The sequence below is a fragment of the Pseudomonas sp. genome (assembly GCF_032058845.1).
Classification (GTDB): domain Bacteria; phylum Pseudomonadota; class Gammaproteobacteria; order Pseudomonadales; family Pseudomonadaceae; genus Aquipseudomonas.
In genome coordinates, this window is sequence record NZ_DAMCCR010000014.1 from 1 (window position 1) to 56,971 (window position 56,971).

Genomic DNA, 56,971 nt, shown 5'->3' on the forward strand with positions numbered 1-56,971 from the left:
CCCCAGGCCGAGCGATCCGAGCAGCACCAGCAGCGGCGCCGCGCTGATCGGCTGCCCGCCACTGCGCAGCACACTGCGCGGCGAGGGCGCACTGAGCAGTACCGGCAGCACCAGCACGCTGGTGGAGAACTGTTCGCTGAACCAGGCCAGCCAGGTCGCCCTGACAGATTGCTCGAACCACGGCGCCGCCACCAGGCAGGCCAGGCTTGCGGCGACGATGGCTGCGGCGGCGCTGGCACCCAGCAGGCACAACACCCCATGCGCGGTGCGCAAGCGTCGGTCGCTGCGCGGCAGCCGCGCCATCAGCAGCCATAACGTCAGGACCACGCTGAGGTTGCACAGGTTGAACCAGAGGGTGGGTTGCCAGGCGCTGCCACAGGCAAGGTCCGCGACCACCATGCCCAGGTAGACCAGGCACCAGCCGACCGGGCTGGCGAAGCGACGGTGGCGCAGCAGCAGGCCGGCGAGCACGGCGTTCACTGGCCAGAACAAGGAAAGAGTGGCGCTGGGGCGGGCCAGGATACCGGCCGCCGTGAGGACCAGCGTCAGGCTGAACAGGGCCAGGTAGACCCACAGGCGCGATCGGGCTGAGAACACCATGAACGGGAACCACATGCGCGGTGGAGAAGAAAACGACGCGCCAGGTCCGGCCCGGCGGCATACGCGGGCAGTGTCTTTCAACTGAGTAATTGATGTCAAACGGATATCACAGTGCGGCGATTGGCGGCGGTTGCCCGCTTGGCAAGCCACGAGCAGAGCCGGTCAGGCTCGGGCTGAAGTCAGGCAAACGGGATCGTGTGACCCAGGCACTGCTCAGACCGTTGTCCGACGTCTGCTGTTGTAGTTGACCATCCGCTCCAGCAATGGCCGTGATGATATCGCCATGGCCTAAAGCGGAAACACCCAGGGCACCATCACCACCGTCACCAGCATCACCAACACCGTGAACGGCACGCCCACCCGCACGAAATCCGCGAAGCGATACTGCCCAGGCCCCAGCACCAAGGTGTTCACCGGCGAGGATACCGGGGTCATGAACGCGGCCGAGGCGGCCAGGGCCACGGTCATGGCGAACGGGTAGGGCGACAGGCCCAACTGGCTGGCGGTGCTGATTGCCACCGGCGCCATCAGCACGGCGGTCGCGGTGTTGGAAATGAACAGGCCGATCACGGCCGTCATGACGAACAGGCAGGCCAGCATGCTGCGCGGCCCGGCATCGCCCAGCAGACCGACCAGGCCGGTGACGGCCAGATCGATGCCACCGGTTTTCTGCAGGGCCAAGGCGAACGGCAGCATGCCCACGATCAGCACCAGGCTTGGCCAGTGAATGGCGCGGTAGGCGCTGTTCATGTCGATGCAGCGCCCGGCGCCCATCAGCAGGCAGCCGATCAGCGCGGCCAGCACATTGGGCACCACCCCGCTGACCATCAGCGCCACCATCACCGCCAGGCTGGCCAGGGCCTGTGGCGCGCGACGGCGAGCCGGCGCCACCTGGTCGATCTCGGCCGGCAGGCTGAGCACGATGAAGTCGTGGGGATGGGTCTGCAACTGGCGGATGGCCTTCCAGGGGCCGACCACCAGCAGGGTGTCGCCCATGCGCAACGAGGTGTCCAGCCACTGCTGGTCAATGGCAGCCTGTTCACGGCGCAGGCCGACCACGTTGAGCCCGAAGCGGGTGCGAAAGGCCAGGCTGATCAGGGTCTTGCCGATCATGCTCGAGCCGGGCGGCAGCGACACTTCCGCCATGCCCAGTTCCTGCGACTGGTCGATGAAGTACGCGGCCTTGAAACGCATCGGTTCGAGCTGCATCGACTCACACAGGCTGCGCAGCCCGTCGCCGTTGCCAAACAGGTCGAGCAACAGCACGTCGCCGGCGTGCAGCACAGTGGCCGAGTCGGCACTGATCACCCGCGTGGTGAATTTGTGCTGGCGCTCGATGCCGATCACGTTGGCACCGTGTGCGGTGCGCAAGGCCAACTCGCCCAACGAATGGCCGATCAGCGGTGAGTGCGGGCGGATGCGCAGGCGCCGCTCGCGACCGCTGAGGTTGTAGTCCTGCACCAGGTCATGCAGGGTCGGGCGTGCCTCGGCCCGACCCTCCTGGCGGCCCTCGCCGTTGAGCCAGTGCCGTGTGAGCAGCATGTAGCCGATGCCCAGCACCAGTATCACCAGACCGAAAGGGGTGAAACTGAAGAAGCCGAACCCTTGGCCGCCATGGCGCACCAGTTCACTGTGCACCACCACGTTCGGTGGGGTGGCCACCAGGCTGAGCATGCCGCTGATCAGGCCGGCGAAGCTCAGCGGCATCATCAGGCGGCTGGGTGATATCCGCAGGCGCGCGGCGATGCTCAGCACGATGGGAATGAAGATCGCCACCACCCCGGTCGAACTCATCACCGAGCCCAGGCCGGCCACGCACACCATCAGCAGCAGCAACAGGCGCACTTCGCTGTGGCCGGCGGTCTCGCTCAGCCATTCACCGATGCGGTAGGCAATGCCCGTGCGCACCAGCCCTTCGCCAATGATGAACAGCGCAGCGATCAGCACCACATTGGGGTCGCTGAAGCCGGCCAGCGCCTGCTCGATGGTCAGCACGCCCGAGAGCGGTAACGCGAGAATCACCAGCACGGCAACCACATCCATGCGCGGACGGTTGCGGATGAACAGCACGATGACGATGGCCAGTAAGCCGAGGACCCACAGCAGCGGGTAATTCATGGGCGAGTGATCCTTCACGGTGCGGAAAAAAGAGCGGGTGGTCGAAGGCTGGCAGTCTGCCTGCGATGGCGGCAACGGGGCACGATCATTTCAGTCACGTTGCGCAGCAGACGCCTGCGCAGTGCACAGCGGTGTCGTGGCCTGGTCAAGCACGGCGCTAGCAGCCGCCACATCGTGCCTGCTCTGGACCTGCGCGGTGTTGATGTGCTGCAAGGTTATGACGTTTGCGGCGCACATGCGCCTGTGGGCTGCTGTTCTGTCCTGTTCGGTCATGGTGTTGTGCCGCAGGCCCGACCTAGACTCACTCAAGGCCGCCGCTAAGACGGCCATCTGCCACCTGGTGAGTCCATGATTGCCCATACCCCCACCCTGTTCGGTGCGGTCGCGCTGGTCGCGACCATCCTTGCGGTCTGCCTGCTGCTGGTCGGTCGCTTCAATCGCCGTGACAACCTGCTGCTGACAGGCGTCGGCTTGCTGGTGCATGCCCTGGCCTACGTGTGCTACACGCTGTACGGCCATGCACCGCTGCTGATCAGTTACGCCCTGGGTAACAGCTTGCTGTCGCTGGCCGTGGCGTTCTACAGCGCCAGCCTGTTTCGTGTGCGTGAGCAACCCGTGCCGTGGCGGCGCATTTTCATCATCCCGGCGCTGATGCTGGTCGGCCTGCTGGCGCTGCTGGACACACTCGAGCCGCGCATGCTGATGGCCTCGCTGGGGTTGATGGGGCAGTGTGCTTTGCTGTTGTACTGGGTCCAGCGCAAGGGCCAATGGCAGGGGCGTGCCCACCTGTTGCTGTCGATTGGCGCGGCCATCAGCCTGATCGGCCTGGGCATGCGGGTGATTGCCATCGCCAACGGTACGGCAGGGGACATGCGCTACGACACCAGCAACCTCAAGCAAACGGTCTCGGTTGCCATTGGCACGGTGACAGTGATGATGTTTTCCATCGGCCTGGTGCTGATGGCCAAGGAGCGCACCGAGGCGCGCTTGCAGCAATTGGCGCTCAGCGATGGGCTGACAGGCACGCTGAATCGCCGCGCTATCCTCGAGCATTTCGAGCAGAGCGTGCAGCAGCATCAACGCGGCGCGCGCTCCCTGGCGGTGGCGATGATCGACATCGACCACTTCAAGCGCATCAACGACCTGCATGGTCATCAGGCCGGCGATGAAGTGCTGCGCCACTGCGTGCGCGCCTGGCAGCAACGTCTGCGCAAGGGCGACAGCCTCGGGCGTTGGGGTGGGGAGGAGTTTCTGCTGTTGCTGCCGGACACGGAGCGAGCCGGTGCCCTCAACCTGGTGAGCGAGCTACGCCGGAGCCTGGCCAGCCAGCCAGCACGGTTCGCCGGCAAGTCAATCGATCTACGCTTCAGCGTGGGTTTGTGGTGCGGAGTACCGGGTGGGAGTGACACCACCGCGTCACTGCTGGCGCAGGCTGACGCGGGGTTGTATCAGGCCAAGGCCAGCGGCCGCGATGCGGTGCATCTGGTGGCCCTGGACGATGTTGGCTGAGGGCCTCACACCCTACTTGCCGGCTTGAATGGCCTTGATGGTGCCATTGGTGATTTCGATCAGCACATAACGGCCTTCGATCTTCACCCATTGCATGCCTTCTTCGGGTGCAGTCAGGCCCAAGGCCTTCCAGTTTTTCACTGCCAGCTCTTCGCGTTTGTACTTGTCGGAGGCTTTGTCACCGACTTCCAACTCCTTGTCGTGGGTGTCGGGCCCTTTGATACTTTCCTGGGTCGATTTGACGTCGGCAGCCTGGGCGACCATCGGCACGCCAGCCAAGGTGCTGGAGAACAGCAGGGCGCAGAGCAGAGTGTTGGCTTTCATACCTGTATTCCTTGTAGGACATGTGTGCACATTGAGACACCCGGCTCAGATGACAATTCACTTTGCTGGGTGGGCAAGTGCTAGAGTCGCGTTCTTTTTTCTCGAGGAACGAACATGCGAGCATTACTGCCGATGGCTGCCGCGTTGCTGATGGTCGGCTGCGCCTCATCGACCATGGACGCTGCCCGTACCGGCGCCCCCAGCGCCCAGCTCGATTCGCGCAAACCTGCCGGGCGTGTGGCCGAGTGCATTCAGTACAGCTGGCAAGACGAGGTGGTGTTCGGTGTCGATGCGAGCGGCTACAAGGATGCGCGCAAGGACGGTGGCTTCACGGTCTATACCCGTGAGGCGCAGGCGTTCGTCGACGTGTACCCGCAGGGCCAGGGCACCCATGTCGACTTCTATGCCAAACCGCAGGACGGTACCGCGTTACGCCGCAAGGCTGCGGCAGCGACGTGTCTGTGACAGGGCATCACTTGCGTAGCTGAACACGGTCGGTAGGTGCCAACTGTGTTTCATCCGACACTGACCAGTGGTTCTACCAGGCCGACTTCGTCGGCCATCGCGACTGAAGTCGCTCCTACAGGTGCGTGAGCCAGACGAAATCACTGTTGCAGAAGAACGCGGTCCGGGTGGGAGCGGCCGGTCCGGCGCTCCGGTCAGTCGCGATGGCCGGCGCAGCCGGCCCAACGCTGCAGCCTGTTGTTCCCTGCTGCTGTGCTGCGCCCGGAGCACGCCGGCCGCGCTGGCCATCACCATTGAAATCGCGCACTGAACCCTTATGCCAGATACCCCCCATCCACCGTCAAGGTCGCGCCCGTCGTATAGCTCGACGCCGCGCTGGCCAGGTACAGCACCGCGCCGGCCATTTCGCCAGGCTCCGCCACGCGCTTGAGCGGGATCTGCTGCAGGGCGCTGTCGAGGATGGCGGGGTTTTTCACCAGCGCTGCGGCGAACTGGGTGTCGGTGAGCCCTGGGAGCAGGGCGTTGCAGCGGATGCCGAACGGCGCGCATTCCTTGGCAAAGGCCTGGGTCATGTTGATCACTGCGGCCTTGGTCACCGAATAGATGCCTTGGAAATGCCCGGGCGATACCCCATTGATCGACGCCACGTTGATGATGCTGCCGCCACCGTGCTCGCGCATCAGCTTGCCGGCCGCCACCGACATGAAGAAGTAGCCTCGGATGTTCACGTCCACGGTCTTCTGGAATGCGCCTGGATCGGTGTCGAGGATGTTGCAGAACTGTGGATTGGTGGCGGCGTTGTTGACCAGAATGTCGAGCCGCCCGAAGCGTTCGCGGATCTGCCCGAAGGCTTGCTCGATCTGCGCCAGTTCACCGATGTGGCAGGCCAACGCAGTGGCCTGGCCGCCCGCGGCAACGATGGCGTCGGCCACTTGCTGGCAGCCTTCGAGCTTGCGGCTGGTGACGACCACATGGGCGCCTTGCTCAGCCAGCAGGTGGGCGATGGCGGCGCCAATGCCTCGGCTGGCGCCGGACACCAGGGCGATCTTGCCGTCTAGGTCGAACAGTTGAGTCTTGGCCATGGTCGTCGTTACCTGATCATTCGATAGGGAGTGAAGGAGATGCCGGTGCGGCGGGTGGCGTCTGACACCCGTGCCTTTCTGCTACCGAGCCCGAACAGCGGCGTCTGGGTCATTGGTTTATGTGCCTGATCGTTCAGAGGGGAGAGCGGGCGATGATCTGCACCGTCATCTGCTCCAGCAGGTGATTCATCTGGATGAAGCTGGCAAAGCGCTTGTCCTGGGTCTGGCCATGGAAGTAGCGGTAGTAGATCTGCTGAATGATTCCCGCGAGTCGGAACAGCCCGTACACATGGTAGAAGTCGACATTGTGCAGACGTAGCCCGCTGTGTTCGGCGTAGCGCTCGACGAACTGGCGGCGGCTGAGCATGCCTGGGGCGTTGCTCGGCTGGCGGCGCAGTTGCTGGATGGGTGCCGGGTCAGTGGCCTCGATCCAGTACGCCAGGCTGGTGCCCAGATCCATCAGTGGGTCGCCCAAGGTGGCCATTTCCCAGTCCAGTACGCCGATGATGCGCGTAGGGTGGACGGGGTCGAGGATGACGTTGTCCAGCCGGTAATCGTTGTGCAGCAGAGCCGGGCGTGGATGGTCGGCGGGCTGGTGCTCGCGCAGCCAGGCGATGACCTGCTCCCAGCGCGGCGCATCGGCGGTCAGGGCCTGGGCGTAGCGGCTTGCCCAGCCTTCGATCTGGCGTTGCACGTAGCCATCCGGCTTGCCCAGGTCGCCCAGGCCACAGGCGTTGTAGTCGACCTGATGCAGCTCGGCGAGGCGGTCGATGAAGCTTTCGCACAGGGCCTGTGCGCGTGCCGGGCCCAGGCCCAGCGCCGGCGGCAGATCGGCGCGCAGGATGATTCCTTCGACGCGCTGCATGACATAGAACTCACTGCCGATCAGCGCCGCGTCGGTGCAGTGCAGGTAGGCCTTGGGGCAGTAGGGGAAGCCCGCATTGAGCCGGTTGAGAATGCGAAATTCCCGGCCCATGTCATGGGCGCTTTTGGCCTTGTGGCCAAAGGGCGGGCGACGCAGCACCAGTTCGCGGTCGGCGTAGCGCAGCAGATAGGTAAGGTTGGAGGCGCCACCGGGGAACTGGCTGAGCTCAGGGGTGCCGGACAGCCCAGGCAGGTGCGCCTTGAGGTAGGCATCGATCACGGCAACGTCGAAGGTTTCACCACTGCGGACCTGGGTGGGGCGATCTGTAAGCGACATTGACGCTCCTTATTCTGCGCTCGGCCAAGCATGACTCAATCTAGTGAGGTCAACGGTGGGCGGCAAGCCCGCGAGGTGTTGGATAGCCCGGCGTGTTGCCACCCGATCAACGGCTCTGATGGCAAAAAAAAACCGAAGCCCGGAGGCTTCGGTTTCGTGTGTCAGTGCCGTACCCGACTCAGGACGGGAACAGTTCGCTGAGCTTCATCGACAGCATCATGTCGCCTTCGACACGCAGCTTGCCGCCCATGAACGCTTGCATGCCATCGGTCTCGCCGCTGACGATGCCCTTCAGGGTTTCGCTGTCCATGACCAGCGTGCAGTTGGCGTCAGGGTTTTCGCCCTCTTGCAGTTCGCAGGTGCCGTCCTTGATGACCAGCGCGTAGTGCTTGTCTTCATCGGTGATGTTGAAGCCGTACACCAGGTCCAGGCCAGCGGCTGCGGCGGGGTTGAACTTCTCTTGCATCTTCTTCACGGCGTCGGCGACGGAGGTCATGGCGTTTTCCTTATCGGTGATGGGTAGCGGAGTGCACGGGGATGAAAAGGCCGGGTCATCGGTAGGTGATGAGCTCCGGGGCCTGCAACAGTGCCAGGTGGGCCTGGCTGTTGAAGGTGCTCAGGCTGACCTCGCGACCGTGGAATTTCAGGTGGTTGAGCGAGGTATTGATGATCTGCCAGTTGAGCGTGAAGGCCTGGGCCGGCGTGATACCGGTGATCAGGTGGAGCAGCGCGGCGATGCTGCCGCCGGAGGTGAACACGGCGATGTTCTGGCCTTCAGCAGCCTGATCCAGCACACGCTGCAGCGCTCGCTGCAAGCGCGCGGTGAACGCGCTCCAGGTTTCCAGGCCATCGTCTTCGGCGTGGTCGCCAGCGTGCCAGCGCTGCACCATCAGGGCGAACAGACGCTGGAATTCGCTGCGGTGTTCGCGGGCGTTGCGCATCACGTGCAGCGCCTCGGGCTCCTGGACCAGCAACGCCGGCAGCAGACTGCGAATCACGCCCTCGGCGTCGAATTCGTTGAAGTCGGGGTCGGTGTCGATCGCGGGTGTGTCAACGCCACTGGCGCGCAGGGCATCCAGGGCGAGGCGGGCAGTGTCCTGCTGGCGGCGCAGGCTACCCGCCACGCAACGGTCGAACCTCAGGCCCAGCTGGCCGAAATGCTCGCCCAGCGCGTGGCTCTGGCGCGCGCCGAGGTCCGACAGCACATCGTAGTCACTGGCGCCAAACGAGGCCTGGCCATGTCGGATCAGATAGAGGTTGCCCACGGGTTGCCTGCACGCATTGGGAGTGGTGCGAGGTTAGGATGCGGCCAGCGGGCTGTCAACGGAAAAGCATACAAGCGTTTGAAAAGGCCGTTTGAATGTTGCCGCAGGGGCCTGTCCCTCGCAGCGCTCGGCACCCCGTCGCAGGCGCGTGCCCATGGCAGGCACGCGCCGCAGGATCAATGCGCCCCAGCGGATTTGCTCAGGTCGCTTTCGGCCCATTCGGTATAGATGCACGCATCGCCCACCGCCCAACGCACCTTCACCGTGTCGCCCGGCTGCATCGACATGCCCGCCGCCGACAGCGCCTTGACCTTGAGCTCGGTACCACCGGCGGTGACCACCTGGCAGGTCTGGCTTTCACCCAGGAACAGCACTTCCGCGACCTTGGCGCTGACTTCGTTCCAGCCCGCTGGCAGCGGCTCGCGTGCAGCTTGCTCGGTGGTCATGGCCAGGGCTTTTTCCGGGCGCACCATGATCAGTGCTTCCTGACCTGGGTTCAGGCCGGGCGTCAGGCGAATCGCCAGCGGCTGGCCTTCGAAGGTGCCGCTGCCGTTGCCCTGGGCCTTGATGCGCAGGAAGTTGGAGTTGCCCAGGAACGAGGCCACGAAGGCATTCGGCGGGTTCTGGTAGAGGTCGTACCCGGTGCCCAGGCCAACGATCTTGCCATGGCTGAAGATGGCGATGCGCTGGGATAGGCGCATGGCTTCTTCCTGGTCGTGGGTCACGTAGACGATGGTGATGCCCAGACGACGGTGCAACTGGCGCAGCTCGTCCTGCAGGTCTTCACGCAGCTTCTTGTCCAGTGCCCCGAGCGGTTCGTCCATCAGCAGGATGCGCGGTTCATACACCAGCGCACGGGCGATGGCCACGCGCTGCTGCTGGCCGCCGGACATCTGCGACGGCTTGCGGTGGGCGAAAGGCTCCAGCTGTACCAGCTTGAGCATGGCGTCGACCTTCTTGGTGGTCTCGGTGGCGCTGAGCTTGCGGATGGCCAGGGGGAAGGCGATGTTGTCGCGCACGTTCAGGTGGGGGAACAGCGAGTAGCGCTGGAACACCATGCCGATGTCGCGCTTGTGCGGCGGCACCTGCACCAGCGATTGGCCGTCCACCAGAATCTCGCCGCTGCTGGGCGTCTCGAAGCCGGCCAGCATCGACAGCGTGGTCGACTTGCCCGAGCCGCTGGAGCCGAGGAAGGTGAGAAATTCGCCGTCCTGGATCTCCAGGTCGAGGTTGTCCACGGCGGTGAAATCGCCGTAGTGCTTGTTCAGGCCACGCAGGCTGACCAGGGTCTTGCCATGCGGTTTGTCTTGGATCACTGCACTCATTGTTGTTTTCTCCGCAGGCTCGTTTTCAAGCTCAGGCGTTGGCTTCGGTGCGCCGGCGCAACGCGGCGGCAATGAACATGACCAGGAGCGACAGGCCAATCAACAGCGTCGAAGCGACGGCAATGACCGGGCTGAGGTCCTGGCGCAGGGTGGTCCACATCTTCACGGGCAAGGTCTGCAGGTCGGGGCTGGCCATCATCACGCTGAGCACCACTTCATCCCATGACACGAGGAAGGCGAACAGGCCACCGGCGATCATCCCTGGGCGAATCGCCGGGAAGGTCACCTTGTAGATCGCCTGCAAGCGCGAGGCCCCGCAGATCACGGCGGCGTCTTCGATCGACTGATCGAACAGCTTCAGCGAGTTGATGATCGAGATGATGGTGAAGGGCAGGGCGACGATCACGTGGCTGACCACGAAAGCGAACAGCGTGCCGGTGTAGCCCAGTTTCAGGAACAGCGCATAGACCGCGACGGCGATGATCACCAACGGCACGATCATCGGCATGGTGAACAGGCCGTAAAGCATTTCCCGGCCCGGGAAGCGCCCGCGCACCAGGGCGAAGGCAGTGGGCAGACCGAGCGCCACGGCGGCGACGGTGGTCAGCACAGCGACCTTGAGGCTGGCCAGCGCCGCGTCCATCCAGTCGGGGTTGGAGAAGAACTGCGTGTACCACTTCACGGTCCAGCCCGGCGGCGGGAAGACCAGCCATTGCGAGGAGCCGAACGACAGCAGGATGATGAACACCACCGGCAGCAGCAGGAAGGCGGCAATGACGCCGGTGGTCACGTACAGGCCCGTACGCAGCGGGCGGCCCATGGCATTGGGAGACAGGAGCATGGCGGATTACCTCGGGTTGCCGACCGGGGATTCCGGCTGCAGCTTCAGGTACAGGTAGAAAAGCACCAGGGTGATCGCCACCAACAGTGCGGCGGCGGCACTGGCCAGGCCCCAGTTGAGGAACGACTGCACCTGCTGAATGATGAACTCGGGCAGCATCATGTTCTGCGCCCCACCCAGCAGCGCCGGGGTGACGTAGTAACCGAGCGACATCACGAACACCATCAAGGCCCCCGAGAACAACCCCGAGCGGCACAGTGGCAGGAACACTTTCCAGAAGTTGGTCCAGGGGCTGGCGCCGCAGATCGAGCCTGCCTGCAGCACCATCGGATCAATGGCGTGCATGGTCGCCTGCAGCGGCAGCACGATGAACGGGATCATGATGTAGCTCATGCCGATCACCACCCCGGTGAGGTTGTGCACCATTTCAATCGGGGCATCGATGATGCCCATGGCCATCAGCGCCTTGTTGATCACCCCCGAACTCTGCAGCAGCACCAGCCAGGAGTAGGTCCGCGCGAGCAGGCTGGTCCACATCGACAGCAGCACGATGTTCAGCAGCCAGCGGCCCCAGCCCTTGGGCACCAGAGTGATCGCCCAAGCCAGCGGGAAGCCCAGCAGCACGCTGATCAGCGTCACCAGGCCGGCTACCGAGAAGGTGTTGATCAACACCCGGGTGTAGGCCGAGTTGGCGAACAGTTGCGCGTAGTTGCCCAGGCCCGGTTCCGGCTCCAGCACGCCGCGCAGCAGCAGGCCGATCAGCGGGGCGAAGAAGAACAGGCCGAGGAACAGCAGGGCCGGCAGCAGGTTGCGGCTGCCTTTCCAGCGCTGGCCCAGGCTCGGGCGCCGCACGACGGCGGCCCCGGTGCCTGGCCCTTGGGCGTTTTGCAAGGCGTTGATGGCGACTTTCATTTGACCAGCCACTCATTCCAGCGGGCAGCGATGTCTTGACCGTTCTTGGCCCAGTAGGCGAAGTCGAGGGTGACCTGATCCTCGACGTGGGCGGTCGGCAGGTTCGGCGCCAGCTTGCTGTCGAGTTTCGCCACGCTGTCGACGTTCACCGGAGCATAGGCGGTCTTGTTGGCGAAGTCGGCCTGGCCTTGGGCGCTGCTGGCGTTGGCCAGGAACTTCATGGCCGCGTCCTTGTTCTTGGCGCCTTTGGGCACGACGAGGAAATCGGCCATGACCAGGTTCTGCTTCCAGCTCACGCCGACCGGCGCGCCGTCCTGTTGCAGGGCGTAGACACGGCCGTTCCAGAACTGACCGAGTGAGGCTTCACCCGAGGCCAGCAGTTGCTGAGACTGGGCACCACCGCCCCACCAGACGATGTCTTTCTTGATGGTGTCGAGCTTCTTGAAGGCGCGGTCCAGGTCCAGGGGGTAGAGCTTGTCGGGGGCTACGCCGTCGGCGAGCAGAGCCAGTTCCAGCACGCCGGGGCTTGGCCATTTATAGAGGGCGCGTTTGCCGGGGTAGGTCTTGGTGTCGAACAGCGCGCTCCAGTCGGCGGGTTTGCCGCCGCCGAGCTTGCCTTCGTTGTAGCCGAGCACGAACGAGAAGAAGAACGAGCCGACGCCGTGGTCGGAGACGAAGCGTGGGTCAATCTTGTCGCGTTGGATGGTCTTGAAGTCGAGGGGTTCGAGCAGGCCTTCACTCGCGGCGCGCAGGGCGAAGTCGGCTTCGACATCGACCACGTCCCATTGCACGTTGCCGCTTTCGACCATGGCCTTGAGCTTGCCGTAGTCGGTTGGGCCGTCCTGGACGACCTTGATGTCGGTCTGCTTGCTGAAGGGGATGGCCCAGGCTTCTTTCTGTGCGTCCTGCGTAGTGCCACCCCAGCTCACGAAATTGACGCTTTCGGCGGCGACTGCAGCCTGGCACGCCAGGGTCAGCAGGCTGGCGGACAGCACTGCGCTTACACGTTTGCTCAACAGCATGGTTACGCCCTCGTTACTTTTGTTATTCGAGGCGGGCTGGGTGCGCCCGCCAATCGTGTTCGGGGAGCAGCTTTGTAGGTGTGACGTGACGGTAGAACGGCCTGGTTGCAGGCTGTAGAAATTAAGGTCTACGGGATATCATATTATGGTATTCCAAGATTTTGGCAAGTGGGGGGAGGCGACCGGCCATCATTTGTTTCCGAGGGTTCTGCAGCACGGTTTGCAGGGGTGTCGTGTTGCATGCAGGTCGCTGGCCTCATCTTGCATGCGACATCACTTGCCCTGCCTCAATCGCCCGGTGGTGGCTCGAACGCAATGCTCTGCACCACTTCCAGCTCGTATCCGGCCAAGCCTGCATATTTCAACGGCGGCCCCAGATGACGGAGCTTGCCCACGCCCAGGTCCTGCAAGATCTGCGCACCCGTACCCACCTCCGAGTACACCTTCGACTGACCGCGCTGATAGGGCCGCAGCGGCTGAGTGAGTTGCGGGATACGCTCCAGCAGCGCCTGGGAGGATTCATGGTTGGCCAGGATCACCACCACGCCCGTGCCTTCCTGCGCAACCTTTTCCAACGCGGCCCACAGCGTCCAGTTCGCCGGTCCGGCGTACTCGGCGCCGACCAGATCACGCAGCGGATCGATCACATGCACGCGGACCAGCGTTGGCTGGTCGCGTTTGATCTCGCCCATGACCATGGCCATGTGCACGCCACCCTCGATGCGGTCTTCGTAGCTGACCAGGCGGAACGTGCCATGCACGGTGGGCAGGTCGCGCTCGCCGATACGCTTGATGGTCTGTTCGTTGCTGAGGCGGTAGTGGATCAGGTCAGCGATGGTGCCGATCTTGATGCCATGCTGCGCGGCGAATATTTCCAGGTCCGGGCGGCGAGCCATGGTGCCGTCGTCGTTGAGCACTTCGACGATGACCGAGGCAGGCGCGAAGCCTGCCAGGCGCGCCATGTCGCAACCGGCTTCGGTATGCCCGGCGCGGTTCAGCACCCCGCCTTCGCGGGCGCGCAGGGGAAAGATGTGGCCTGGCTGCACCAGGTCTTCCGGGCGGGCATTGGCCGCCATGGCCGCGGCCACGGTACGTGCGCGGTCAGCGGCAGAGATGCCGGTGGTCACGCCCGTGGCAGCTTCGATGGACACGGTGAACGCGGTGCTGAACGCGCTGCCGTTGGCTGGCACCATCTGCTCAAGGCCCAGACGCTGGCAGTGGTCGTCGGTGAGGGTCAGGCAGATCAGGCCGCGCGCGTGGCGGGCCATGAAGTTGATGGCGGTCGCGTCACAGCGCTCGGCGGCGATCAGCAGGTCACCTTCGTTTTCCCGGTCTTCGTCGTCCACCAGCAGGACCATCTTGCCCTGGCGATAGTCCTCGAGGAGTTCTTCGATGCTGTTGAAAGCCATGCGGTACGCTCACTTCTTGTTGATGGTTTGTGGTATACCATCATACACATAACCCGCAGGTGGAGCGCAGTGCATGAAGGCCTATTGGATCGCCCATGTCGATGTCAGCGATGTCGAGCAGTATCAGCAATACACTCAGCGCGCGCCGGCGGCGTTCAAGGCCTACGGCGGGCGTTTCCTGGCCCGGGGTGGGCGCAGCGAGGCGCTTGAAGGCCGACCTGCTCCACAGCGTAGCGTCGTGATCGAATTCGATTCCTATGAGCAGGCCCTGGCCTGCTATCGCTCGGCCGAATACCAGGCAGCGTGTGCTCATCGACAAGGCGCAGCCAAGGCTGAAGTGATCATTGTAGAAGGGTTTGAGCCCTAGGCCCGGCAAACGCCGTCGCGCTTGCCTGTTTCCCGGAGCGGCGATCCCGAATCGTTCAGAGCGGCCTGGAGCGGGGCGCATTTCAATACACCCACACCTCGACACGCCGATTGCGCAGGCGCTCTTGCACCTGGGCGTTGCCCGCGACCGGCAAGGCGTCGCCCATGCCCATCACCTGTTGCGCCTGCACCCCCAGTCGCGCCAACTCCCGGCGTACCGCCATGGCGCGCAGGCGCGAGAGCAGGGCTGCGCGACCAGGGGTGTCCTTGCTGTCACCGAAGCCGACCAGCACCACGCTGCCCTGCAGTTTGCCCGCCTCCCGCAAGTAGCTGGCCACTCGCTGCACGTCGCGCAGGGCCTTGTTGTCGAGGCGCGCGCTGTCTGGCTGGAAGCGAAAGCTCACGTTGAGGCGTTCGGCCGCGCCGGCCAGGGTGCGGTAGTACGGCGGCTGTTCGGCCTGCACCGGTACAGGCACGGCCTGGATCTGCTGCGCGACGAATCCTTGCGCGGCCACGATGGCCTGGCCGGCAGCGCTTTGCGCAAAGTCGGCCAGCGCCTGAGCGTAGGGTGTGGGGCGCGCGGGCAGGTAGAAATACAGCCGACGTGACAGCGGATAGTCCTCGCTGGCGATCAGGTCGCGGCTGGGCGCCAGGGCCGGCGCATCGCCTGCTGCGATGGCCAGTGCCCGCGCGCCATGTAATGAACCCAGCCCGCTGAAGCCGATGCCATGCGGGTCGGCCAGTACCTGTGCGACCAGGGCGTCAGCCGACTCGAAGCGCTTGGCCTGGCTCGCCAGGTGTTGCTGTTGTGGCTGCAGCACCAGGCTGTCGAAGGTCTCGAACGTCCCTGAGCGTTCATCGCGGGCATACAGGTGAATATCGCCACCGGGCACGCCGAGTTGCTCCCAGCGCTGCACCGTGCCGGCAAACACCTGCGCCAGTTGCTCAAGGCTCAAGTGCTCGAGGGGGTTGTCGGGGTGGAGAATGATCGCCACGCCGTCGAGGCCGATCACCTGCTCGCTGGCGGCGCTGCGCAGATCGCCAAGGCCACCCAGCTGCGCCGCTTCCTGCAGGCTGATCGGCCGCGAAGCGCTGGCGATGTCGGCGCGGCCATCACCCAGTGCTCTGAAGCCGGTGCGGGTGCCGTGGGCGGCGATTTCGATGCGAATCGGCTGGCCCCGGCTGTCTAGGGCGCGCACCACCTGCTCGTTGGCGGCGGCGCCCGGTTGGCGCTGCACGGCGGTCGCGCCGCGCGCGCTCAACAGGCCTTCGACCAACGCTGGGGCCAGGGCACTGCCGACGGTATTGGAACCCTGGATACGCAGCTGCGCGGGTGCAGCGCAGGCCAGTGCCGGCAGCAGGCATAACAGCAGAAGAAAGCGGCCGCGCATGCCGAATGACCTTTGCATGGAGGAGGTGATTTCTGAAGGAAGCAACGGGCCGCACAGTACGACAATGCTGTGACTGTGAGATGACAGATGCTGGCGACTGTTGCGCTGCCTGCAATCCCAACTGTGCGGGTCGGGGCATCGCCACACGCGTTATGCTGTTTCCAGATGTTTCTATAACAAGCCTGAACAAGGAACGCTGTAATGCCGCTCAAGGACCTGCTGATCGCGCTGGTGGTGATCATCGCGTGGGGTGTCAACTTCGTGGTCATCAAGATTGGCCTGGACGGCTTGCCCCCGATGCTACTGGGCGCACTGCGTTTTGCGCTGGTGGCGTTCCCCGCCATTCTGCTGGTCAAGCGGCCAAAGCTGCCTTGGCGCTGGCTGATCGCCTACGGCGCAACGATCTCTCTTGGTCAGTTCGCCTTTCTGTTCCAAGCCATGTACAGCGGCATGCCGCCGGGCCTGGCCTCGCTGATATTGCAGTCCCAGGCGTTCTTCACCCTGGGCTTCGCTGCCTTGTTTCTCGGCGAGCGGCTGCGTCCGGCCAGTGTGCTGGGCCTGTTGGTCGCGGCAGCCGGGCTGGCGGTGATTGGCAGTGAAGACAGCAGCCATGTGCCGCTGGTCGCGCTGTTGCTGACCCTGTGCGGCGGCGCCATGTGGGGCATGGGCAACATCATCACCCGGCGTTTTGGTTCGGTGGATCTGGTGGCGCTGGTGATCTGGGGCGGGCTGATCCCGCCGCTGCCCTTTCTGGCATTGTCATGGGCGTTGGAGGGGCCAGCGGCGATGTCCCATGCGCTGCTGAACATTTCTCTGAACTCGCTGCTGGCGCTGGCGTACTTGTCATTCGTGGCCACCATGCTTGGCTACAGCCTGTGGAGCACCTTGCTGTCGCGCCATCCTGCGGGCAAGGTGGCGCCTTTTTCCTTGTTGGTGCCGGTGATCGGCCTGAGTTCCTCGGCCTGGTTGCTGGGCGAGCGGCTGAGCACCTTGCAGTGCTGGGGGGCAGGGCTGGTGATGCTCGGGCTGCTGGTCAACGTGTTCGGCTCCCGGGTGCTACAGCGCCTGACGGCGAGGGGAGAACGCACGGTCTGAGCCGGGCGGTCGATCTGCTAGGATCGGCGCCTTGTCCTTTCAATGTGGAGCTTGCAGATGATCGTCACCACTACCCCGCAGATCGAAGGTCGCGCGATCGCTGAATACCGCGGCGTGGTCAGCGCTCAGTCAGTGCAGGGCGTCAATTTCGTGCGGGACTTCTTTGCTCGGTTCCGCGACGTCTTCGGCGGCCGCTCGCAGACGCTGGAAAGCGCGCTGCGCACGGCACGCCAGCAAGCGACCGACGAGCTGCAGGCACACGCCCGTGACGCGGGCGCCGATGCCGTGGTGGGTGTGCATTTCGAGATCAGCATGCCCAGCGTGCAGGGCGGCATGGTGGTGGTGTTTGCCACCGGGACGGCGGTGCGTCTGCGCTGATTGCAGCAGCGCTGCCGCATCCGGCACGTCTCGAGGAAACGCCAGTGCCCCGCCCAACGGCGAGGTTTTCATCGCATTCATTGATCCTGAGCACGTATTCGGTGCGCTGTGCTCGTGGCGCACACGGCTGTGTGTTTTCCTAGAGGGCATGTCGGCAACACACAGGGAGAACGCCATGAGAATCAGGGAAGATATCTACTGGCAATGGGCCGATGCCAACCTGCACAGCCGGTGCCATGACGAGGCGCTGAGCGATGGCACTTCGTTCGATGTGCAGGTGAGGCTATCGGCGCAAGGCGCTACACAGTTGTTTCTTGGCTTGTACAGCCGCGAGGGTACAGCCATCCGCGAGGAGTACTACCGTCAACGCCCGGGTGAAACCATGACCCGAGCGATGGTCTGGGGTGTGGACCGCGCACGTGCCCTGGCGGTGGGGGCGCTGGACGTGGCAGCGCCAGTCCCACGCCGCCAGGCCTGACGCCTTACGCACAACGCCCGGCCATGACTGGCCGGGCGTTGTGCGTTTCAGCGGCGCTGCGCTCAGGCGAACGACTCGATCACCTTGACCGCGTCACGCTCGCGGGCAGCGGGCCATTCCTGTTGCAAGGTTTGCAACACGCGCCCGACGAACTGGGTATCGGCGGCGGCCTTGCGACCGACGAAGCCCTGACCTCGGCGGTAGACCTTGAAGCGTGCACGCATGCTGGGCAGGTGTGCTTCAAATTCCGCTTCGTGGGAGTTCGGTTGCAGGCGGTCGAGGCGGACTTCGCCTGTGTGGCTCAGCCACAGCAGGTGGTCGTCCTGGCTGTCCTTGCGCGCGGCGAACAGCTGGGCCAATTGCTCGATGGTTGGTTGGTCATTTAAATTCAGGTTCATCATAAAGCCCCCATTACCCATTGTTGGTGTCGTTCCGAGTCTGCACCACACGATGTAGCGCATAACCAAAGCTGCTACCGCAGCGTTGCAACAGGGGCTTTCACACGCTGTCTTTTGGACAGTTCCCGCTCCAGAGACGGCTTGCGTTACCGCGCAAGCCGTCTGGAATACCCATGCCAGCGTCCCCGATCAGGGAGACGGCCCAATCATGCCCAAGGTCCTGAAAGGCCGTCAACAGTTTTGTAGTGGAAATTTGCTTGCACTACATAATGTCGGACAATCTGCTGTGTCGTGTAGGCTTGCCCGGCCCTCGGCGTTTTCATGCCGAGATCGCCGGAATGACGAACCCTGACCGGGTAAAGGGGTCAGGGTATGGCAGCCTTCACAAAAGCGTCAGCAAGACGCCTCAGCAGGAGTTTCACCCGTATGCCGAACAAGCCAGATCCTGAGAATCCCAGGAGCAGTATCAACCCCCCCGTATTTTGGATTTCCGCGATCTTGTTGCTTGTGCTTGTGCTCTATGCCAGCGTCTTCCAGAGCCACGCCCAGGCACTTTTTGGTGACATTCAAGACTGGATCATCAGCAATGTCAGCTGGTTCTACATCTTGGCCGTCGCGATCATTCTGGGCACTGTGGTGTTCCTCGGACTCAGCCGCTATGGCGACATCAAGCTAGGCCCTGACCACAGCACGCCTGACTTCAGCAGCATGACCTGGTTCGCCATGCTGTTCTCGGCAGGCATGGGCATCGGCCTGATGTTCTTTGGCGTTGCCGAGCCGGTCATGCACTTCGCCAAGCCGCCTTTCGGCGATGGCGGTACGGTGCAGGCGGCCGGCGAGGCCATGCGCATCACCTTCTTCCACTGGGGCCTGCATGCCTGGGCAATCTACGCCATCGTGGCGTTGATCCTGGCCTACTTCAGTTTCCGTCACGGTTTGCCGTTGACCTTGCGCTCGGCCCTGTACCCGCTGATCGGTGAGCGCATCTATGGCCCCATCGGCCACGCTGTGGACATCTTTGCCATCATCGGCACGGTGTTCGGGGTTGCCACCTCATTGGGCTTTGGCGTGTCGCAGATCAACACCGGCTTGAACGCACTGTTCGGTATTCCGGTGTCGATCCCGATTCAGATCGCGTTGATCATCGGGACCACCGGCTTGGCGACGTTGTCGGTGGTCTCTGGCCTGGATAAAGGCATCCGTCGCTTGTCCGAGCTGAACCTCGGACTGGCCGTGTTGCTCATGCTGATGGTAGTGATCCTTGGTCCGACCGTGCTCATTCTGCAGACCTTCGTGCAGAACACCGGTAGCTACCTGAGCGAAATCGTCAGCCGCACCATGAACCTCAACGCCTACCAGCCGACCGACTGGATCGGCGGTTGGACCCTGTTCTACTGGGGCTGGTGGCTGGCCTGGTCGCCCTTCGTCGGCCTGTTCATCGCGCGTATTTCCCGTGGTCGCACCATTCGCGAGTTCGTGACCGGCGTACTGCTGGTCCCCACTGGCTTCACCCTGTTGTGGATGACTGTATTCGGCAACACCGCGATTCACATGATTCTCGACCAGGGCTTCACCGATCTTGCCCAGGCGGTGAACAAGGACACGTCACTGGCATTGTTCGCCTTCCTTGAACACTTCCCGTTCTCCAGCGTCATCAGCACCTTGGCGATCATCATGGTGGTGGTGTTCTTTGTGACCTCTGCCGATTCCGGTGCGATGGTAGTCGATATGCTGGCCTCTGGCGGCCAGGAAAATACGCCAGTTCGCCAACGTATCTTCTGGGCCTCGAGCATGGGTCTGGTTGCGATCGCGTTGCTCCTGGCGGGCGGTCTCAAGGCGTTGCAAACCGCGACGATTGCCAGTGCCTTGCCGTTTACCATCGTGCTGCTGATCAGCATGCGCGGGCTGCTGAAGGCATTGAAACTCGACGCCACCAAGCGCGGCTTGAGGCACCAGGCACTGGCGATTTCGCCCAACTCCTCGCGTGGCGCGAGCAACTGGCAGCGGCGGTTGCGCACCTTGGCGATGTTCCCGCGTCGCTCGCACGTGCTGCGCTTCATCAGCGATGTGGGCATGCCGGCGTGTCAGTCGGTGGCCGAGGAATGGCGCCGTCAGGGCTACGAGTCGACGGTGGAAGAGGGTGAAAACGGTGATGTCACGCTCAAGGTCGGCCCGACCGACGACACCTTCATCTACCACATCCGTCCGCAGGCCTACGCCATGCCGAGCTTTGTCACCAGCGACAGCGACGGTGACGAACGCAAGTACTTCCGTGCCGAGGTGCACTTGCGCGAAGGCGGGCAGGACCACGATGTGATGGGCTGGTCGAAGGATGAAGTGATCGGCGACATCCTCGATCACTACGAGCGCCACCTGCACTTCCTGCACCTGGTGGGCTGACCAGGCCTTCACCGGGATGCTCCGCCTGGATGAACACAGAACGCTCGATGCCACGCATCGGGCGTTTTGTGTTTTTGCAGCATGCCAACGCCGCGTTCAGCCCGCCACTGGCTGCACATCACGCCCTGCAATGCACGGCGAAACGAACAGATTGCCGCGATAGGCGCCGGTCGTGGTCTTGGCCGCCACCAGCAGCCACATCGCGACCAGTGCCAGCACCAGTACCACGCCCAACGCATCGAAGAAGGCCAACTGCAGCAGGGCACCGAGTTTCAACGTCGCCACTGCATACACCCCCAGTGGAAAGGTGAAGCCCCACCAGCCCAGGTTGAACGGGATACCCGTCCTGGCATAGCGCGCGGTGATCAGCAGCGCCAGCAACATCCACCACAGGCCCAGCCCCCAGAACAGCAGACCGGCAATCACGCCGATCCCGGCAGCCACGGCGCCGACCTCTGCCAGGCCGTGGGCGGCGAAAATCGCCGGAGCGTCGGCGCCCATCAGCAGCATGCCCAAGGCGCCCGTGCCGATCGGTCCGAGGGACAGCCACGAAGAGGCAGCCATGCTTTCATGGGGCAGCTTGTGCAGGGCCAGACGCAAAATCAAGATGACCAATATGCTCAGCGCCACCGGCACCGAACAGGCCCACAGCACGTAGCTGGTGATCAGCAGGGTGAACTGTGCGCAGGCATCGCCCAGGTGCGGCGCGAGCACACCGCCGCTGGCTGCTGCCACCTCTGCCGCCACGACCGGCAACAGCCACACGGCGGTCATCTGGTCGATGCGGTGGTCCTGGCGGGTGAACATCATGAAGGGGATCAGCACGCCACAGGACAGGGCCATGGCCACGTCCAGCCACCACAAGGCCTGCGCCCACGCAACGGCCACATGGCCCCAGGCCGGCAGGCCGTACTGGATCAGGCCGTTGATCAGCGTTGCCAGGCCCATCGGGATCGTGCCGAAGAACATCGACACGGTCGAGTGGCCGAACACCTGCCGGGCCTCATTGAAAAACAACACCCAGCGCGCCGCGTAGAGCAGGGTAAACGCCACGAACAACACGATATTGAACAGCCAGAGCGCCTTGCCCAGTTGCCAGAGCAGCGGCAGGTTGCCTGGCAGTTGCCCCAGCGCCAGTGCCAGGATGCCGGTGCCCATGGTGGCGGCGAACCAGTTCGGTGTGAACTGACGGATCGCCTCCCTGGGCGTCGAGAGCGCAGACAATGGCTGCCCGCCTTGCATAACGTTGCCTGACCCTGCGTGCCGCATGATGACCCCCGTTGAGTTCGTCGGAGTGTTGCGATCACGATAACCGGCAGCGCTTACCCATAAAAACGGGTAATTTGTCTATGCCATATCTGCTCAATAGGTAAGTCAATGAGGCTGACCCTCCGCTAGCTCGACATCTTTCGCAGCATCGCCCAGCTCGGTTCCACTACCCGTGCAAGCCATGCGTTATCGCTCTCGCAGTCCGCCACCAGTGCCGCACTGCAAGAGCTGGAAAGTGCTCTGGACATTCAGCTGTTCGATCGCGTGGGTAAACGCCTGGTCCTCAACGACAATGGTCAGACGCTGCTGCCCCAGGCCGTACGGCTGCTCGAAGCCGCGCTGCAGATCGAGGAGGGGTTCAAGCGCCAAGGCGTGGCGCGGCTGAGGGTTGGCTGCAGCACCACCATCGGCAACTACATCCTGCCGCTGCTGATCGAGCGGCTGGCCGAGCAAGCGGCGGGTCTGCAGATCGATGTGATCCTGGGCAACAGCGCGGACATCGCCCGGCAGGCAGCGCAGCTGACGATCGACGTGGGCCTGATCGAGGGGCCGTGTCGCCAGGCGAATGTGCAGCTTCGGCCCTGGTTCGAGGACGAACTGGTGATCGTCGCAGCCCCGAATCATCCGCTTGCCGCGCAGCAGACGGTGACCGCGGCCGAGCTGCAGGCAGCCACCTGGCTGATCCGCGAACAGGGGTCGGGCACTGCCGATGAGGTGCAGCAGTGGCTGCTGCCCCAACTCGGTGACTGGCAGGATTCCCGGCGTATCGGCAGCTCGGAGGCCATCAAGCGCCTGGTGGCCGCCGGGGTCGGCATCAGTTGCCTGTCCTACTGGGTGGTGAGCGATGCGCTGGCCGACGGCAGGCTGAAACGCCTGCAGCACCCCTTCGCGCCGCACAAGCGGCAGCTGCACCTCGTGCATCATCGTGACAAGTTCATCTCGCGGGCGCTGGAGGTGTTCCTGCGGACGGCGGAGGCGTTCGCTGCGGCGCAAGCGGACAGCCAGCCAGGCTGATGGGCGGTGTCTGGGGCAGGGTGGTGGGCTGCACTGTCAGACGGGTGAAGTGGCTTTCTTCAAATCGACTGGCCATCTGCCGCAGGTTGACTGACTGGCATTCCCCAGCGCCGCCCAGGCCAGCAACGGCCAGAAATCAGGGCAACCCGCTGTGATGTCGTAGGCGGGCACGGGTGCGGCGAGCGCAGGTGTCCTGGGCAGTGCAGCAACACCAACGCCGTTTTTCAGAGGGAAAACGGCGTTGTGTCGAGCGGCGACGGCGAGACGAGGCCTCAGGGTGTGCAGATGAGCATCATTACGGGAACGTTGCTTCCCGTTGCTGCCTCACCGCGTCTTGTTCAGTCCAGATCCGCGGCGCTATGACGCTCCGGCACCCGAGTCGCCTCATCGCCCCAGGTGCGATTGACGCGGATGCCGCGTTTCACTGCCGGCCGATCGGCAATGGCTCTGGCCCAGCGCAGCACATGCGGGTACTCCTCGACCGCAAGGAATTCAGCGGCGTCGTATACCGTGCCCAGCACCAACTGGCCGTACCACGACCACACCGCAATGTCTGCGATGCTGTAGTCCGCGCCGCCCAGGTACGGGCTTTCCTCCAGGCGGCGATTGAGCACATCGAGCTGGCGCTTGGCTTCCATGGTGAAGCGGTTGATGGCGTACTCGATTTTTTCCGGCGCATACACGTAGAAGTGGCCAAAACCGCCACCCAGGTAAGGCGCCGAGCCCATCTGCCAGAACAGCCAGTTCAAGGTTTCGGTACGTGCCGAAAGATCTTCGGGCAGCAGGGCCGCGAATTTTTCTGCCAGATACAGCAGGATCGCGCCCGATTCGAACACTCGCAACGGCGGTTCGACCCCGAGGTCGAGCAGGGCAGGGATCTTGGAGTTCGGATTGACCTCGACGAAACCGCTGGAAAACTGATCGCCCTCACCGATGCGGATCAGCCAGGCGTCGTACTCGGCAGCGCTGTGGCCGAGCGCCAGCAGCTCTTCGAGCAGAATCGTGATCTTGACCCCATTGGGCGTGCCCATGGAATACAGCTGCAGCGGGTGTTTGCCCACGGGCAACGCTTTCTCATGGGTGGGCCCGGCAACCGGGCGGTTGGTGCTGGCGAACTTGCCGCCTGAGGCAGCATCGTTGCGCCAGACCTTGGGGGGTACGTAGGCAGTGCTCATGAAGGTCTCCTGAACCTGGGGGAAATGGGCGCGCCCTGCGGTAGACCTGCAAGCAGCGCCGTGGGTTCGAACGCACGTCCGCATCATCGCACACGCGTGCGGCGCTGCCTGCCGTCAGTGTTTGCGTGTGCCCCCAATGCGGGGCAGCTTGGCGTTAGGCATTCCCGGCAATCTCTGGAGTACGCCATCAGGCCAGCCCGAACTGCCGCTTCAGATCACCCATGAACGTTGCATCATCCACCGACTTGCGCCGATCGAGCAGCGCCTCGGCATCTGCCCCTGCGCGGTAGCGCAGTGTGCGGGTGCCATCAGTCGCTGCCTGCCAGATCACCTTGTGCAACATGACTCGCTCCTTGTCTGGGACTGCGATCGTCCGGCGTGACGAGCAGGGGGTCAAGCGGCCAACAGGATTTGCGAGCTGCCCAGGGTCACAGCAGGCCGTCCGGACACGGCTGCTACTTAAGTGCTAATCACTATTAGTGCTCGTCTCACTCATTCGCTTGAGGCCAAGTACCTAATGTCTGTGCATCGTTTCCTGAATATCTGCATACAGTTTCCCGGCACGTGGCCGATAGATAAAGCATTAATCCCGAGCGCGCGTTTTCATACTTTCCGCGTACTCGTCACTCTTTTGGCGGCAATAAAATGCCGCCAGTCATTCTTCCGTGTATGCGGCGATGGAAAACTCAGGGGGCGCCATGGAACGAATGTACAGTGTCCGGGTCTGCTTCATGGCTCATTGCCATGATCCGCTTCCATCCCCGTATTACAGGCTTTCAGAGTGTGTTGCGGGGCGGGGTGAAGCCACGGTTGCGCACGCTTTTCAATTCCTTTCCGGACACCTATTGTTGAAACACTTGGTTATTTCAAATGGCCCCACCGTCGCCATTGAAAACATTAATGGCAAAATGATGGCGTTGCTGCTTGATTTTTGTGATGCTGAGTTTCAGCAGATGGCGGCTTGGCCAGTGAGGGCACAATGAACGGAGTACCTATTCCACTCAATGAACCTCAGCGTCTGGCGAAGGTGGCGAGTCTGTGCTTCGCGCATGACGACGCGCGCGGCGAATTGCGCCCGCTCGTGGAACTGGCCAGCGCCTACTTCAAAGTCCCCATGTGCCTGGTGGCGATCGTCAGCGAGCGTCAGCAGTGGTTCATGGCCAGAACCGGCATCGCTGCCGAGAGCACTCCGCGCGATGTGTCGTTCTGTACCCATACCATCGTGCATGCCAAGCCTTTCGAAGTCACTGACGCCACTGCCGATGAGCGCTTCGCCAGCAACCCGCTGGTGATCGGCGACCCTGGCATTCGCTATTACTGCGGCGTACCGCTGACTGTCGATGACAGCTTCGCCATCGGCAGCTTCTGCATCGTCGACACCGTCGCGCGACCGGCGATGAGCGCGGACGATCTGGCCATGCTGGTGGCCTTTGCCCAGTGCGCCATGCGCATCATCGACGGCATTCGCCAGCGCAACTTCCTTGATCATCCCACCGGCCTGCTGAACCGCATCAAGCTCGAATGCGACGTGCGGGATCGGCTGGCGTGTGGCGAACGTTTCGCGCTGATGGTTTTCGATGTGATTCAGGCTGCCGAGCTCAATGATGTGGTCAAGGCCTTGGGCTACAACTTCGCCCACGACATGACCCTGCTCATCAAGGAGCGGCTGCTGCAACATGTCGACGCTGACCTGCAGGTCTATCGCATCAGCCCAACGCGTTTCGGTACGCTTGTGCCGGCGCACCGTGACATACAGGCGTTGGCCGCACGCATGGTCACGGTGCTCCTGGCGTCCATCGAGTGCCACGGCATTCCGGTGTCACTGGATGTGGGCGTCGGGATCTGGCACATCAACGAAAGCGATGGCGATGGCGATGGCGGTGATCTTGAGTGGTTGCGCCGCGCTGTCGGTGCCGCCGATGCGGCTCGCCGTACACCGTCGCGCTGCGCCGGCTACCAACCCGAAGACGATGCCGCACAGCGCCGTGCCTTCATCCTGCTGTCGTCATTGAGCAAAGCGTTGCTCAGTGACGATCAGTTGCACCTGCATCTGCAGCCGCGTATCGACCTCACCAGTGGAGTGTGTGGTTCAGCAGAAGCGCTGCTGCGCTGGCAGCACCCTCAGCTCGGCGCCATCTCCCCGGGCGAGTTCGTGCCACTGGCCGAGAAGACCGCGCTGATGCCACTGCTCAGCAACTGGGTCATGAACGCGGTATTCGACATTTTGCAGCGCACCCGCGCGTTGGACTTCAGCCTCAGTATGAACGTCACCGCCAGTGATCTGGAAAGCCCGGCATTCATGGACGCCCTGCTCGACGGGCTGCAACGCCACGGCCTGAGCAGCGAGCGGATTCAGCTGGAGTTCACCGAAAGCATGCTGGTCGAGCACCTGGGCATGGTTCAGCAGCAACTGGCCCGAGCCCGCGCAGCCAACATCCACATTGCCATCGATGATTTCGGCACGGGCTACAGCAACTGGGCTTATCTGAGCCGGATTCCCGCTTCGGTGGTCAAGCTCGACCGCTCGTTGGTGCAGACCTCGGCGGCCTGCCCACGCGAGCGCATTCTGGTCAAGACCATCGTCGAGCTGTCCATCGATCTGGGCTACCAGGTTACGGCCGAAGGCGTCGAGACCGCGGAACAGCTGGAGCACGTGCGCGCCTTGGGCTGCCATGAAGCGCAAGGATTCCTGATTGCCCGGCCAATGCCGGTGGCCGCCTTCGAGGCGTGGTTTCACGCCCGAGCCGTCTCGGCTGCCTGGCCGCAAACCCCCGTCGTTCCTGTTGTTCCCTCTGAACTCACAGTAGGTCTTGATCATGTTTAACCGGCATCTGAAAGCGAAGTTGGCCGAGCGCGAAGTCGACCTTGCGCAGGCAATGCAGTTGCTCGGCCTGTTGGAACAGGCCGGTATCGCCCTCAGGCTGGATGCCGACAATCGTGTCATTGAAGCCAACGCCGCCTTTGCCGCTGCGCTGGGTTACGCCCACACTGAAATCATTGGCAAACAACTTTCACAGCTGGTGCCGGGTTATGTTTCCCAGTTGCCCTGCTTCCAGGCCTACGCCAAAGCCGTGGCCAAGGGCGTGCCGGTGCGTGACGACTACCGCTTCCTGCGCGCCGACGGCAGCCTGGCCTGGTTGCGCCTCACCTGGCATCCGATGCGCAGCTCGGCGGGCACTTTGCAGCAGGTGGTCGGCTATGGCTGCGATGTGTCTGTGGAAGTCAGCCTGAGCCGGGAAAACCAGGCGCTGCTCGATGCGCTGCTGCGCTCCAACGCGAGCATTCAGTTCGACCTCTCTGGCAAGGTGCTGGACGCCAATCAGGAGTTCCTGAGTGCCATGGGTTACGCGCTGGGGCAGGTGGTAGGTCAGCATCACCGGTTGTTCTGCGACCCTGAATACGTTGCCAGCCCTGCCTACGCGGAGTTCTGGCGCACGCTCAATGCTGGGCAGTTCGTGCGCGGGCGCTTCAAGCGCCTCGACAGCCGTGGCCGCGAAGTGTGGCTCGAAGCAAGCTATAACCCGGTCAATGACGCCCAGGGCAAGCTGGTGCGCGTGGTCAAGTTCGCCTCGGTTATCACCGATCAGGTGCTGCGCGAGAATGAGGTCAAACGCGCGGCGCAGACCGCGCTGGAGGTCTCCACCAGCACCGACTTGAGCGCTAACGAGGGCGCCTCGGTGGTGAATCAGGCGGTGTCGACCATGCAGAGCGTGTCGCAGCAGATGCAGTCGGCCGCAGTCACGATCGAAGCACTGGGCAAGCAGTCGGTGGTGATCAGCTCGATCGTGCAGACCATCGGCGGCATCGCCTCGCAAACCAACCTGCTGGCGCTCAATGCCGCCATCGAGGCGGCGCGGGCCGGCGAGCAGGGCCGGGGCTTTGCGGTGGTGGCCGATGAAGTGCGCCAGTTGGCTGCGCGTACCAGCAAGGCTACCGAGGAAATCGTTGGCGTGGTGGCGCAGAACCAGAACCTCGCCAGCCAGGCCATCGTCGAGATCGAGAACAGCCAGGGCAGTGCAGCGCTGGGGTTGTCGTTCGCGTCCCAGGCCGGGGCCTCGATCAGCGATATCCAGGAGGGCGCCAGGCGCGTGGTGCAGGCGATCAGCCAGGTGAATCAGGACCTGTCCTGAACGGGGCCGGGGCAAATGGTGTGCGAGCGACAGGCCGTGCATGATCCGCGTGCCCCAGGCTGGCGCCGTGCGTGATCTGCTGCCTCGGTGTGCTCGATCAGGCATCCCGCGACGCCTGTCCGACAGGTCGTAGCCGTTGTCGGCGCTCAGATGAACCGAGCCGTGCGTGGCTCACGCCAGCAGGTGTACTTGGCGCATTTACAGTCGTCATTCTCGGGCCTGTGCATGCGCACATGGCAGCATCTCTAACCCTCCAGCAACACCGCCCCCGCGCCCTGGCCTGCCAGCGTATCGTCCGGATTACGCAACGGGCACTCACCCATGGACAGGCAGCCGCATCCAATACAGCTGTCGAGCTGATCGCGCAGTTGGCTCAGGCTGTCGATGCGCGTGGTCAGCAGGTCGCGCCAGGCCGTGGACAGGTTGCTCCAGTCTTCTGCCGTCAATGCACGGTTGGCCGGCAATGCATCGAAGGCGCGCTTGATGTCCGCCAGCGGTATGCCCGCGCGCTTGGCGATCTTGATGATCGCCACCCGGCGCAGGGTGTTGCGGCTGTAGCGCCGCTGGTTGCCGGCGCTGCGATAGGCCTGGATCAGGCCTTTGGATTCATAGAAATGCAGCGTGGCCACGGTGACGCCGCTGCGTTGGGCAATTTCCCCGACCGACAGGGCCGTTCGTACGTCGAGCATGCACACCTCGTTGACCTCATCAATAGCTGAGGTTTATAGAGGCTAGCGCGCCCTCAGGCAAGCCTGACGCTTGCCCAGCCGGGAACCTTGGTCGACTGACGCTGACAGAGCTAGGCAGTGACCCCCCCTTCAGCTGGCCAGGAGCACCCCATGACGCACTACCGTGGACTCATTTTCGAAGACGCCGGCGAGCCGGCCTGTGCCGAGGCTCTGGCATTGCTCGAAGCGCGCCTGGGCGCGCGCTTGCCCGACGACTACCGCGCCTTCCTGGGCGCATTCAACGGAGCCGAACTGGACTACGAGGTCGTCGCGACCCTGGCCAATGGTGACCGCGAGACGCTGGCGTTCAGCCTGTTCAGCGTCGATCCGGAGGGGAGCTGGGAAAGCAATCCGCACGAGCTGGAGCAGTTGCGGGAAGTCGAAGGGTTTCCCGCCAGCGGCCTGCTGCCAATTGGCCGCGATGGCGGTTCGAGTGTGCTGTTGCTGGACCTGCGTGACGGTCGCCAGGACGTCGCAGCCATGGTCGCCGCATTGCCAGCCTGGACCGGACGCCGTCAGCAGGGTGATGAATACGTGGTGCTGGCCGATTCCTTCGACGCCTACCTGGCGCTGCTGCACCTCTCGGATGAAACCGTGGTCGATCACATCGAGCGGTTTCTGATCACCCCTGAGAGCATCGCTGCCACGCTGAAGTGGCTGGACAGCGGCAGTCCGGGCTGGCGTGAGCGGTTCCGTGAGCAGTGGAACGCTCGGGTCAGCGAGGCGCCGATCTAGCGGCGCTCGGGCAGGATTTTGGGCTTGAGCGGTAACGGGCCGATCTGCCGAGTGTTCGGGAGACGATGAGGAAGGCGACGACTCAGCGAGCGCTGAAGAGCGTCGAGTTCGATACAGGGCGCTGCAACCGAACGCGCCTGGGATCAGGCGCGGCCGGCGTTTGTCATCGGTTTACCGGCGTGATGCCAAGCCGTTCAGTCAGCGCTCGAGCAGGTGCTTTAGAACCAACGGTCGTTACGTTTGCGCCCGCGGGTCAGCGCCGGCAGGATCAGGCCCACCAGCAGGCCGGCGCCGGCAATGCTGCCGCCGTAGACCATGTAACGCATCATCACTTGCTTGTTCTCATCACCCAGGCGCGCTTGCGCATCGCGCAGCGAAGACTGGCTGTCATCGAGCTGCTCGGTCAACGCCGTGTTGCGCGCCTGCAACTCATCGACCAGGGATTTGCGCGAGTCGAGTGTTTCCTGCATGCCTTGCACGCGGTTCTTCCAGCTGTCGTCGATGGTCTTGAGCTGGCCGGACAGCTCGCTGACCTGGGCTTCGAGTTGCGGGACACGCTCGACCGGCGCGGGCACGTTCTGCAGGTCGCTGCTGAGAATCCAGACCTGGTCACCGCTTTCCCCACGGATCTGGCTATAGTTGCCCTGGGTGGTCAGCAACGTGACTTTCTGCCCGGACTTGAGGTTGCCGACGATGCGGTGACCGTCCGTGGGGCCGCTGCGCACATAGGTGCTCAGGCTGTCGCTGACCCAGCGGGCATCGCTGGCCGGGGTCTCGGCGTGGGTGGGCAAGGCGAGTGCGGCCAGGGCGGCGAACAGGCTGCCACGCAGGACAGAACGGGCGGAAAGGGCAGGGCGGGAATCAGGCATGTCGATCTTCGCTGGAACGGGACGAATGAAGGCCCCATGAAGCGGGCCGTGATTCGGTCGGGTGTGTTGACCGTCAGGCAAAGACCATTTTTATAACGGCAGGTTCACCGAGGGGGTAGGAAAACACCTGCAATGGCTGCAGTCGCGTTTTCTCTGGTAGTACGCGGCGCCTCAACCAGGCCGGCTTCGCCGTCCATCGCGACTGAAGTCGCTCAACAGGGTCTGCGGTGGCCTGAGAGCATTTGTTGTGCAGGCACGAGCGATCCTTGTGGGCGGCCGGTCCGGCGCTCCGGTCAGCCGCTATGGCCGACGCAGTCGGCCCGGTTTACGAACGCGATGCGCCGGCGCTCTTGCATGAGGCAGGTTCAGCTCACCACTTGATAGCACGGCACATACGCCGCGCCACCGGGCAACTTCATCCGGTGCTGATCCACGAACGCTTGCAGCAGTCGGCCCAGCGGATCGAGGACAGCGTTGTCGCCATGGATCTGGTACGGCCCGTGTTTCTCGATCAGGCGAATGCCGTTGTCCTTGACGTTGCCCGCCACGATCCCGGAAAACGCCCGGCGCAGGTTGGCCGCCAGCTGGTGCGGCGGCAGGTCCGTGCGCAGGCTGAGGTTGGCCATGTTCTCGTGGGTAGGGTCGAACGGGTGCTGGAAGCCGCCGTCTATCTTCAACAGCCAGTTGAAGTGGAAGGCGTCGTTGCGCTCGCGGCGGAACTGCTTGACCGTTTTCAGCCCCTCGACCATGTGCCGTGCGACTTCGGCAGGGTCATCGATGATGATCTGGTAGTGCTGCTGAGCGGCTTCGCCCAGGGTGGCACCGACGAAGGCATGCAACTGCATCAGGAACGCTTCGGCGCTGCGCGGCCCGGTCAGCACGACTGGGAAGGGCAGTGAAGCGTTGTCCGGGTGCATGAGGATGCCCAGCAGGTAGAGGAATTCCTCTGCCGTACCAGCACCGCCAGGGAAGATGATGATGCCGTGGCCAACGCGCACGAAGGCTTCCAGGCGCTTTTCGATGTCAGGCAGGATCACCAGCTCGTTGACGATGGGGTTGGGCGCTTCGGCGGCGATGATGCCCGGCTCGGTCAGGCCCAGGTAGCGGCTGCCGGTCATGCGCTGCTTGGCGTGGGCAATGGTGGCGCCCTTCATCGGACCCTTCATCACGCCCGGGCCGCAGCCGGTGCAGATGTCGAGCTTGCGCAGGCCCAGCTCGTGGCCGACCTTCTTGGTGTACTGGTACTCCTCGTTGCTGATCGAGTGCCCGCCCCAGCACACGACCATCTTCGGCTCGACGCCCGGGCGCAGGGTGCGCGCGTTGCGCAGCAGGTGGAAGACGTAGTCGGTGATGCCCTGGGAGCTTTCCAGGTCGATGCGCTGGCTGGCCAGCTCGCTCTCGGTGTAGACGATGTCACGCAGGGCGCTGAAGAGCATTTCGCGGGTGCTGGCGATCATTTCGCCATCGACGAAGGCGTCAGCTGGCGCGTTCAGCAGTTCCAGGCGCACGCCGCGGTCCTGCTGGTGGATGCGCACCTCGAAGTCCTGGTAGGCCTCGAGGATGGTCTTGGCGTTGTCGACATGGGCGCCGGTATTGAGAATGGCCAGGGCGCACTGGCGGAACAGGGTGTAGAGGGTGCCGGTGCCGGCTTCACTGAGTTGCTGGACTTCACGTTGCGACAACGTCTCCAGGCTGCCCTTGGGGCTGACGGAGGCGTTGATGACGTTGCGTGTGGGCATCTGGATCTTTCCTGTGCAGGTAGAACATCCTTCTTCGTTGCCACCATACCGACAAATCCGTGTGGCAACGAGGGGTCAGGTGAAAAGCCTTCCATGGGCACGCCAGAGGCCGTCAATGGCGGCTGCCCAGGCGCCGATCACTGCACGGCAAGGTGCTCGTACAGAATGGTTGCACCGATCAGCATCAGCACCACGCCGCCGACGATTTCAGCACGTTTGCCCACCAGGGTACCCAGCACCCGGCCGAGCATCACGCCGAGGGTCACCATGACCATGGTGGCCAGGCCGATGGAGGCCGCAGCGACCAGGATATTGACGTCGACGAAGGCCAGGCCGATGCCCACGGCCAGGGCGTCGATGCTGGTGGCGAAGGCGGTGACGGCCAGCATCAGGAAGCCGTGCTGAGTGGGCTTCTCGTCTTCACCGTCGTCGTCCTTGCAACCGTTGTAGATCATGTGCAGGCCGAGCAGCAGCAGCAGGGTGAAGGCGATCCAGTGATCCCAGCTCTGCACGTAGTCGCTCGCGGCCTGGCCGATGGCCCAGCCGATCAGTGGGGTGATGCCTTCGATGACGCCGAAGATCAGGCCCGTGCGCAGGGCCTCGCTCAAGCGCGGGCGGTGCAGGCTCGCGCCTTTGCCGATGGCAGCAGCGAACGCGTCGGTGGACATGGCCAGGGCCAGGAAGAAGAGGGAAACAGGATTCACGGTGGTTGTCCGGTCGGGCTGTGAGTCAACGACACAACCACACGCCCGACCTTGGGCATGGATGCATCGTTGGTCTCGCCAATCGCGCAAACAGCCTGGGGGTGCCTGCGTGATCGCAGGTCTGTTTCAGGCGGCTCGTCAGATGTCCACGCCACGGCTGCTGCCGAGAATGTTGACGTGAACGCGCGGTGCCGATGGCAGCTGCGCAGGCTACTCCCCAACAAGGGCGGCCATTATGCCTAGTGACCCAGGGAAACGGAATACCCGGCGTGCAGGTCTGGCATGGCATGGCAGGGTCGCCGTGCGCAGCCCGCCCCACAGTGGCTGTCAATCGTCCGCAGCTGTCCTATGCTAGGGGCCCTCTCGCTCAAGGAGTCGTCCATGTCCTGGTCCGCCAGCCAGTACACCCGTTTCGAAGACCAACGCACGCGACCGGTGCGCGACTTGCTGGCTGCCGTAGCGCCGCGCCCGGTCCGGCATGCCACGGACCTGGGCTGCGGCCCCGGCAATTCCACCGAGGTGCTGCTGCAGCGCTACCCGGATACCCAGGTGATCGCGCTGGACAACGACCAGGACATGCTGGACCAGGCGCGCCGGCGGCCACGCCTGAACGTGCCGCGGGTGCGTTTCGAGCAGGCTGACATCGGCCAGTGGGCGGCGCCCGAACCCCAGGACCTGATCCTGGCCAACGCCTCGTTGCAGTGGTTGCCCGATCACGCGGCGCTCTATCCCCACCTGATCCGCCAGTTGAGCGAAGGCGGCAGCCTGGCCGTGCAGACCCCCGACAACCTCGACGAGCCGGGCCATCGCCGCCTGCGCGAGGTCGCTGGCAGCGGCGAGTGGGCGTCGGTGTTCGCGGATCTGAGCCTGCCACCGCGCCACCCGGCGACCTTCTATTTCGAGCTGCTCGACCCGCTGTGCACGCGCGTGGACGTGTGGCGCACCACCTACCATCACCCTCTGGCCGGCGGCGTGGACGCGGTCGTGGAGTGGTTCAAGGGCTCGGCACTGCGGCCCTACCTGGCGCGGCTCGATGAGCGGCAACAGGGCGCATTCCTGGCGCACTACCGCGAGGCCTTGCGCGCCGACTACCCGGGCGTCGACGACGGCCAGGTGTTGTTGGCCTTCCCCCGGCTGTTCATCGTGGCGACGCGCTGAACAGCTGACGCAGCGCAGGGTTTGCGGGTGCACGCGAAGTTGTCGAGACCTCGTCGAGGGCGTATAAACTGCACCCCACGTTTGGGCCGATCGCTTCCTGAATCGGCCACAGAGACCATAGAGAAGAGTTGCCATGGGCGCACAGTGGAAAGCCAAACATAGAGAAGCCGCGGCCAATGCCAAGGGCAAGGTCATGGGCAAACTGGCCAAGGAGATTCAGATCGCCGCCAAGTCGGGCGCCGATCCGGACATGAACCCGCGTCTGCGCCTGGCCGTGGACCAGGCCAAGAAGGCCTCGATGACCCGTGAAACCCTGGAACGCGCCATTCGCAAGGGCGCGGGCCTTGATGGCGATACCGTGCAGTACACCGCCGTCACTTATGAAGGCTTCGCCCCGCATCAGGTGCCGCTGATCGTCGAATGCCTGACCGACAACGTCAATCGTACCGTTGCCGAGATCCGTGTGGCCTTTCGCAAGGGCCAACTGGGCGCCGGTGGTTCGGTGTCGTGGGACTTCAACCACGTCGGCCTGATCGAAGCCATCCCAGAGGGTGATGCCGACCCGGAGCTGGCCGCCATCGAAGCGGGCGCTCAGGATTTCGAAGAAGGCGAAGAGCCGGGTTCAACCCTGTTCATCACCGAAACCACCGACCTGGGCGCCGTGCAGAAAGCCCTGCCGGAATTCGGTTTCACCGTGACCGCGGCAAAGATCGGCTACACCCCGAAGAACCCGATCAGTGCTTCGAGCCTCAGTGCCGAGGCCCTGGCCGAGGTCGAAGCCTTCCTGGAAGCCATCGACCACCACGACGACGTGCAGAACGTCTACGTCGGCCTCACCGAGTGATGCACCGCGCCGGGGCCCGCTCGCGGCCCCGGCAGCGCAGGCCCTGCCCATGAACGCTGCGTTTGCCTCGCTCAGCCTGGCGCATTTGCGCACCCTCGATTGCCTGCTGCACCTGAAGAACCTCAGCCACGCCGCCCAGCACCTGGGCTGCAGCCAGTCGGCCCTGAGCCGTCAGCTGGCGCAGCTACGCCAGGCGTTTGCCGATCCGTTACTGGTGCGCCAGGGTCGTGGCTATGTGCTCAGTGAGCAGGCCGAGCAGTTGCGCGCCCCTCTGCAAGCCGTTCTGCAGTCGCTCAGCACCTTGCCCCAGCCGGCGGCATTCGACCCGGCGCGCTGCACGCGGCGATTCTGCCTGGCCGCGTCGGATTATGTGGCCGAGCACATGCTGCCGGCGCTGGTCGCGGCATTGGAGCACGAGGCGCCCGGTGTGTCGTTGAGCTTTCGTACCTGGCAGGCGGGCCGTTATGACTTGCTGGCCACGGATGAGATAGACCTGGCCACCACCTTGTTCGACGATTCCCCGGCCAACCTGCATGGTCGTGTGCTGGGCGAAGATGGCGTGGTCTGCCTGATGCACCGTGATCACCCGCTGGCCGCCGTGAGTACGTTGAGCCAGGCCGACTATCTTGCCTACAGCCATGTGCGCATCTGCGCGGGCGGCGACAAGGACAGTTTCATCGACCGTCATCTGCGTGAGCAGGGCCTGCAGCGGCGCATCGTCCTCGATGTACCGTTCTTCACCGCTACCGTGCAGGTGCTCGCCAGCACCCGGTATCTGGCGACCTTGCCCGAACACATCGCCCGCCAGCTCTGCCAGCGCCACCCGTTGACCTGGCGCCGCCTGGGATTCGTCGAACACAGCCAACGCTACTGGGTGGTGTGGCACCAACGCTGGCACGGCTCGCCCGAACACCGCTGGTTGCGCGAGCGAGTGTTTGCCCTGTGGCGGGAATCACAGTTCAGCGTGCAGAGCCGTCCAGCGCCAACGGCGTAGCGTGGGCGGACGCCACTGGCTGGCGACCCAACGCAGTTCGCCCAGGCAGCGCGGCTTGCCAGCTGGCAACTGGGGCTCAGGCGGAAATCGCCGTGTCCGTTGCCAAGCCCTCCCTACCGCGCGGAGGCCCACCGCCGACAGCCCCGAGTGCGCGACGCGGCATCCCGACTACCGCGCAACTCACCGCTTCGCCCATAGCAGCTATGCGCCAGCCGCAGTACCTGCGGTACGCGATGGACGCCTACACTCGGCGCATCCATCGACCCCTCAAGGAGCCACTGCCCGTGACCCCCGAACAATTCCGTCAGCATGGCCACCAGCTCATCGACCTGATCGCCGACTATCGCCAGCACGTGGCCGAGCGTCCGGTGATGGCCCAGGTCGAGCCGGGCTACCTCAAGGCCGCATTGCCCGACGCAGCACCGCAACACGGTGAACCGTTCAGCCGCATTCTCGAAGACGTCGACCAGTTGCTGATGCCCGGCTTGTCGCATTGGCAGCACCCGCAGTTCTTCGGCTACTTCCCCTCCAACGGCACGCTGTCGTCCGTGCTCGGCGACTTCCTCAGCACGGGGCTCGGCGTGCTCGGCCTGTCGTGGCAGTCGAGCCCGGCGCTCAGTGAACTTGAGGAAACCACGCTCGACTGGACACGCCAGTTGCTCGGCCTGTCTGACGGCTGGAGCGGGGTGATTCAGGACACCGCCTCGACCAGCACGCTGGTGGCGCTGATCTGCGCCCGTGAACGTGCCACGGCTTACGCGCTGGCTGCCGGAGGTTTGCAGGCTCAGGACAAGCCGCTGATGGTGTATGCCAGCGCCCAGGCCCACAGCTCGGTCGACAAAGCCGCGTTGCTGGCCGGATTTGGCCGCGACAACATTCGCCTGATCGCCACCGACGAGCACTATGCGCTGCGCCCTGAAGCCTTGCAGGCCGCCATCGGACAGGACCTGGCCGCCGGCAAGCAGCCATGCGCCATCATCGCCACCACCGGCACCACCGCCACGACCGCGCTCGATCCGTTGCAGGCCATCGGCGAGATCGCCCAGGCCCATGGCCTCTGGTTGCACGTGGATGCCGCCATGGCCGGGTCGGCGATGATCCTGCCCGAGTGCCGCTGGATGTGGCAGGGCATCGAGCTGGCCGACTCACTGGTGGTCAACGCCCACAAATGGCTGGGCGTGGCGTTCGACTGCTCGCTGTATTTCGTGCGCGACCCGCAGCACCTGATCCGCGTGATGAGCACCAACCCGAGCTATTTGCAGTCGAGTGTGGATGATCAGGTAAAGAACCTGCGTGACTGGGGTATTCCCCTGGGCCGGCGCTTCCGTGCGCTGAAGCTGTGGTTCCTGCTGCGCAGCGAGGGGGTCGAGACCTTACAGCAACGCCTGCGTCGCGACCTCGACAACGCCCGCTGGCTGGCCGAGCAGGTGCAGGACGGCGCCGACTGGCAGGTACTGGCGCCAGTGCCGTTGCAGACCCTGTGCCTGCGCCATTGCCCGCCAGGCCTGGAGGGCCCGGCGCTGGAGGCGCACACCCAGGCCTGGGCCGCGCGGCTCAATGCCAGCGGGCAGGCCTACGTCACGCCCGCGAAGCTGGACGGACAGTGGATGGTGCGCGTGTCGATCGGTGCATTGCCAACCGAGCGGGCGCACGTGCAGGCGCTGTGGAACGCACTGTGCGAGGCGGTGCAGGGGTAACTGCGCCAGGGCCGGTGGCTGACCGCGCGATCACTTACGCAAGCCGCAGCGGCCCTGACGTTTGTTCGTCAGCAAGCTCGCCCCTGTAACGTCCTCTATCACTTCGTTAGTCAGCCTCTATTAGACCTGCAACCTGTCTCGGCTACGCTGACCGAAGGCTGCCCGCCGCCTCGTGCGTCGGCGGTGCATGCCGTCGCCACGCACGTGCTACAGCGTTGGCCCCGGCGCCTGTCCGAGCCCAGGGCTCGGCCGCCGCTCATCTGGCGCAGACCGGAACGCCGAACAGAACAGACCAGAACCGAGCCGTAGGGAGAGACCGATGTCGACCGAATCGAAGTGCCCGTTCCATCACACCGCAGGCAGTGGCACCAGCAACCGTGACTGGTGGCCTGACCAGCTGAACCTCGCCGTGCTCCACCAGCACTCGGCCAAGTCCGATCCCCTGGACGCCGATTTCGACTACCCCAGCGCCTTCGCTCAGCTGGACTTCCAGGCCCTCAAGCAGGACCTCCACGCGTTGATGACTGACTCTCAGGACTGGTGGCCCGCCGACTTCGGCCATTACGGCCCACTGTTCGTGCGCATGGCCTGGCACAGCGCTGGCACCTACCGCATCGCCGATGGCCGTGGCGGCGCCGGCGCCGGCCAGCAACGCTTCGCGCCTTTGAACAGCTGGCCCGACAACGTCAGCCTCGACAAGGCCCGTCGCCTGCTCTGGCCGATCAAGCAGAAGTACGGGCAGCGCATCTCCTGGGCCGACCTGATCGTGCTGACCGGCAACGTCGCGTTGGAATCGATGGGCTTCAAGACCTTTGGATTCTCGGGCGGCCGGCCAGATGTCTGGGAGCCCGATCAGGACGTGTACTGGGGCTCGGAAAAGGTCTGGCTGGGCGGCGACACCCGCTATGGCAAGGCGCAAGCCCCTGGCCAGGGCGATCTGGTGGCAGAGCCGGACAAGCACGGCGAAGAACAGAGCCGTGACCTCGGCCACGACCGCAACCTGGAAAACCCGCTCGGCGCCGTGCAGATGGGCCTGATCTACGTCAACCCCGAAGGCCCGGACGGTCACCCGGACCCCGTCGCCTCGGGTCGAGACATCCGCGAAACCTTCGCCCGCATGGCCATGAACGACGAAGAAACCGTGGCCCTCATCGCCGGTGGCCATGCCTTCGGCAAGACCCACGGCGCCGCGCCGGCCGATAACGTCGGTGCCGAGCCCGAAGCGGCCGGCCTCGAAGCCCAGGGCCTGGGCTGGCACAACCGCTACCGCAGCGGCGTCGGCACCGATGCCATCACCAGCGGCCTGGAAGTCACCTGGACGTCCACTCCAACGCGCTGGAGCAACGAATACCTGGAAAACCTCTTCAACTTCGAGTGGGAACTGTTCAAGAGCCCCGCCGGTGCGCACCAGTGGCGGCCGACCCAGGGGCAGGGCGCCGGGCAAGTGCCGGATGCCTTCGACGCCAGCAAGCGTCACGCGCCCTCGATGCTCACCTCGGACCTGGCACTGCGTTTCGACCCGGTCTACGAACCGATCGCACGGCGTTTCAAGGACCACCCGGAGCAGCTGGCCGACGCCTTCGCCCGTGCCTGGTACAAGCTGATTCATCGCGACATGGGCCCGCTGTCACGCTACCTCGGCCCGGAAATGCCGCAGGAAGAACTGCTCTGGCAAGACCCGCTACCCAAGGCCGCTAGCCCGCTGTCGGCCGAAGACGTGGGCACGTTGAAGCACCAGCTGTTGAATTCAGGGCTGAGCACCGCCGAGCTGGTGTCAACCGCCTGGGCCTCTGCTTCGACCTTCCGTGGGTCAGACAAGCGTGGCGGCGTCAATGGCGCGCGCATCCGCCTGGCGCCGCAGAAAGACTGGGCGGTGAACCAGCCCGAGCAGCTGCGCAAGGTGCTGGGTGTGCTGGAGCAGGTGCAGGCGCAATTCAATGTCGGTGGCAAGCAGGTGTCGATCGCGGACCTGATCGTGCTCGGCGGCACGGCAGCGGTCGAGCAGGCCGCCAAGGCTGCAGGCCATACGCTGGAGGTGCCGTTCCACGGTGGGCGCAGCGATGCGTCGCAAGCGCAGACCGATGTCGAGTCATTCGCGGTGATGGAGCCGCTGCACGATGGCTTTCGCAACTTCACCAAGGCCCGCTACAGCGTCGGTGCCGAGCGACTGCTGCTCGACCGTGCACAGCTGCTGACCCTGACGGCCCCGGAAATGACCGTGCTGATCGGCGGCCTGCGGGTGCTGGGTGTGAACCATGACGGCAACGCTCAGGGCGTGTTCACCGACCAACCGGGCGTGCTGAGCAACGACTTCTTCCGCCACCTGCTGGACATGGCGGTGGAGTGGAAACCGACGTCATCTGACAACGATGCCTTCGAAGCCCGCGACCGCAAGACCGGACAGGTGCGCTGGACCGGTAGCCGTGTGGACCTGGTGTTCGGCTCCCACGCGCAACTGCGGGCCCTGGCCGAGGTGTATGGCAGCAGCGACGGCAGCGCCCGGTTCATCAAGGACTTCGCCGCGGCCTGGGTGAAGGTCATGGAGCTGGATCGGTTCGATCTGAACCACGCGGTGTAGCAGGGGCGGCGCCCTGAGGCGGGCAACGCCTGTCAGCGCCCATCTGCATGCCCTCCGGCCTCGACGTCAGCGCAGGGCATGCAGGTGCGACGCGCCCTTACTCTGCAGCCGCCTCACAGGCGCGCTGCAGCTGTTCGATCATCTGCGCTGTGTGCGCCTCGCTCAGGACGATGCCCTGATCGGTATCGATCAACGCCCCTGCCTCCATGCGCGCGTTGAACCAGTCCTCGATGAACCCCGGGGCGTAGCCACCCGTACTGAAACCTCTGCCGCCGAAGGCGATCATGGGCGAATAGGCGTCGAGGTACTGCTGGCGGCTGTCCAACCGGTGGCGGTGCTGGTACACCCAGAACTGCACGTCATACAGCAGGTAGGACGAGGGGTCGGCGTGCAGGGCGAAGCAGCGTTTTTCCTGCAGCAGGCGCAGGCTGACGGCACGTACCGCCTCACCGATGCGAGGGAACGGCGCGAAGTCCGTCAGCAGCGGCGCAAGCATGTCCGAAAACGCGCCTTCGGTGACCCGGAACAGGTCGTCCTCGAACAGTTCCTCAGACCGGTCGTAGACCTCCTCGTTGACCAGCCCGCGCACGAACGTCTCGAAGTTCCTGGCCAGCACCGTGATGCGATAGTCGCCTTCCTGATCGACGTGCACCACCTGGGGCTCGCCGTGTGGGCCACAGGCGCGGTAGTCGAGGGCGACCATGTCGTGGCCGGCGCTCGGTGTATCGCAGATGTACACACCGATGTCCGGATAGCCCCACTCCTCGATCATGAAGCGGCTACCCAATTCGCCACACAGCGAATTCATCTTCTGCCGACCGATGCTCAGGAAGCCGCTGATGGCGGCATGGTCCTCGGCCCATGAGGTCGACTCGTCGGTGGGAAAGCACGTGTTGCGCGCCAGACCGCCGTTGTGCCGGCGCATGAAGGCGACATAGGACGCGGGCAGACGGTAACCAAGCTGCGCTTCGACCTCCGCGATGCAGGCGTCGCTGGGCGATGCGTCGACGTAGGCCTTGAGCGCGTACTCGCAGTCGTCCCAGAAGGCGTTCAGATCGATGTCGTGGGGGAAGGCGCTCATGACGTGGCGGCCTGTGCGCAAGAGGCCTGCAGGCCAGCGATGGGTGTCATGCGGTACATGGCGGGGTCCTCGGCAGTGGTCTTGATGGGGCGTCAGACTCATCGTGGCCCAGGGAAGTTCGCCATCGAGGGTTGCTGCTCATGCACAAAGCGCAAGGATGCGAGAGGCAGAATACTCCTGGTGAAGCACCTGACCGGTCGCCCTCGGGTGCCCGGCTCCCCCAGGCGCGACCAAGCTGAGCATCTGGGCCCCTGGCAGGTCGGGGTCGAACAGTCTGGGCCGGCACGCGCAGGCGGTACTGGCTCGAGGGTCCGCCCAGGCGGCCCTTGTCAGGGCTGAGCTTTGGCGACGCGCTCGTACAGCGCCTGGCCACCCACCTGCATTTATCCTTGGGCCAGCCGCGCTCCAGGCCCTACACTGGCCCTACGTATCTACTACCGCAGCGGCGCAACAGCGGCTGTCTGCCTGGAGGTTGCCTTTTCGTGACGCTCGAATCCTCGCTTGCCCGCCTGCCCGGCGTAGCCATCACCCCCGACGCTATTGAAGTCCTGCCTGACGCCGCCAGTTACCGTCGCGCCTTGCTCGGCCTGATCGAAGGTGCAACCCGGCGCATCGTGCTGGTGGCCTTGTATCTGCAAGAGGACGAAGCGGGCCACGAAGTACTCGATGCGTTGTACCGGGCCAAGGCCGCACGGCCCGAGCTGGACATCACGGTGGTGGTCGATCTGTTCCGCGCCCAGCGCGGGCTGCTCGGTGCCGGCAAGCAGCCCGGCAATGCTGCCTGGTACCAGGCGCAGCGCCGCCTGCAAGGCCTGGACGTGGCGATCCATGGGGTGCCTGTGCAAACCCGCGAGCTATTCGGCGTGCTGCACCTCAAGGGCAGCGTGATCGATGACTGCGTGCTCTATACCGGTGCCAGCTTCAACAATGTCTACCTGCACCGCTTCGACCGCTACCGCCTCGACCGCTACCATCTGCTACGCAGCGTCGGGCTGGCCGAAGCCATGGTCGGCGTGGTGCGCCAGATCATCAGCGGTGACGCTACCCCGCGCCTCGATCAGCCCGATGTGCCCGACAGCCGCAGCCTGCGGGGCAAGATCCGCCGTCTGCGCAGTCGCCTGCGCAGCCTGCAGTACGATGTCGCTGCACCCGTCACCGAGGGCCTGCGGGTCATTCCGCTGTTGGGCATCGGCCGTGGCAACCCGCTCAACCATGCCCTCTGCGCGCTGGTCCGCGCCGCACGCGGCGAGCTGGTGGTGTGCACGCCATACTTCAATCCGCCGCGCATGCTCATGCGCGAGATTCGCCTGGCGCTGGGCCGTGGCGTGCAAGTGGAACTGATCGTCGGCCACCGCACCGCCAACGACTTCTATGTTGCCCCCGATCAACCCTTCAGTGCCAGCGGCGTGTTGCCTTACCTGTACGAAGACAACCTGCGCGCTTTCGCCCGCCGCCAGCAGCGTGCGCTGGCCAGCGGCCAACTGCGGCTGCGGGTATGGAACGACCCCGGCCACACCTTCCACGCCAAGGGCTTGTGGGTCGACCAGCGCTACAGCCTGCTGACCGGCAACAACTTCAACCCGCGTGGTTTCAACCTCGACCTGGAAAACGCCTTGCTGATCGATGACCCCGCCGGGGAGTGGCTGGTGCCACGGCAGGCGGAACTCGACGGTATTCGCCGCCACACCGAACAGGTGGACCACGCCAGTGATCTGGGCGAGAAGGGCGATCACCCGAAAAAGGTCCGCACCTTCTTGCGCCGCCTGCGTTACAGCCGCTTGGAGCCGTTGATCAAGCGGGTGTTGTAGGCGCTGTGCGAAATGCCCGCGCGCACCCGCGGTACACGCCTATAACGACTTGCCCTGGCTGTCGGGCGTGACAGGCACCTCATCCTGCGCGGCCACCCGCTGACACAGCTCGATGATCTGCTCGCGCATCCAGCGATTGGCCGGGTCCTGGTCAGTGCTTTCGTGCCAGTAAAGGTGCGTTTCCAGCGGTGTCACCTCCAGCGGCAGCGGCAGGTGACGCAGTTGATGGCGGCGCGCAAAGCGCTCGGGCACGGTCATCACCAGGTCTGACTGCTGCAGCACCTGGCAGGCCATCAGGTAGTGCTGCGAGCGCAGTACCACCTTGCGCTGCACACCCAGCCGCCCCAGCGCCAAATCAACGTAGCCCAGGCCATTGCGCCGGCTGGAAATGTGGATGTGCGACATCGACAGGTAGCTGTCCAGGGTTAGCCGCGTGTCGGCCAGCGGGTGGCCCTGGCGCAGGGCGCAGACGAAACGGTCCTGCAGCAGTTTGACGTGGCGCACCTGCGGGTCCGTGTTGAGCGGCGCATCCACGGCAAAGTCCAGGCGACCGGCGGCCAGTTCCTTGGTGGTTTCGCGCCGCTTGCTGAGAAAGCTCTCGATCATCACCCCGGGCGCCAGCCGGCGCAGGCGCTGAAACAGCGGCGGTAGGATCACTGCCTCGATCAGGTCGGTCATGCTGATGCGGAAGGTCTTGCTCGCCTCCAGCGGATTGAACAGCCGGCTTTCCTGCACCGACACCCGCAGCAAGGCGAGGGCATTGCGCACCGGGCCGATGATGTTCTGCGCCATGGGGGTGGGCACCATGCCCTGGGCAGTGCGCACGAACAACGGATCGTTGAAGGTTTCGCGCAGGCGGGAGAGGGCATTGGACACCGCCGGCTGGGTGATGCCGACGATCTGCCCGGCGCGGGTCAGGTTGGCTTCGGTGTAGATCGCATCGAAGACGATGAACAGATTGAGGTCGACCTTGCTGAGGCTCATGCGCGCTGGGCTCACTGACAGACAGAAGCGCAGATCCTATAACGCTTATGAATGTTCATACACCAAAAAAATACAGTAGATGAATCTGCTGGAGGTGCTTAGCCTGTGCCTCACCCTCTGAATCCCGAGCGGGCGGGCCGAGGACGGCCACAAGGGTACTGACCCGGCTCAGGTCCAACCATTGGGTACGAGCTCTCACGGTCAGGCCAGCGCCCATGAACGCCTGCCAGACTCCGCCCTCATCACTGCCACTTTCCAGGAAGCGCTGCCCATGGACTTCGACTACACGCCCAAGGTCCAAGCCCTGCGCGAACGCGTTAGCGCATTCATGGACGAACACGTCTACCCGGCTGAAAAGGTCTTTGCACAGCAGGTGGCCGAGGGCGATCGCTGGCAGCCCACGGCCATCGTCGAGACGCTCAAGGCGCAAGCCAAGACCGCAGGGCTGTGGAACCTGTTCTTGCCTGAGTCCGACTATGGCGCAGGCCTGAGCAACCTCGAATACGCGCCACTGGCCGAGATCATGGGCCGCTCGCTGCTCGGGCCCGAGCCTTTCAACTGCTCGGCGCCGGACACCGGCAACATGGAGGTGCTGGTGCGCTACGCCAGCGCCGAGCAGAAACAGCGATGGCTCGAGCCCCTGCTGCGCGGCGAGATCCGCTCGGCGTTCGCCATGACCGAGCCGGACGTGGCCTCGTCAGACGCCACCAACATGGCCGCCACAGCGGTCCAGCAAGGCGATCACTGGCTGATCAACGGTCACAAATGGTGGACCTCCGGCGCCTGTGACCCGCGCTGCAAGGTGCTCATCTTCATGGGCCTGACAGACCCGCAGGCGCCACGCCACCAGCAGCATTCGATGGTGCTCGTACCCACCGATACCCCGGGCGTGAAGATCGTCCGGCCGCTGACCGTGTTCGGGTACGACGATGCGCCCCACGGCCATGCGCAGGTGACCTTCGACAACGTGCAGGTGCCGTTGGACAACGTGATCCTCGGCGCCGGGCGCGGCTTCGAGATCGCCCAGGGCCGCCTGGGCCCCGGCCGCATTCACCACTGCATGCGCTCGGTGGGCATGGCCGAACGGGCTTTGGAACTGCTCTGCCGACGCGCCACTACACGCAAGGCGTTCGGCAAGCCGCTGGCAGAACTGGGCGGTAACCTCGACCTGATCGCCGAGTCGCGCCTGCAGATCGAGATGGCCCGCCTGCTGACCCTCAAGGCCGCGCACATGATGGACACCGTGGGCAACAAGGTGGCCCGTAGCGAGATCGCGCAAATCAAGGTAGTGGCGCCCAACGTGGCGTTGCAGGTCATCGACCGGGCGATTCAGCTGCACGGCGGCGCGGGGGTCAGCGACGATTTCCCGTTGGCCTACATGTACGCCATGCAACGGACATTGCGCCTGGCCGATGGCCCGGACGAAGTGCATCGGGCGACGATTGGCAAGCTAGAGCTGAGCCGCTACCTGCCTGCGCAGCGCTAGCGCCTTGATTCGCACACCAGGCCCCAGCCAAGTATCGATCAGGCGACCGACGATGTGTGACGGGCAGGCGCCTGCAGCCACGCCAGCGCATGCCGGCGTGGCTGCACCTCGTGGTGCAGCGCGCTCACCTACCTCGTCAACGCCGCTTCAGAGCTCCATCAATTCCCTGACTCGAGCTACCAGTGCATCCACTGCAAACGGCTTGGTCAGGATCAGCATGCCCGGTTCCAGCTGCCCATTGCCGATCGCTGCGCTTTCCGCGTAACCGGTAATGAACAGGGTTTTCAAGGTCGGGCGCAGGGCGCGGCCGGCATCGGCCAGCTGTCGGCCATTGAGCCCGCCTGGCAGGCCGACATCGGTGATCATCAGCTCGATGGCGGCGTCGGAGCGCAGCACGGCCAGCCCGGCCACGCTGTCAGCGGCGTCGATGACGCGGTAACCCAGGTCGCTGAGCACATCGTTGAGCAGCAAACGCACGGTGGGCTCGTCGTCGACGACCAGTACGGTCTTGCCGGCCTGATGGCGCACTGTTGGCGTGTCGTTCGGCTCGATCCGGTGCTCGACCGTCGTGTCCTGGGAGCGGGGCAGGTAGATGGTCACGGTGGTGCCGCGGCCCTCCTCGGAGAAGATCCGCGCCTGGCCCCCCGACTGCTTGGCAAAGCCATAGATCATCGACAGCCCCAGGCCGGTGCCCTGGCCGATGGGCTTGGTGGTGAAGAACGGATCGAAGGCTTTGGCCAGCACCTCGGGCGGCATGCCCGTGCCGTTGTCGATGACGCTGATCGACAGGTACTGCCCGGTGGGCACGTCCAGCACCCGTGCGGCCTCCACACCGATCCAGCGGTTGGCCGTCTCGATGATGATGCGGCCCCCTTCGGGCATCGCATCGCGGGCGTTGATGCACAGGTTGAGCAGGGCGTTTTCCAGCTGGCTGGCGTCGGCGCGGGCGCGCCAGTAGCCGCCGACCGAGAAGGTCTCGATGACGATGCTCGGCCCGACACTGCGCTGGATCAGGTCGCTCAGCTCCTCGATCAGCTTGACCACGTCGATGGCCTGCGGATCGAGGGTCTGGCGGCGCGAGAAGGCCAGCAGGCGATGGGTCAGGCCGGCAGCGCGCTTGGCCGCGCCCTGGGCGGCACTCATGTATTTGTCGACATCGCCCAGGCGGTTCTGGCTGATGCGCAGCTTCATCAGTTCCAGCGCACCGGAAATCCCCGCCAGGAGGTTGTTGAAGTCGTGCGCCAGGCCGCCAGTCAGTTGCCCGACCGCTTCCATCTTCTGCGACTGACGCAGTTTCTCTTCAGACTGCATCAGCTCCAGGGTGCGCTCGGCCACCCGCTGTTCGAGGGTCTCGGTGAGGTGGCGCAGGGCATTGAGGGCGTGGTCGCGCTCCTCACGCACGGCGCGCCGCTCACCGACGTCGATCAGCACGCCGGGGAAGTCCAGCGGGGTGCCATCGGCGGCGTGATCGACCCGGCCGTTGGCTTCGATCCAGTAATACTGGCCGTCAGCGCGTTTGACCCGGTACTGATGGGCATAGGCGCCACCGCGCTGGCAGGCTTCGTCGATGGCCGCGATCAACCCGGCGCGGTCCTCCGGGTGCACGGTGGTGACCACCTGTTCGAGGCTCAGCCCAACCCGGCCTATCGCCGGGTCAAGGCCGAAGGCCAATGCAAAGGCCTCGTCGACCGTGAAGCGATCGTGCACCAGGTCCCAGTGCCAGGTGCCGATGATGGCGCCGGCGGCCAGGGCCAGCTGTACCCGCTCGACGTTCTCCCGCGCCAGTTGCTCGCTGATCCGCAAGCGTTCCTGGGCATTGCGCCGCTCGGTGACATCGTTGAAGAAGATACCGATCTGCCGCGCCTGCGGCTCGCCCACGCGCACGGCACGCACATCGAACCAGCGGGCGAATGCCTTGGCATAGTTCTCGAACTGGCTCGACTCGCCGGTCTTGGCCACGTGCCCGTAGATCTGGAACCAGAACGGCTCCAGATCCGGGGCGTACTCGGTGACCCACTTGCCTTGCAGGTTGACGCCGGCCTGACGCTCGAACGCCGGGTTGACCTCGATGAAGCGGTAGTCCACAGGTTCGTCGTTCTGGTCGAACTTCACCTCGACGATGGCAAACGCCGTCTCGATGATGCCGAGCATGGTGCGAAAGCGTTCCTCGCTGCGACGCAGGGCGGTTTCGGCCGAGCGCATGCGGGTCATGTCGAGCATGGCACCGATCATGCGCACGGCACGGCCTTCGGCGTCGCGGCTGACGTGGCCGCGGTCGAGCACTTCGGCATACGTGCCATCGGCGCGTTCGAAGCGGTAGCCGTCGCTCCAGGTGGTGCCAACGCCGTCGATCACCGCGCGCAGGGAGGTGCTGATGCGTGCTCGGTCGTCGGGGTGAATGTGCGCCATCCACCACTGATGACGCATCTGGCCATGGTCGATGGGGTGCCCATAGGCCTCGTACAGGGCGTCGTTCCAGAGCACGTGGCTGCTGCGCAGGTCCCAGTCCCAGATGGCGTCGTTGGTGGCCTTGGCCGCCAGGCGATGCCGTTCCTGGGCCTCGGCAATGGCCTTGCCGGCCAGGTGCTCATGGGTGCGGTCACGCAGGATCTTCATGTAGCCCAGGTGCTCGTCCTGCTCGCTGTACAGCGGCATCAGCTCGCCTGAAGCCCAGAAGCGCCCGCCATCCTCACGCAAATGCCAGCGCTCGTCTGACACCCGACCGTCGCGCAGGGCCAGGCGCATTTCCTCGGCCACTCGCCCCTTGGCGCGGTCTTCGGGGGTGAAGAAGCGTGCGACGTCGTGGCCGATCATGGTGTCGGCGCTCCAGCCCATGACGTGCGTGGCCCCGGCGTTCCAGTCAGTGACAATGCCCTTGTGGTCGGTGAGCACGATGGCGAAATCCACCGCGCTTTCGAACACTGCCCATTGCCGTGCGGCATTGCGTGCACGGCGTTGATGATCGCTGGTCGCAGGGTCGATGACCAGCTCGGCTGCCGGGCTGCTGGCCTGCAATTGCCTGCGCAGGCGCAGCACCTCGGCCTCCAGCGCGTCGCGATCGAGGGTGTGCAAGGGAGGGAACGACCGGTCGGGAGTCTTCATGCTAAGGCGTCACACTGGCCACGAGCACACGCTGGGGCGGCTGAAAAGAATTGAGCGCCAGGCCATGCAAAAGCAGGCTGAGGTGCGGGGGGCGCTGGTCTGCGCTGGAGCGCAGCATACGCCTTGTTGTTGCGGTGGCGACGCGCAATGACTGAAAAATCGAGCCGCTCACATGCAAGAGCGCTCGGCTGCTCATTGATCACCGTGAAACTGCGCATAGGCTTCACTTTCGAGCGGGTCGATCAGCTCACCTGCCTCGTTGCGCAGGCTGAAGTCGTGCTGCTGGCCGCCGATGCTGGCGCTACCGTCAAGGCCCAGCAGCAACGTGTACATCACATCCGTGAGCAGGCTGTCGAACAGCGCCTCAAGCTGGCGGGTCTGTGGCTCGGACAACTGCATAGCCGTCACCTGCGCATGGACCTGCGTTGTCGGTGCCGAGAGCGATTGCACCGCGGCGGCTTTTTCAGCTTTCCAAAGGGCGACGAACTGCTGGGCATTCATAAAGGGCTCGCGTTGAGGGTGCTGATGAGCGGGGCGCGGTGGGCAGTGCAGGCAGTTCCCGGCCCCTGGGCAGAAGACAGGCTGCGCGGGTACGGCGGGGCACTGCGCCTCGCCCAGGTTTAGAGCACCAGACGCCAAGGCTGTTCCAGGGTCCTGTGTGAAAATTCTTGCGCCGAAGATCAGGCCTGGCATTCCCATCGAGGCGCGGGGAGCCCGCATGATCAAGGCAGTGCAACGCAACCTCGCCGTGCATCAACGTGTTTCTTTGCAGGTCGAAGCTGCCGCGAGCCCGGATTGGCTGCCCGGCTGCCCCTCTGGCGCCGCGAACCACACGGGCCAGGAGCTACGGTGGCGGTGGTCGACTTCCACACAGGCGATGAGCTGCTGGCTGGCCAGCGCGGCCTCGCGGTCAGCCTTGGCCGTGCGGTAGCGCACGCTGTGAATGCATTCGCGGTCGCCAAACTCGCATCGGTTGAGCTGGGTGCCGCCGCACGGCCCATTGGCCAGGCCCTTCGGGCAGGTCTCGGGGCAGATGTACAAGGTCTGCTCGAGCCGGCAACTGCCGCAGGTGTCGCAGCCCACCAGCGGACGCTTGATGCCGCGCTCAAGGCCATGCAGCCAGCGGGCCCCGCGTTCGCTGGCCCACAGCGGTTGGCGTACCAGCCAGGCGAACGCGCGGCTCAGCCCGGTGGTGCGGCTGAACAGCTGATGGTGCAGGGCGCCGAGCAGGTGTACGCGCGCTGCTTCCTTGAATGAGGGCTGCACCGCGACTTCGCCCCGCCGCCAAGCGGCCTGTTCAGGGTGGAACGTCACCGGCGCCTCGCCCGGCAGGTTCCAGGCCGCCTCCCAGGCGGCCTGCCATTGCGCCGGATGCTGGATGTCGGCCCGGCACTGCTCGATGGCCGCTTCCAGTGCGTCCATCTGCGCCGGATCATGCAGGCCCGACAGGTGCACCCCGGCGTAGCCGATGCGCGCCAGTTCGGTCACTTGCAAGGCCAGCCGTCTGATGCTGCGCGTCTGGGCAAAGGCCTTGGACTCGGCCGCCTCGGCGGCCAGCATCTGCAGCATCGAGGCCGATACGGTCACCCCGGCCACGTGCTCGAGCATCTTCGCCCGCCCGTGAGTCACGGCGATCAGGCACGCGATCAGGGGCTTGGGCCGCGGCTGGCCTTGCATCCACTGCAGGGCCTCGACGTGCTTGTCCATGTCGAAGCCCAGTTGCAGGTCGAGAAAATCCGCCCCGGCCCGGAGCTTCTTGGCCGCCTTGAAGTACTGCGCGCCGCCTTCTTCCTCGCGGTACTTGAACGGATTCAGCGCCGCACCCAGCAGCCAGTCAGGCCGTGCCTGGCGCACGATCTGCAGGGCGGCCACCGATTCCAGGTAACGCACCGGGTGCGCGCCCGGCTGATGACCGTGCAGGCGATCGCCGGTGAGCAGCAGCAACTGGTCGAGGCCGGCGGCGTCCATCCGCTCAAGCTGGGCCAGCAGGTCCTGGCGCTCGCGGTCCTTGCCGGAAAAGTGCAGCAGTGTCGGCACCGGGTCGGGCAGGCTGGCACAGGCCTCCAGCGGCGACAGATCCAGACGGCTGCCAACGCGATCGCCAATCGACACGGTCAACGGCCAGCCACACAGCTCGCGCCGCGCCATCATCGTCGCCACTGCCGCGAAGCGCGCGGCAGAGGGCTTGGGCACGAACTCCAGGATGCAGGCAAAGCGGCCTTGTTGCAGGGCGGTCTTGAGGGTGTTCATCGCAGGGTGCCTGGCCATCGAAACGCTATAGTGTGCCCGAACGCCAGGTTCGTCGTTGTCTCGCCGCGCAGGTCGCGGTACTGAACCCGACATGGTTGGCTGAGTGTTGGCAGTCACCGTTGGCAGGCCATGTTGGCAAGCGGCGTTGGCAGGCATGCACCACCGGTCGCCCAGGGCCGTTTCTCGACCGAACGGTCAGCGCCGACTCAGGTTCTTCCACTAAGGTATCCAGAGCTGCGCTGAATACCTCGCGACCTCTGAGCACCTGCCTGTGCGTCAGGGGCGTCGGCACAGGCTGCGTGCGACGAGCCGGGCAGGCAACAGCCTGTGGCTCCCGCTGACCACGCCCCCTGTGTCAGGTGTCTGCCTCGCAGCGCACTGGCTACAGAGAGGTTGGCGACATGTCCCTGATAGGTGTCTCACTGCTGGAAATGCGACAGATGATCGAACAGGCCTGCCTGCCCGATCGCTGTGAAGTCTCTTGCCCGGATGGGGTCTGCCTGACCATCCGCCTGGGCCAGGGTGAAAGCCTCGATCACTGCGTGATGCTCACGGGTGTCCCGATCGACAGCCTCAACAGCTGTCGTGATGTTGTGGGCCTGGTCGGCCAACTGCGCCAGCACCAGCGAGGGCAGGGCGCAGCAGCGGTGAGCGTGGCGCGCGCCTGAGATCGGGCGCATCTGCTGGCCGGTCGATACTGCCGCTGCCCCGCGTCAGCGGCCCTGGTACTGCGTCAAGGCTTGCGGACCGAGCTGGGCTGGGCTTCGCATGAGCGTTGCCCAGCCCTGGCACTGCTATTGGGTATTCCTGCCGAAAGACGCCGCCTAGCCTGCGTCCAGGCACTGCGCCAGAAAGCGCGCGGTCTGGCTGTCTTCACAGGCCGCCACCGCCTGTGGCGTGCCGCTGGCGACTACGCGCCCGCCATTGCTGCCTGCGCCAGGGCCGATGTCGATGACCCAGTCGCTCTGCGCAACCACGCGCATGTCGTGCTCGACGACCAGTACGCTGTGCCCGGCATCGACCAGGCGGTTGAGCTGCAGCAGCAAGCGGTCGACGTCTTCCGGATGCAGCCCGGTGGTGGGCTCATCCAGCACGTACAAGGTCGCACCGCGCGCTTGACGCTGCAGTTCGGTGGCCAACTTGATGCGCTGCGCTTCACCGCCCGAGAGCTCGGTGGCCGGCTGCCCGAGGCGCAGGTAACCCAGGCCGATGTCTTCCAGTACCTGCAAGCTGCGGCGAATGGCCGGATGTTCGGCAAAGACCTGCAGCGCCTGGCGGACCGTATGCTGCAAGACCTCGGCGATGCTCAGGCCCTGCCAGGTAATGGCCAGGGTTTCAGGGTTGTAGCGGGCGCCGTGGCAGGTCGGGCAGGGCGCATACACGCTGGGCATGAACAGCAACTCCACGCTGACGAAACCTTCGCCCTCGCACTGCGGGCAGCGACCCTTGGCGACGTTGAAGGAGAAACGCCCGGCATCGAAACCCTGGGCCCTGGCCTCATCGGTGCTGGCGAACAGCTTGCGCACGTGGTCGAACAGGCCGGTGTAAGTGGCCAGGTTCGAGCGCGGGGTACGGCCAATGGGTTTCTGGTCGACAGCCACCAGGCGCTTGAGGTGTTCCAGCCCGGCCGTGACCTGGCCGGTGCTGGCCATCTCCACATCCTCTTCCAGCGTGGCGCTGTCCTGCTCGGCAGGCGCCTGCCCCCGGCCCAGGTGAGCGCCCACCAGTTCGAGCAGTGCCTGGCTGACCAGGCTGGATTTGCCCGAACCGCTGATACCGGTGACCGAGGTGAAACAGCCCAGCGGCACGGCCACGCTCAGCTGCTGCAGGTTGTTGCGCGTGATGCCCTCCAGGTGCAGCCAGTGTGCCGGCTCGCGCAGCGCAGGTGCGCTGGCGGTGTGCTCGGCGAACAGGTAGGGCCGCGTGCGCGACTCGGTCACCTTCGCCAGCCCCACTGGCGGGCCGCTGTACAGCACGCGGCCACCCTGTTCCCCGGCCGCGGGGCCGACGTCCACCAGCCAGTCGGCGCGGCGCATGGTCTCGACGTCGTGCTCGACCACGTACACCGAGTTACCCGCCTGCTTGAGCCGCTGCAGCGCGGTATACAGCGCCTCGCTGTCGGCCGGATGCAGCCCGGCCGACGGCTCGTCGAGCACGTAGATCACGCCGAACAGTTGCGCGTTGAGCTGGGTCGCCAGACGCAGACGTTGCAGCTCGCCCGACGACAGGCTCGGCGTACTGCGGCCCAGCGAGAGATAGCCCAGGCCCAGATCGAGCAGGCTTTGCAGGCGCTGCAGCAGTTCCTCGGCGATGCGCTGGGCGGCCAGTTGTTTCTCGGCCGACAACACGGGGGCTGTCGACGCGCCGCCCGTGTCGAGCACCCGGCGCAGCACCTGGCCCAGCTCGGCCAGGCTCAGTTGCGACAGCTCAGCGATGTCCAGGCCATCGAAGGTCACGCTCAATGCCGCTGGCTTGAGCCGTTTGCCGCCACACGCCGGGCATGGGCCGGGGCGCATGAACTGCGACACGCGCTGGCGCATCTGCGCGCTCTGCGAGTGCATGAAGGTGTGCAGCACATAGCGTTTGGCACCGCTGAAGGTGCCCTGGTAGCTGGGTTCGAGCTTGCGCTCGAGCGCCGTACGGGTCTGCGCAGGTGTAAGGCCGGCGTACACGGGGACGGTCGGCGTCTGTTCGGTGAACAGAATCCAGTCGCGCTCGGCCTGGGGCAGATCGCGCCACGGCATGTCGACGTCGTAGCCCATCGTCACCAGGATGTCGCGCAGGTTCTGCCCTTGCCAGGCCGGCGGCCAGGCGGCAATGGCGCGTTCGCGGATGCTCAGCGAGGGGTCGGGCACCAGGGTCGCTTCGGTCACCTCATAGACCCGGCCCAGGCCATGGCACTCGGCGCAGGCGCCCTGTGGCGTGTTGGCGGAGAAATCCTCGGCGTACAGCATCGGCTGGCCGGCCGGATAATGCCCGGCACGCGAATACAGCATGCGGATCGAACTCGACAGCGTGGTAACGCTGCCCACCGAGGAGCGTGCGCTCGGCGTGCCGCGCTGCTGTTGCAAGGCCACCGCCGGTGGAAGGCCGTCGATTGCGTCTACATCCGGTACGCCGGCCTGGTCGATCAGGCGCCGGGCGTAGGGTGCGACCGATTCGAAATAGCGGCGCTGCGCCTCGGCGTACACCGTCGAGAATGCCAGGGACGATTTGCCCGACCCGGACACACCGGTGAACACCACCAATGCATCGCGGGGGATGTCGACATCGACGTTCTTGAGGTTGTGCTCACGGGCGCCGCGCACGCTGACGAAGCCGGTGGGCTGGAAGGGTGAGGGCGACTTCGGGGGCATGGGGCGTCCTGTCACGTAGTGATTGCACAGGGTGCGCGCCGCGGGTTCGGAACCGGTCGTCTGCGCGGCGGCGCAGCCCTGAGGGCTGAAGACTCTCCCACAAGGACCGTGCCGGCGCGACAGACGTTCAAGAGGGTTTACAGCTCAGGCGTTCAAGGCCACGCCCTGTTGCAGCCGTTCGAGCATTGCGCTGCGCAGCGCATACGGGCGTTTGACCCGCAGCGCGCCGGCATGGGCCAGCAGCCAGGCCATCAGCGCTGCGTCCTCGGCGAGCGTGGCCCAGAGGTGCGCGCCGCCGGTTTCATCGCGGCGCAGCTGCATGTCGGGCGACAGCGGTGCGTCGAGCAACTGGCCGGCCAGCGCCGCGTTCACCCACAGCTCCAGCTCCAGCCTCGGCGCGTCGCTGCGCTGGCGAGGGTCAGCCAAGGTGTCATGCTCGAAGCCCTGCACGCCCATCTCGGGCAGCAAGTACCAGCCAAAGGGCGTGCCTTTGTCGTTGCAGCGCAATGGAAACAACGTCGACAACTCGTTGAGGTCGCGCTCGATCGTGCGTTTGCTGGTGCTGTGGCCAGCTTCGCTCAGGGCGCGGTGCAGGTGGGTCGAGGTGGTCCCGGGGTGCTGGGTGGGCAACAGTTTGAGCAGTTGCCACTGACGGGCGATGGTGTGGCGGGTGGAATTGCTGGGCAAGGGGCGGTCCGGTAGTGGCACATGGCTATGTTTGCAGCATAGCGTGTGCCGCGAGCCTCGCCAAGCGCCGTACGGCAGCCGATCGATGCGCGCTACGATTCGGTTGGAGGGCCCGCGCAGACGTCCCAGAGACTGGCCGCGCTGGCTTGGTGGAGCGCAAACCGTGTGGTGGGTGCGCGATACGCGCCATTGGGTCAGCGGGCGTCGAGCTGCCCCTCACCTTGACCGGCACGCCGCTGCTGCGACGTCTGCACGGTACAGCGACACTTGCCCGCCCCGTGCAGCATCCGGGACCGCTTAGAAGGTGTACGCAACGCCCGCCTGAACGGTGCGCGGCGCACCGGGGTAGGCGTAGGTGTTGAACGCGCCTTCGTCGTAGCCTTTGTTGAAGGCGTTCTTCAGGTCGAGGTTCAGGCGTACGTGTTCGTTGACCTTGTAGTAGCTGAGCAGGTCGACGACGCTGTAGCGGTCCATGGTGTAGGTCAGCGCTTCGGTCTGGCCGTTGCGATCATCGACGTACTTCAGGCCCACGCCCAGACCCAGGCCTTTGGCGAAGCCGTCCTGGAACTCGTAAGTGTTGAGCAGGCTGAAGCTGTTGCGCGGGATATTGGCCAGGCGGGTGCCGGAAGGCAGGCGGTTGTCTTTGGTCACCTGCGCGTCGACGTAGGCGTAGCCGCCGATCATGCGCCACTCGGGGGTGATGTTGCCGGCTACGTTGAGGTCGAAGCCGCGGCTGCGGACTTCCCCGGCGGCGATGCTGTAGGTCGGGTCGATCGGGTCGCGGGTGAGCACGTTTTCCTTGTCGATGTGGTAGATCGCGGCGTCGACGCTCAACCGACGGTCCAGCGCTTCCCACTTCACGCCCAGCTCGTAGGATCTGCCTTTTTCCGGATCGAAACCGCCGCCTTCGCGCGCTGCGCCACTGTTGGGCTTGAACGAGCGGGCCGTGTTCGCATAGACCGCCACGGTGTCGGTGATGTCGTAGATCAGGCCCAGGCGCGGGGTCACGCCGTTCTCGGCGTTCTCGAAGTCCCGGGTGTTGGAAATGTGGTCGTCATAGTCATGCTCGAAGCGCTCGAAACGCACCCCCGCCAGGGCTTTGAGGCGCTCGGTCAGGGCGACCTGGTCCTGGATGAAGAATGCCCAGGTCTTGAGGTTTTCCTTGTCCCAGGTCGTGGTGCGCGTCAGGGCCGGGCGTGGCTGGCCCAGGACCGGGTTGTAGAGGTCGATCGGGTAGGTGCCCGGCGCGGCAGACGAGCGCTGGATGATCGAGTTGTAGTCGTAGTCTTCGTACTCGATACCGGTCAGCAGCGTGTGCGAGAACCTTCCGGTATCGAAGTGGCCGGTCAGGTTCAACTGATAGTCGCGATCAGTCCATTCCAGCTTGCGGTAGTTGAAGTTGCGCTGCAGGGTGCGGCCATCCAGTGGCGCACCGTTGGCCTCGACTGCATTGCCCTTGAGGCTGCCATCGAGCCACTGCATCCCGCCGCCCAGGGTCCAGTCGTCATTGAGCTGATGCTCGAAGCGCAACTGGGCCATGTCGTTGTCGTTGTGCAGCAGGTTGTCGCTGCCTTTTTCCCAGATGTAGGTGTCGCGCGAGGCACTGCCGGACTGGGTGGTGTAGCGGGTCAGGCCGCGGTCGAGCGGGTGGTTGTTGCGCATGAAATCGCCTTCGAAGACGATCCTGGTGCTGTCGTTGACCTGCCAGCTGATCACCGGCGCGACGTCGTAGCGCTCCGTTTCGACATCGTCGCGGAAACTGTCGCCACCTTCGCCCAGCAGGTTCAGGCGGTAGGCCAGGCTGCCGTCCTGGTTCAGCGGGCCGGTGGCATCCAGCGTGCCGCGGTACATGCCATGGTCATCGATCTGGCTGCCCAGGGTGACCTTGGATTCGGCCTGCGGCTGCTTGCTGACGATGTTGAAGGTGCCGCCTGGATCGCCACGACCGTAGAGGGCGCTGGCCGGGCCGCGGATCACTTCCAGACGCTCGACGGTGTTGGCGTC

At 64.6% G+C, this 56,971-nt stretch carries 46 protein-coding genes and 4 pseudogenes (1 of these 50 cut by a window edge); 21 read left to right on the forward strand and 29 right to left on the reverse strand.

The annotated features are described in order from the left end of the window. Both RT028_RS04510 and RT028_RS04515 read right to left on the reverse strand, forming a co-directional pair. A pseudogene (locus tag RT028_RS04510) lies at positions 1-600 on the reverse strand (GGDEF domain-containing protein); the annotation flags it as partial. Between the two features lie 288 nt (positions 601-888). Continuing rightward, a complete protein-coding gene (locus RT028_RS04515) occupies positions 889-2,718 on the reverse strand; it encodes an SLC13 family permease (RefSeq protein WP_312932902.1) in 1,830 nt (609 codons plus the stop codon). Positions 2,719-3,066: 348 nt separating this feature from the next. Here RT028_RS04515 and RT028_RS04520 point away from each other — a divergent pair, with 348 nt between their 5' ends. Beyond that, positions 3,067-4,227, forward strand: coding sequence for a GGDEF domain-containing protein (locus tag RT028_RS04520; protein WP_312932904.1), 1,161 nt, complete (start codon positions 3,067-3,069; stop codon positions 4,225-4,227). A 12-nt stretch (positions 4,228-4,239) separates the two neighbouring features. Here the strand turns inward: RT028_RS04520 and RT028_RS04525 are convergent, their stop codons facing one another. After that, positions 4,240-4,551, reverse strand: a complete 312-nt coding sequence (locus RT028_RS04525) for an RcnB family protein (RefSeq protein WP_312932907.1) — start codon at positions 4,549-4,551, stop codon at positions 4,240-4,242. A 114-nt stretch (positions 4,552-4,665) separates the two neighbouring features. Between RT028_RS04525 and RT028_RS04530 the strand changes: the two genes are divergently transcribed. Continuing rightward, complete coding sequence (locus RT028_RS04530; protein WP_312932913.1) at positions 4,666-5,016, forward strand: hypothetical protein; 351 nt, start codon at positions 4,666-4,668, stop codon at positions 5,014-5,016. Between the two features lie 314 nt (positions 5,017-5,330). On the opposite strand, the gene RT028_RS04535 is transcribed toward RT028_RS04530, so the two are convergent. The 9 genes and pseudogenes from RT028_RS04535 to ribBA all read right to left on the reverse strand — a co-directional run bounded on the left by RT028_RS04535 (position 5,331) and on the right by ribBA (position 14,073). Continuing rightward, complete coding sequence (locus RT028_RS04535; RefSeq protein ID WP_312932915.1) at positions 5,331-6,098, reverse strand: SDR family oxidoreductase; 768 nt, start codon at positions 6,096-6,098, stop codon at positions 5,331-5,333. A 133-nt stretch (positions 6,099-6,231) separates the two neighbouring features. Then, on the reverse strand, positions 6,232-7,299 hold the full coding sequence (locus tag RT028_RS04540) for a phosphotransferase family protein (protein WP_312932917.1): 1,068 nt from the start codon (positions 7,297-7,299) through the stop codon (positions 6,232-6,234). Positions 7,300-7,477: 178 nt separating this feature from the next. Next, a complete protein-coding gene (locus tag RT028_RS04545; protein WP_312932919.1) occupies positions 7,478-7,795 on the reverse strand; it encodes an SCP2 sterol-binding domain-containing protein in 318 nt (105 codons plus the stop codon). Positions 7,796-7,850: 55 nt separating this feature from the next. Continuing rightward, complete coding sequence (locus RT028_RS04550; protein ID WP_312932921.1) at positions 7,851-8,564, reverse strand: histidine phosphatase family protein; 714 nt, start codon at positions 8,562-8,564, stop codon at positions 7,851-7,853. 176 nt (positions 8,565-8,740) lie between these two features. After that, entirely contained in the window at positions 8,741-9,889 is a 1,149-nt protein-coding gene (locus RT028_RS04555; protein ID WP_312932923.1) for an ABC transporter ATP-binding protein, read from the reverse strand. Positions 9,890-9,920: 31 nt separating this feature from the next. Then, the gene (locus RT028_RS04560) at positions 9,921-10,730 is read right to left on the reverse strand and encodes an ABC transporter permease (RefSeq protein ID WP_312932925.1); all 810 of its coding nucleotides are present in this window, start codon (positions 10,728-10,730) and stop codon (positions 9,921-9,923) included. A gap of 6 nt (positions 10,731-10,736) precedes the next feature. Beyond that, a pseudogene (locus tag RT028_RS04565) lies at positions 10,737-11,579 on the reverse strand (ABC transporter permease); the annotation flags it as partial. Positions 11,580-11,638: 59 nt separating this feature from the next. Beyond that, a complete protein-coding gene (locus RT028_RS04570; protein WP_312932929.1) occupies positions 11,639-12,664 on the reverse strand; it encodes a polyamine ABC transporter substrate-binding protein in 1,026 nt (341 codons plus the stop codon). Positions 12,665-12,951: 287 nt separating this feature from the next. Continuing rightward, entirely contained in the window at positions 12,952-14,073 is a 1,122-nt protein-coding gene (gene ribBA / locus RT028_RS04575; protein WP_312932931.1) for a bifunctional 3,4-dihydroxy-2-butanone-4-phosphate synthase/GTP cyclohydrolase II, read from the reverse strand. Positions 14,074-14,146: 73 nt separating this feature from the next. Here ribBA and RT028_RS04580 point away from each other — a divergent pair, with 73 nt between their 5' ends. Further along, positions 14,147-14,440 carry a DUF1330 domain-containing protein gene (locus RT028_RS04580; protein ID WP_312932933.1) on the forward strand — a complete coding sequence of 98 codons (294 nt, stop codon included), beginning with the start codon at positions 14,147-14,149 and terminating at the stop codon, positions 14,438-14,440. Between the two features lie 82 nt (positions 14,441-14,522). On the opposite strand, the gene RT028_RS04585 is transcribed toward RT028_RS04580, so the two are convergent. Then, positions 14,523-15,848, reverse strand: coding sequence for a substrate-binding domain-containing protein (locus RT028_RS04585; protein WP_312932935.1), 1,326 nt, complete (start codon positions 15,846-15,848; stop codon positions 14,523-14,525). Between the two features lie 183 nt (positions 15,849-16,031). On the opposite strand from RT028_RS04585, the gene RT028_RS04590 reads away from it, so the two are divergent. The 3 genes from RT028_RS04590 to RT028_RS04600 all read left to right on the forward strand — a co-directional run bounded on the left by RT028_RS04590 (position 16,032) and on the right by RT028_RS04600 (position 17,781). Further along, positions 16,032-16,925, forward strand: a complete 894-nt coding sequence (locus tag RT028_RS04590; RefSeq protein WP_312932937.1) for an EamA family transporter — start codon at positions 16,032-16,034, stop codon at positions 16,923-16,925. 57 nt (positions 16,926-16,982) lie between these two features. After that, entirely contained in the window at positions 16,983-17,303 is a 321-nt protein-coding gene (locus RT028_RS04595; protein WP_312932939.1) for a YbjQ family protein, read from the forward strand. Positions 17,304-17,478: 175 nt separating this feature from the next. Next, complete coding sequence (locus RT028_RS04600) at positions 17,479-17,781, forward strand: hypothetical protein (protein WP_312932941.1); 303 nt, start codon at positions 17,479-17,481, stop codon at positions 17,779-17,781. A 62-nt stretch (positions 17,782-17,843) separates the two neighbouring features. On the opposite strand, the gene RT028_RS04605 is transcribed toward RT028_RS04600, so the two are convergent. Further along, complete coding sequence (locus RT028_RS04605) at positions 17,844-18,179, reverse strand: hypothetical protein (protein WP_312932943.1); 336 nt, start codon at positions 18,177-18,179, stop codon at positions 17,844-17,846. A gap of 426 nt (positions 18,180-18,605) precedes the next feature. On the opposite strand from RT028_RS04605, the gene RT028_RS04610 reads away from it, so the two are divergent. Further along, on the forward strand, positions 18,606-20,579 hold the full coding sequence (locus RT028_RS04610; RefSeq protein ID WP_312932945.1) for a choline BCCT transporter BetT: 1,974 nt from the start codon (positions 18,606-18,608) through the stop codon (positions 20,577-20,579). A 96-nt stretch (positions 20,580-20,675) separates the two neighbouring features. Here RT028_RS04610 and RT028_RS04615 read toward each other — a convergent pair whose 3' ends face one another. Continuing rightward, positions 20,676-21,821, reverse strand: coding sequence for a TDT family transporter (locus RT028_RS04615; protein ID WP_312932947.1), 1,146 nt, complete (start codon positions 21,819-21,821; stop codon positions 20,676-20,678). 162 nt (positions 21,822-21,983) lie between these two features. On the opposite strand from RT028_RS04615, the gene RT028_RS04620 reads away from it, so the two are divergent. Next, the gene (locus tag RT028_RS04620; protein ID WP_312932998.1) at positions 21,984-22,862 is read left to right on the forward strand and encodes a LysR family transcriptional regulator; all 879 of its coding nucleotides are present in this window, start codon (positions 21,984-21,986) and stop codon (positions 22,860-22,862) included. A 338-nt stretch (positions 22,863-23,200) separates the two neighbouring features. Here RT028_RS04620 and yghU read toward each other — a convergent pair whose 3' ends face one another. Together yghU and RT028_RS04630 are read right to left on the reverse strand one after the other, a co-directional pair. Then, positions 23,201-24,037 (reverse strand): glutathione-dependent disulfide-bond oxidoreductase, encoded by an 837-nt coding sequence (gene yghU / locus RT028_RS04625; RefSeq protein ID WP_312932949.1) that lies wholly within the window; start codon positions 24,035-24,037, stop codon positions 23,201-23,203. A 187-nt stretch (positions 24,038-24,224) separates the two neighbouring features. Continuing rightward, positions 24,225-24,380, reverse strand: a complete 156-nt coding sequence (locus RT028_RS04630; protein ID WP_312932951.1) for a hypothetical protein — start codon at positions 24,378-24,380, stop codon at positions 24,225-24,227. A 355-nt stretch (positions 24,381-24,735) separates the two neighbouring features. On the opposite strand from RT028_RS04630, the gene RT028_RS04635 reads away from it, so the two are divergent. From RT028_RS04635 to RT028_RS20285, 4 genes and pseudogenes are all read left to right on the forward strand, one after another. Continuing rightward, on the forward strand, positions 24,736-25,020 hold the full coding sequence (locus RT028_RS04635) for a hypothetical protein (RefSeq protein ID WP_312932953.1): 285 nt from the start codon (positions 24,736-24,738) through the stop codon (positions 25,018-25,020). After that, positions 25,017-26,861: a GGDEF and EAL domain-containing protein gene (locus RT028_RS04640; RefSeq protein WP_312932955.1), complete on the forward strand. Its 1,845-nt coding sequence runs from the start codon at positions 25,017-25,019 to the stop codon at positions 26,859-26,861. Before RT028_RS04635 ends, RT028_RS04640 begins: the two co-directional genes overlap by 4 nt. A gap of 52 nt (positions 26,862-26,913) precedes the next feature. Continuing rightward, positions 26,914-27,630, forward strand: a pseudogene (locus RT028_RS20280) (PAS domain-containing protein); the annotation flags it as partial. 102 nt (positions 27,631-27,732) lie between these two features. Then, positions 27,733-28,167: pseudogene (locus RT028_RS20285) on the forward strand (methyl-accepting chemotaxis protein); the annotation flags it as partial. 245 nt (positions 28,168-28,412) lie between these two features. Here RT028_RS20285 and soxR read toward each other — a convergent pair. After that, a complete protein-coding gene (gene soxR, locus RT028_RS04650; RefSeq protein ID WP_312932959.1) occupies positions 28,413-28,856 on the reverse strand; it encodes a redox-sensitive transcriptional activator SoxR in 444 nt (147 codons plus the stop codon). 150 nt (positions 28,857-29,006) lie between these two features. Between soxR and RT028_RS04655 the strand changes: the two genes are divergently transcribed. Then, complete coding sequence (locus RT028_RS04655; protein ID WP_312932961.1) at positions 29,007-29,630, forward strand: SMI1/KNR4 family protein; 624 nt, start codon at positions 29,007-29,009, stop codon at positions 29,628-29,630. Positions 29,631-29,848: 218 nt separating this feature from the next. Here the strand turns inward: RT028_RS04655 and RT028_RS04660 are convergent, their stop codons facing one another. The 3 genes from RT028_RS04660 to mntP form a co-directional block, all read right to left on the reverse strand. Then, a complete protein-coding gene (locus tag RT028_RS04660; protein WP_312932963.1) occupies positions 29,849-30,499 on the reverse strand; it encodes a TIGR04211 family SH3 domain-containing protein in 651 nt (216 codons plus the stop codon). Positions 30,500-30,864: 365 nt separating this feature from the next. Then, on the reverse strand, positions 30,865-32,238 hold the full coding sequence (gene ppnN, locus RT028_RS04665) for a nucleotide 5'-monophosphate nucleosidase PpnN (RefSeq protein WP_312932965.1): 1,374 nt from the start codon (positions 32,236-32,238) through the stop codon (positions 30,865-30,867). A gap of 137 nt (positions 32,239-32,375) precedes the next feature. After that, positions 32,376-32,942 carry a manganese efflux pump MntP gene (gene mntP / locus RT028_RS04670; protein ID WP_312932967.1) on the reverse strand — a complete coding sequence of 189 codons (567 nt, stop codon included), beginning with the start codon at positions 32,940-32,942 and terminating at the stop codon, positions 32,376-32,378. A 381-nt stretch (positions 32,943-33,323) separates the two neighbouring features. Between mntP and tam the strand changes: the two genes are divergently transcribed. The 5 genes from tam (at position 33,324) to katG (ending at position 40,213) form a co-directional block, all read left to right on the forward strand. After that, positions 33,324-34,100, forward strand: a complete 777-nt coding sequence (gene tam / locus RT028_RS04675; RefSeq protein WP_312932968.1) for a trans-aconitate 2-methyltransferase — start codon at positions 33,324-33,326, stop codon at positions 34,098-34,100. Positions 34,101-34,233: 133 nt separating this feature from the next. After that, positions 34,234-34,944 (forward strand): YebC/PmpR family DNA-binding transcriptional regulator, encoded by a 711-nt coding sequence (locus RT028_RS04680; protein ID WP_312932970.1) that lies wholly within the window; start codon positions 34,234-34,236, stop codon positions 34,942-34,944. A 49-nt stretch (positions 34,945-34,993) separates the two neighbouring features. Then, complete coding sequence (locus RT028_RS04685) at positions 34,994-35,938, forward strand: LysR family transcriptional regulator (protein WP_312932972.1); 945 nt, start codon at positions 34,994-34,996, stop codon at positions 35,936-35,938. 284 nt (positions 35,939-36,222) lie between these two features. Then, entirely contained in the window at positions 36,223-37,635 is a 1,413-nt protein-coding gene (locus RT028_RS04690; RefSeq protein ID WP_312932973.1) for a DOPA decarboxylase, read from the forward strand. Between the two features lie 319 nt (positions 37,636-37,954). Next, positions 37,955-40,213 carry a catalase/peroxidase HPI gene (gene katG, locus RT028_RS04695; protein ID WP_312932975.1) on the forward strand — a complete coding sequence of 753 codons (2,259 nt, stop codon included), beginning with the start codon at positions 37,955-37,957 and terminating at the stop codon, positions 40,211-40,213. 97 nt (positions 40,214-40,310) lie between these two features. Here katG and RT028_RS04700 read toward each other — a convergent pair whose 3' ends face one another. Then, the gene (locus RT028_RS04700; protein WP_312932977.1) at positions 40,311-41,294 is read right to left on the reverse strand and encodes an SMI1/KNR4 family protein; all 984 of its coding nucleotides are present in this window, start codon (positions 41,292-41,294) and stop codon (positions 40,311-40,313) included. A 482-nt stretch (positions 41,295-41,776) separates the two neighbouring features. Between RT028_RS04700 and pssA the strand changes: the two genes are divergently transcribed. Beyond that, positions 41,777-43,102 (forward strand): CDP-diacylglycerol--serine O-phosphatidyltransferase, encoded by a 1,326-nt coding sequence (pssA, locus tag RT028_RS04705; protein ID WP_312932979.1) that lies wholly within the window; start codon positions 41,777-41,779, stop codon positions 43,100-43,102. 39 nt (positions 43,103-43,141) lie between these two features. Here the strand turns inward: pssA and RT028_RS04710 are convergent, their stop codons facing one another. Beyond that, positions 43,142-44,086 carry a LysR family transcriptional regulator gene (locus RT028_RS04710; RefSeq protein ID WP_312932981.1) on the reverse strand — a complete coding sequence of 315 codons (945 nt, stop codon included), beginning with the start codon at positions 44,084-44,086 and terminating at the stop codon, positions 43,142-43,144. A 271-nt stretch (positions 44,087-44,357) separates the two neighbouring features. On the opposite strand from RT028_RS04710, the gene RT028_RS04715 reads away from it, so the two are divergent. Beyond that, positions 44,358-45,572 (forward strand): acyl-CoA dehydrogenase, encoded by a 1,215-nt coding sequence (locus RT028_RS04715; protein WP_312933000.1) that lies wholly within the window; start codon positions 44,358-44,360, stop codon positions 45,570-45,572. A 147-nt stretch (positions 45,573-45,719) separates the two neighbouring features. Here RT028_RS04715 and RT028_RS04720 read toward each other — a convergent pair whose 3' ends face one another. From RT028_RS04720 to RT028_RS04730, 3 genes are all read right to left on the reverse strand, one after another. Continuing rightward, complete coding sequence (locus RT028_RS04720; protein WP_312932983.1) at positions 45,720-48,674, reverse strand: PAS domain-containing protein; 2,955 nt, start codon at positions 48,672-48,674, stop codon at positions 45,720-45,722. Positions 48,675-48,866: 192 nt separating this feature from the next. After that, entirely contained in the window at positions 48,867-49,073 is a 207-nt protein-coding gene (locus tag RT028_RS04725; RefSeq protein ID WP_312932985.1) for a hypothetical protein, read from the reverse strand. Positions 49,074-49,427: 354 nt separating this feature from the next. Continuing rightward, positions 49,428-50,924 (reverse strand): methylenetetrahydrofolate reductase C-terminal domain-containing protein, encoded by a 1,497-nt coding sequence (locus RT028_RS04730; RefSeq protein ID WP_312932987.1) that lies wholly within the window; start codon positions 50,922-50,924, stop codon positions 49,428-49,430. A 401-nt stretch (positions 50,925-51,325) separates the two neighbouring features. Between RT028_RS04730 and RT028_RS04735 the strand changes: the two genes are divergently transcribed. Beyond that, on the forward strand, positions 51,326-51,592 hold the full coding sequence (locus RT028_RS04735) for a DUF1652 domain-containing protein (RefSeq protein WP_312932989.1): 267 nt from the start codon (positions 51,326-51,328) through the stop codon (positions 51,590-51,592). Positions 51,593-51,748: 156 nt separating this feature from the next. Here the strand turns inward: RT028_RS04735 and uvrA are convergent, their stop codons facing one another. From uvrA to RT028_RS04750, 3 genes are all read right to left on the reverse strand, one after another. Then, complete coding sequence (uvrA, locus tag RT028_RS04740; protein ID WP_312932991.1) at positions 51,749-54,280, reverse strand: excinuclease ABC subunit UvrA; 2,532 nt, start codon at positions 54,278-54,280, stop codon at positions 51,749-51,751. 144 nt (positions 54,281-54,424) lie between these two features. Then, entirely contained in the window at positions 54,425-54,967 is a 543-nt protein-coding gene (locus RT028_RS04745; RefSeq protein WP_312932993.1) for a WYL domain-containing protein, read from the reverse strand. A gap of 297 nt (positions 54,968-55,264) precedes the next feature. Next, on the reverse strand, positions 55,265-56,971 hold the 3' portion of the coding sequence (locus RT028_RS04750; protein ID WP_312932995.1) for a TonB-dependent siderophore receptor. Its footprint extends 420 nt past the window's final position; the window shows 1,707 of its 2,127 coding nt (coding positions 421-2,127); its start codon lies beyond the right edge, outside the window; the stop codon is at positions 55,265-55,267.

What these genes read in the sequence shown, in the direction of transcription:
- RT028_RS04595 (WP_312932939.1), top strand. Translation starts at nt 16,983, where the DNA reads ATGATCGTCACCACTACCCCGCAGATCGAAGGTCGCGCGATCGCTGAA.
- RT028_RS04520 (WP_312932904.1), top strand. Translation starts at nt 3,067, where the DNA reads ATGATTGCCCATACCCCCACCCTGTTCGGTGCGGTCGCGCTGGTCGCG.
- RT028_RS04730 (WP_312932987.1), bottom strand. Translation starts at nt 50,924, where the DNA reads ATGAACACCCTCAAGACCGCCCTGCAACAAGGCCGCTTTGCCTGCATC.
- RT028_RS04735 (WP_312932989.1), top strand. Translation starts at nt 51,326, where the DNA reads ATGTCCCTGATAGGTGTCTCACTGCTGGAAATGCGACAGATGATCGAA.
- RT028_RS04635 (WP_312932953.1), top strand. Translation starts at nt 24,736, where the DNA reads ATGGAACGAATGTACAGTGTCCGGGTCTGCTTCATGGCTCATTGCCAT.
- RT028_RS04630 (WP_312932951.1), bottom strand. Translation starts at nt 24,380, where the DNA reads ATGTTGCACAAGGTGATCTGGCAGGCAGCGACTGATGGCACCCGCACA.
- RT028_RS04540 (WP_312932917.1), bottom strand. Translation starts at nt 7,299, where the DNA reads ATGTCGCTTACAGATCGCCCCACCCAGGTCCGCAGTGGTGAAACCTTC.
- RT028_RS04680 (WP_312932970.1), top strand. Translation starts at nt 34,234, where the DNA reads ATGGGCGCACAGTGGAAAGCCAAACATAGAGAAGCCGCGGCCAATGCC.
- RT028_RS04715 (WP_312933000.1), top strand. Translation starts at nt 44,358, where the DNA reads ATGGACTTCGACTACACGCCCAAGGTCCAAGCCCTGCGCGAACGCGTT.
- tam (WP_312932968.1), top strand. Translation starts at nt 33,324, where the DNA reads ATGTCCTGGTCCGCCAGCCAGTACACCCGTTTCGAAGACCAACGCACG.
- RT028_RS04725 (WP_312932985.1), bottom strand. Translation starts at nt 49,073, where the DNA reads ATGCAGTTGTCCGAGCCACAGACCCGCCAGCTTGAGGCGCTGTTCGAC.
- RT028_RS04525 (WP_312932907.1), bottom strand. Translation starts at nt 4,551, where the DNA reads ATGAAAGCCAACACTCTGCTCTGCGCCCTGCTGTTCTCCAGCACCTTG.
- RT028_RS04560 (WP_312932925.1), bottom strand. Translation starts at nt 10,730, where the DNA reads ATGCTCCTGTCTCCCAATGCCATGGGCCGCCCGCTGCGTACGGGCCTG.
- katG (WP_312932975.1), top strand. Translation starts at nt 37,955, where the DNA reads ATGTCGACCGAATCGAAGTGCCCGTTCCATCACACCGCAGGCAGTGGC.
- soxR (WP_312932959.1), bottom strand. Translation starts at nt 28,856, where the DNA reads ATGCTCGACGTACGAACGGCCCTGTCGGTCGGGGAAATTGCCCAACGC.
- RT028_RS04660 (WP_312932963.1), bottom strand. Translation starts at nt 30,499, where the DNA reads ATGCCTGATTCCCGCCCTGCCCTTTCCGCCCGTTCTGTCCTGCGTGGC.
- RT028_RS04590 (WP_312932937.1), top strand. Translation starts at nt 16,032, where the DNA reads ATGCCGCTCAAGGACCTGCTGATCGCGCTGGTGGTGATCATCGCGTGG.
- RT028_RS04700 (WP_312932977.1), bottom strand. Translation starts at nt 41,294, where the DNA reads ATGAGCGCCTTCCCCCACGACATCGATCTGAACGCCTTCTGGGACGAC.
- RT028_RS04615 (WP_312932947.1), bottom strand. Translation starts at nt 21,821, where the DNA reads ATGCAAGGCGGGCAGCCATTGTCTGCGCTCTCGACGCCCAGGGAGGCG.
- ppnN (WP_312932965.1), bottom strand. Translation starts at nt 32,238, where the DNA reads ATGCCCACACGCAACGTCATCAACGCCTCCGTCAGCCCCAAGGGCAGC.
- RT028_RS04585 (WP_312932935.1), bottom strand. Translation starts at nt 15,848, where the DNA reads ATGCAAAGGTCATTCGGCATGCGCGGCCGCTTTCTTCTGCTGTTATGC.
- RT028_RS04580 (WP_312932933.1), top strand. Translation starts at nt 14,147, where the DNA reads ATGAAGGCCTATTGGATCGCCCATGTCGATGTCAGCGATGTCGAGCAG.
- RT028_RS04685 (WP_312932972.1), top strand. Translation starts at nt 34,994, where the DNA reads ATGAACGCTGCGTTTGCCTCGCTCAGCCTGGCGCATTTGCGCACCCTC.
- ribBA (WP_312932931.1), bottom strand. Translation starts at nt 14,073, where the DNA reads ATGGCTTTCAACAGCATCGAAGAACTCCTCGAGGACTATCGCCAGGGC.
- RT028_RS04515 (WP_312932902.1), bottom strand. Translation starts at nt 2,718, where the DNA reads ATGAATTACCCGCTGCTGTGGGTCCTCGGCTTACTGGCCATCGTCATC.
- RT028_RS04535 (WP_312932915.1), bottom strand. Translation starts at nt 6,098, where the DNA reads ATGGCCAAGACTCAACTGTTCGACCTAGACGGCAAGATCGCCCTGGTG.
- RT028_RS04640 (WP_312932955.1), top strand. Translation starts at nt 25,017, where the DNA reads ATGAACGGAGTACCTATTCCACTCAATGAACCTCAGCGTCTGGCGAAG.
- RT028_RS04710 (WP_312932981.1), bottom strand. Translation starts at nt 44,086, where the DNA reads ATGAGCCTCAGCAAGGTCGACCTCAATCTGTTCATCGTCTTCGATGCG.
- yghU (WP_312932949.1), bottom strand. Translation starts at nt 24,037, where the DNA reads ATGAGCACTGCCTACGTACCCCCCAAGGTCTGGCGCAACGATGCTGCC.
- RT028_RS04600 (WP_312932941.1), top strand. Translation starts at nt 17,479, where the DNA reads ATGAGAATCAGGGAAGATATCTACTGGCAATGGGCCGATGCCAACCTG.
- RT028_RS04720 (WP_312932983.1), bottom strand. Translation starts at nt 48,674, where the DNA reads ATGAAGACTCCCGACCGGTCGTTCCCTCCCTTGCACACCCTCGATCGC.
- RT028_RS04605 (WP_312932943.1), bottom strand. Translation starts at nt 18,179, where the DNA reads ATGAACCTGAATTTAAATGACCAACCAACCATCGAGCAATTGGCCCAG.
- RT028_RS04610 (WP_312932945.1), top strand. Translation starts at nt 18,606, where the DNA reads ATGCCGAACAAGCCAGATCCTGAGAATCCCAGGAGCAGTATCAACCCC.
- RT028_RS04530 (WP_312932913.1), top strand. Translation starts at nt 4,666, where the DNA reads ATGCGAGCATTACTGCCGATGGCTGCCGCGTTGCTGATGGTCGGCTGC.
- RT028_RS04555 (WP_312932923.1), bottom strand. Translation starts at nt 9,889, where the DNA reads ATGAGTGCAGTGATCCAAGACAAACCGCATGGCAAGACCCTGGTCAGC.
- RT028_RS04570 (WP_312932929.1), bottom strand. Translation starts at nt 12,664, where the DNA reads ATGCTGTTGAGCAAACGTGTAAGCGCAGTGCTGTCCGCCAGCCTGCTG.
- RT028_RS04655 (WP_312932961.1), top strand. Translation starts at nt 29,007, where the DNA reads ATGACGCACTACCGTGGACTCATTTTCGAAGACGCCGGCGAGCCGGCC.
- RT028_RS04545 (WP_312932919.1), bottom strand. Translation starts at nt 7,795, where the DNA reads ATGACCTCCGTCGCCGACGCCGTGAAGAAGATGCAAGAGAAGTTCAAC.
- uvrA (WP_312932991.1), bottom strand. Translation starts at nt 54,280, where the DNA reads ATGCCCCCGAAGTCGCCCTCACCCTTCCAGCCCACCGGCTTCGTCAGC.